This is a genomic window from Streptomyces malaysiensis subsp. samsunensis (genome assembly GCF_024519315.1).
GTDB lineage: Bacteria > Actinomycetota > Actinomycetes > Streptomycetales > Streptomycetaceae > Streptomyces > Streptomyces malaysiensis.
In genome coordinates this window covers 1-57671 of sequence record NZ_JANIIC010000050.1, presented here as the reverse complement: position 1 = coordinate 57671, position 57671 = coordinate 1, and the positions used below count along the sequence as shown (strand labels likewise).

General features: G+C 70.4%; 47 protein-coding genes and 4 pseudogenes (1 of these 51 running past the window's edge). 30 read left to right on the top strand and 21 right to left on the bottom strand.

The window, feature by feature from the left end; genetic code table 11:
- From NQU54_RS34060 to NQU54_RS34040, 5 genes are all read right to left on the bottom strand, one after another.
- On the bottom strand, positions 1-528 hold the 5' portion of the coding sequence (locus tag NQU54_RS34060) for an alpha/beta hydrolase (protein ID WP_257634407.1). The gene continues 1008 nt to the left of window position 1, outside the view; the window shows 528 of its 1536 coding nt (coding positions 1-528); its start codon is at positions 526-528; its stop codon lies beyond the left edge, outside the window.
- A 133-nt stretch (positions 529-661) separates the two neighbouring features.
- A complete protein-coding gene (locus NQU54_RS34055) occupies positions 662-1459 on the bottom strand; it encodes a MerR family transcriptional regulator (protein WP_257634406.1) in 798 nt (265 codons plus the stop codon).
- A gap of 161 nt (positions 1460-1620) precedes the next feature.
- On the bottom strand, positions 1621-2763 hold the full coding sequence (locus NQU54_RS34050) for an acyl-CoA dehydrogenase family protein (RefSeq protein ID WP_257634405.1): 1143 nt from the start codon (positions 2761-2763) through the stop codon (positions 1621-1623).
- Positions 2764-2802: 39 nt separating this feature from the next.
- A complete protein-coding gene (locus NQU54_RS34045) occupies positions 2803-3423 on the bottom strand; it encodes a TetR/AcrR family transcriptional regulator (protein ID WP_257634404.1) in 621 nt (206 codons plus the stop codon).
- Positions 3424-3458: 35 nt separating this feature from the next.
- Positions 3459-5276, bottom strand: coding sequence for an AMP-dependent synthetase/ligase (locus NQU54_RS34040; RefSeq protein ID WP_257634403.1), 1818 nt, complete (start codon positions 5274-5276; stop codon positions 3459-3461).
- 258 nt (positions 5277-5534) lie between these two features.
- Between NQU54_RS34040 and NQU54_RS34035 the strand changes: the two genes are divergently transcribed.
- Both NQU54_RS34035 and NQU54_RS34030 read left to right on the top strand, forming a co-directional pair.
- Positions 5535-6788, top strand: coding sequence for an acetyl-CoA C-acetyltransferase (locus NQU54_RS34035; protein WP_257634402.1), 1254 nt, complete (start codon positions 5535-5537; stop codon positions 6786-6788).
- Positions 6789-6847: 59 nt separating this feature from the next.
- Positions 6848-9013 carry a 3-hydroxyacyl-CoA dehydrogenase NAD-binding domain-containing protein gene (locus NQU54_RS34030; RefSeq protein ID WP_306279343.1) on the top strand — a complete coding sequence of 722 codons (2166 nt, stop codon included), beginning with the start codon at positions 6848-6850 and terminating at the stop codon, positions 9011-9013.
- Here NQU54_RS34030 and NQU54_RS34025 read toward each other — a convergent pair.
- Positions 9004-9687: a TetR/AcrR family transcriptional regulator gene (locus NQU54_RS34025; protein WP_257634401.1), complete on the bottom strand. Its 684-nt coding sequence runs from the start codon at positions 9685-9687 to the stop codon at positions 9004-9006. The genes NQU54_RS34030 and NQU54_RS34025 overlap by 10 nt on opposite strands.
- 138 nt (positions 9688-9825) lie before the next feature.
- Here NQU54_RS34025 and NQU54_RS34020 point away from each other — a divergent pair, with 138 nt between their 5' ends.
- The 4 genes from NQU54_RS34020 to NQU54_RS34005 all read left to right on the top strand — a co-directional run bounded on the left by NQU54_RS34020 (position 9826) and on the right by NQU54_RS34005 (position 15367).
- Entirely contained in the window at positions 9826-11055 is a 1230-nt protein-coding gene (locus NQU54_RS34020) for an oxygenase MpaB family protein (RefSeq protein ID WP_372506133.1), read from the top strand.
- Positions 11056-11165: 110 nt separating this feature from the next.
- The gene (locus NQU54_RS34015) at positions 11166-12389 is read left to right on the top strand and encodes an oxygenase MpaB family protein (protein ID WP_257634399.1); all 1224 of its coding nucleotides are present in this window, start codon (positions 11166-11168) and stop codon (positions 12387-12389) included.
- 176 nt (positions 12390-12565) lie between these two features.
- Positions 12566-14875 (top strand): molybdopterin cofactor-binding domain-containing protein, encoded by a 2310-nt coding sequence (locus tag NQU54_RS34010; protein WP_257634398.1) that lies wholly within the window; start codon positions 12566-12568, stop codon positions 14873-14875.
- A 15-nt stretch (positions 14876-14890) separates the two neighbouring features.
- Positions 14891-15367, top strand: a complete 477-nt coding sequence (locus NQU54_RS34005) for a (2Fe-2S)-binding protein (RefSeq protein ID WP_257634397.1) — start codon at positions 14891-14893, stop codon at positions 15365-15367.
- A 22-nt stretch (positions 15368-15389) separates the two neighbouring features.
- Here NQU54_RS34005 and NQU54_RS34000 read toward each other — a convergent pair whose 3' ends face one another.
- A complete protein-coding gene (locus NQU54_RS34000) occupies positions 15390-16934 on the bottom strand; it encodes an FMN-binding glutamate synthase family protein (protein WP_257634396.1) in 1545 nt (514 codons plus the stop codon).
- Positions 16935-17187: 253 nt separating this feature from the next.
- The gene (locus NQU54_RS33995; protein WP_257634395.1) at positions 17188-18030 is read right to left on the bottom strand and encodes a helix-turn-helix transcriptional regulator; all 843 of its coding nucleotides are present in this window, start codon (positions 18028-18030) and stop codon (positions 17188-17190) included.
- A gap of 278 nt (positions 18031-18308) precedes the next feature.
- Between NQU54_RS33995 and NQU54_RS33990 the strand changes: the two genes are divergently transcribed.
- The 4 genes from NQU54_RS33990 (at position 18309) to NQU54_RS33975 (ending at position 22270) form a co-directional block, all read left to right on the top strand.
- Positions 18309-19253 (top strand): SDR family oxidoreductase, encoded by a 945-nt coding sequence (locus tag NQU54_RS33990; RefSeq protein ID WP_257634394.1) that lies wholly within the window; start codon positions 18309-18311, stop codon positions 19251-19253.
- A 119-nt stretch (positions 19254-19372) separates the two neighbouring features.
- A complete protein-coding gene (locus NQU54_RS33985) occupies positions 19373-20407 on the top strand; it encodes an ABC transporter substrate-binding protein (protein ID WP_257634393.1) in 1035 nt (344 codons plus the stop codon).
- Positions 20408-20463: 56 nt separating this feature from the next.
- Positions 20464-21429, top strand: coding sequence for a FecCD family ABC transporter permease (locus NQU54_RS33980; protein WP_257634392.1), 966 nt, complete (start codon positions 20464-20466; stop codon positions 21427-21429).
- Positions 21430-21433: 4 nt separating this feature from the next.
- On the top strand, positions 21434-22270 hold the full coding sequence (locus NQU54_RS33975; RefSeq protein WP_257634391.1) for an ABC transporter ATP-binding protein: 837 nt from the start codon (positions 21434-21436) through the stop codon (positions 22268-22270).
- 9 nt (positions 22271-22279) lie between these two features.
- Here the strand turns inward: NQU54_RS33975 and NQU54_RS33970 are convergent, their stop codons facing one another.
- On the bottom strand, positions 22280-23416 hold the full coding sequence (locus tag NQU54_RS33970) for a PQQ-dependent sugar dehydrogenase (RefSeq protein WP_257634390.1): 1137 nt from the start codon (positions 23414-23416) through the stop codon (positions 22280-22282).
- A 398-nt stretch (positions 23417-23814) separates the two neighbouring features.
- Here NQU54_RS33970 and NQU54_RS50580 point away from each other — a divergent pair.
- Positions 23815-23985, top strand: a pseudogene (locus tag NQU54_RS50580) (DUF1062 domain-containing protein); the annotation flags it as partial.
- Positions 23986-24398: 413 nt separating this feature from the next.
- Here the strand turns inward: NQU54_RS50580 and NQU54_RS33965 are convergent.
- The 5 genes from NQU54_RS33965 to NQU54_RS33945 all read right to left on the bottom strand — a co-directional run bounded on the left by NQU54_RS33965 (position 24399) and on the right by NQU54_RS33945 (position 28916).
- Positions 24399-25220, bottom strand: a complete 822-nt coding sequence (locus NQU54_RS33965) for a universal stress protein (protein WP_257634389.1) — start codon at positions 25218-25220, stop codon at positions 24399-24401.
- A gap of 111 nt (positions 25221-25331) precedes the next feature.
- Positions 25332-26066 (bottom strand): DUF1775 domain-containing protein, encoded by a 735-nt coding sequence (locus NQU54_RS33960; protein WP_257634388.1) that lies wholly within the window; start codon positions 26064-26066, stop codon positions 25332-25334.
- A gap of 10 nt (positions 26067-26076) precedes the next feature.
- Positions 26077-27660: a YncE family protein gene (locus NQU54_RS33955; protein ID WP_257634387.1), complete on the bottom strand. Its 1584-nt coding sequence runs from the start codon at positions 27658-27660 to the stop codon at positions 26077-26079.
- Positions 27661-27768: 108 nt separating this feature from the next.
- Entirely contained in the window at positions 27769-28404 is a 636-nt protein-coding gene (locus tag NQU54_RS33950) for a hypothetical protein (RefSeq protein ID WP_257634386.1), read from the bottom strand.
- Positions 28401-28916, bottom strand: coding sequence for a sigma-70 family RNA polymerase sigma factor (locus NQU54_RS33945; RefSeq protein WP_257634385.1), 516 nt, complete (start codon positions 28914-28916; stop codon positions 28401-28403). The genes NQU54_RS33950 and NQU54_RS33945 overlap by 4 nt, the downstream gene beginning before the upstream one ends.
- Before the next feature lie 325 nt (positions 28917-29241).
- Here NQU54_RS33945 and NQU54_RS33940 point away from each other — a divergent pair, with 325 nt between their 5' ends.
- The 7 genes from NQU54_RS33940 to NQU54_RS33910 all read left to right on the top strand — a co-directional run bounded on the left by NQU54_RS33940 (position 29242) and on the right by NQU54_RS33910 (position 40043).
- Positions 29242-29460: an EF-hand domain-containing protein gene (locus tag NQU54_RS33940; protein ID WP_069861491.1), complete on the top strand. Its 219-nt coding sequence runs from the start codon at positions 29242-29244 to the stop codon at positions 29458-29460.
- 373 nt (positions 29461-29833) lie between these two features.
- On the top strand, positions 29834-31711 hold the full coding sequence (locus tag NQU54_RS33935) for a propionyl-CoA synthetase (protein ID WP_257634426.1): 1878 nt from the start codon (positions 29834-29836) through the stop codon (positions 31709-31711).
- Between the two features lie 101 nt (positions 31712-31812).
- Positions 31813-32583: a YqjF family protein gene (locus tag NQU54_RS33930; RefSeq protein ID WP_257634384.1), complete on the top strand. Its 771-nt coding sequence runs from the start codon at positions 31813-31815 to the stop codon at positions 32581-32583.
- A gap of 147 nt (positions 32584-32730) precedes the next feature.
- Positions 32731-35403: an FHA domain-containing protein gene (locus tag NQU54_RS33925; protein ID WP_257634383.1), complete on the top strand. Its 2673-nt coding sequence runs from the start codon at positions 32731-32733 to the stop codon at positions 35401-35403.
- 242 nt (positions 35404-35645) lie between these two features.
- The gene (locus NQU54_RS33920) at positions 35646-37982 is read left to right on the top strand and encodes an MMPL family transporter (protein WP_257634382.1); all 2337 of its coding nucleotides are present in this window, start codon (positions 35646-35648) and stop codon (positions 37980-37982) included.
- 7 nt (positions 37983-37989) lie between these two features.
- Positions 37990-39351 (top strand): sensor histidine kinase, encoded by a 1362-nt coding sequence (locus NQU54_RS33915; protein ID WP_257634381.1) that lies wholly within the window; start codon positions 37990-37992, stop codon positions 39349-39351.
- Entirely contained in the window at positions 39348-40043 is a 696-nt protein-coding gene (locus NQU54_RS33910) for a response regulator transcription factor (RefSeq protein ID WP_257634380.1), read from the top strand. Before NQU54_RS33915 ends, NQU54_RS33910 begins: the two co-directional genes overlap by 4 nt.
- A 99-nt stretch (positions 40044-40142) precedes the next feature.
- On the opposite strand, the gene NQU54_RS33905 is transcribed toward NQU54_RS33910, so the two are convergent.
- The 3 genes from NQU54_RS33905 to NQU54_RS33895 form a co-directional block, all read right to left on the bottom strand.
- Positions 40143-41366, bottom strand: coding sequence for an FAD-dependent monooxygenase (locus tag NQU54_RS33905; protein WP_257634379.1), 1224 nt, complete (start codon positions 41364-41366; stop codon positions 40143-40145).
- Positions 41363-42757, bottom strand: coding sequence for an MFS transporter (locus NQU54_RS33900; protein ID WP_257634378.1), 1395 nt, complete (start codon positions 42755-42757; stop codon positions 41363-41365). The genes NQU54_RS33905 and NQU54_RS33900 overlap by 4 nt, the downstream gene beginning before the upstream one ends.
- A gap of 248 nt (positions 42758-43005) precedes the next feature.
- The gene (locus NQU54_RS33895; protein WP_257634377.1) at positions 43006-43308 is read right to left on the bottom strand and encodes a putative quinol monooxygenase; all 303 of its coding nucleotides are present in this window, start codon (positions 43306-43308) and stop codon (positions 43006-43008) included.
- A gap of 43 nt (positions 43309-43351) precedes the next feature.
- Here NQU54_RS33895 and NQU54_RS50290 point away from each other — a divergent pair, with 43 nt between their 5' ends.
- From NQU54_RS50290 to NQU54_RS33860, 8 genes are all read left to right on the top strand, one after another.
- The gene (locus tag NQU54_RS50290) at positions 43352-43543 is read left to right on the top strand and encodes an FAD-dependent monooxygenase (RefSeq protein WP_372506129.1); all 192 of its coding nucleotides are present in this window, start codon (positions 43352-43354) and stop codon (positions 43541-43543) included.
- A gap of 16 nt (positions 43544-43559) precedes the next feature.
- A complete protein-coding gene (locus NQU54_RS33890) occupies positions 43560-44123 on the top strand; it encodes an aromatic-ring hydroxylase C-terminal domain-containing protein (protein WP_372506128.1) in 564 nt (187 codons plus the stop codon).
- Positions 44124-44143: 20 nt separating this feature from the next.
- On the top strand, positions 44144-45649 hold the full coding sequence (locus tag NQU54_RS33885) for a hydantoinase/oxoprolinase family protein (protein WP_257634376.1): 1506 nt from the start codon (positions 44144-44146) through the stop codon (positions 45647-45649).
- Positions 45568-46245 (top strand): hydantoinase/oxoprolinase family protein, encoded by a 678-nt coding sequence (locus tag NQU54_RS33880; RefSeq protein ID WP_257634375.1) that lies wholly within the window; start codon positions 45568-45570, stop codon positions 46243-46245. The genes NQU54_RS33885 and NQU54_RS33880 overlap by 82 nt, the downstream gene beginning before the upstream one ends.
- Positions 46246-46256: 11 nt before the next feature.
- Complete coding sequence (locus tag NQU54_RS33875; RefSeq protein ID WP_257634374.1) at positions 46257-47390, top strand: alpha/beta fold hydrolase; 1134 nt, start codon at positions 46257-46259, stop codon at positions 47388-47390.
- A gap of 7 nt (positions 47391-47397) precedes the next feature.
- Positions 47398-48267: a VOC family protein gene (locus NQU54_RS33870; RefSeq protein ID WP_257634373.1), complete on the top strand. Its 870-nt coding sequence runs from the start codon at positions 47398-47400 to the stop codon at positions 48265-48267.
- Positions 48268-48508: 241 nt separating this feature from the next.
- The gene (locus NQU54_RS33865; protein WP_257634372.1) at positions 48509-49477 is read left to right on the top strand and encodes an acetylxylan esterase; all 969 of its coding nucleotides are present in this window, start codon (positions 48509-48511) and stop codon (positions 49475-49477) included.
- Between the two features lie 320 nt (positions 49478-49797).
- Positions 49798-52920, top strand: a complete 3123-nt coding sequence (locus NQU54_RS33860; RefSeq protein ID WP_257634371.1) for a discoidin domain-containing protein — start codon at positions 49798-49800, stop codon at positions 52918-52920.
- A 150-nt stretch (positions 52921-53070) separates the two neighbouring features.
- Here NQU54_RS33860 and NQU54_RS33855 read toward each other — a convergent pair whose 3' ends face one another.
- On the bottom strand, positions 53071-53991 hold the full coding sequence (locus NQU54_RS33855) for an SDR family NAD(P)-dependent oxidoreductase (protein ID WP_257634370.1): 921 nt from the start codon (positions 53989-53991) through the stop codon (positions 53071-53073).
- Between the two features lie 55 nt (positions 53992-54046).
- Between NQU54_RS33855 and NQU54_RS33850 the strand changes: the two genes are divergently transcribed.
- Positions 54047-54697 carry a TetR/AcrR family transcriptional regulator gene (locus tag NQU54_RS33850; RefSeq protein ID WP_257634369.1) on the top strand — a complete coding sequence of 217 codons (651 nt, stop codon included), beginning with the start codon at positions 54047-54049 and terminating at the stop codon, positions 54695-54697.
- 6 nt (positions 54698-54703) lie between these two features.
- Positions 54704-54916: pseudogene (locus NQU54_RS33845) on the top strand (NAD(P)-dependent alcohol dehydrogenase); the annotation flags it as partial.
- Between the two features lie 225 nt (positions 54917-55141).
- On the opposite strand, the gene NQU54_RS33840 reads toward NQU54_RS33845, so the two are convergent.
- Positions 55142-55327, bottom strand: a complete 186-nt coding sequence (locus NQU54_RS33840) for a zinc-binding dehydrogenase (protein ID WP_257634368.1) — start codon at positions 55325-55327, stop codon at positions 55142-55144.
- Positions 55282-56076: an NADP-dependent oxidoreductase gene (locus tag NQU54_RS33835; RefSeq protein ID WP_257634367.1), complete on the bottom strand. Its 795-nt coding sequence runs from the start codon at positions 56074-56076 to the stop codon at positions 55282-55284. The genes NQU54_RS33840 and NQU54_RS33835 overlap by 46 nt, the downstream gene beginning before the upstream one ends.
- Positions 56077-56465: 389 nt before the next feature.
- Here NQU54_RS33835 and NQU54_RS33830 point away from each other — a divergent pair.
- A pseudogene (locus tag NQU54_RS33830) lies at positions 56466-56922 on the top strand (sugar ABC transporter substrate-binding protein); the annotation flags it as partial.
- Positions 56922-57236, top strand: a pseudogene (locus NQU54_RS33825) (sugar ABC transporter permease); the annotation flags it as partial. The pseudogenes NQU54_RS33830 and NQU54_RS33825, both read left to right, overlap by 1 nt.
- Positions 57237-57272: 36 nt before the next feature.
- Here NQU54_RS33825 and NQU54_RS33820 read toward each other — a convergent pair.
- Positions 57273-57671: RNA-guided endonuclease InsQ/TnpB family protein (locus tag NQU54_RS33820; protein WP_257634366.1), on the bottom strand; the 399-nt coding region annotated here is incomplete at its 5' end.

Genomic DNA, 57671 nt, shown 5'->3' with positions numbered 1-57671 from the left:
GACGCCCTTGGCGATCTCGGCCTGCTCGACCACCGCCGCGTTGTCCACGGCGTACGGCGGGACATTGCCGATGTAGTCCTGGCCGACGGTGAACCCGCAGTCGATCGGCGCCGAATGTCCGAAGCCGCGGGTGTCCATGCCGATCAGGTCATAGGTGTCGAGGACCTTTGACGGGATGCCCAGGTCGGCCAGCTCGGCCGGCATCGTCAGCGCGGACCCGCCCGGACCGCCCGGGTTCAGCAGCAGCACACCGCGCCGCTTGTGCGGGTTCTCACTCGCCAGCCGCGACACCATGAGGTCGATCTGTGTGCCGTCCGGGTCGTTGTAGTCCAGCGGCACTCTCACGGTCCCGCACTGCACATTCAGATCCGGCGCCTTGGCCGTGACGTCGTCCGGACAGGCACCCCACTCCACTTGACCTACGTCGTCCCGATCGGCGGCGGCGGGCGGGGCCGACGCCAGCGACCCGGCGAGGCCGATCGCGACTGTCAGGGCCAGACCCCGGCCCACCCTGTGCCTACGGTCCATGTACGTTCCTCCGAATGTGATCGGCGATGTGCTTCCTGGCGTCATCCAGGGCACCCCCTGCCCTTGGGGCCAGGTCAAGCCGGACGAGCGTAGAGATCACATTCGGTGTGGTCGTTCTGCCGGAACATCAGCCTCAGCGGTGCTCGGTGGCGTCTTCGAGGGGGCGTCCGACATCACGGATCGGCCTGCCCAGCGTCGCCGCGGTGCCTGCCGCGGACCTGAACTCCTGGTTGAGCGCGTGGGCCCGGGCGAGGGCCTTGAGCTGGGCCCGGTTGAAGAGTTCGGCGAAGGCGGGGCCCATCACGGCCTCGGCGAACCGCTTGCCTCGTGGTGCGGCACTGCCCGGGTCGCTCAGCCACGGGAATCGGTCCTGATGGGCGCGGATCGCCACGGCCAGACGCCCGGCCAGTTCGTCGATCGTCGCGTCGTCCGCGTCCTCGGGGAGGGCTTCGAAATCGTCCTCGTAGTCGTCGCGTTCCGAGATGAGCTCGCGCAGATCATCGAGGGCGTCTTCGTCGAACACCTGCGAGAGGACGGTGACCAGGGCATGGCCTCGCTCGCCCAGCTCATCGGCGACGGGACCGAACGGCGGCGGAGTGTCGAGCGGCGCCTGGTGCTCGAGGATGACGGCCAGCTCAGCGCGTATCCGTCGCAGGCGGTCGATGGTGTCCGCCAGTTCGGCGTCCAGGATACGGATGGCCTCGTCGGGTTTTGCCCCCGCTCGTCCCATCGCGCCGATCTGCGCGAGGGAAACACCGAGGTGGCTCATCCGCTTGATCTGAAGCAAACGCACGAGATGAGCCGGCTTGTACTGCTTGTAGCCGTTCGAGGTGCGTGCGGGTTCGTCGAGCAGGCCGATCCGGTGGTAGTAACGCACCGTTTTGACGGTGGTATCGGCGAGATCGGCGAGTTGCCGCGTGCTCCACGCCATGACGTTGGGCCTTTCCGGTCTCGGTGCTGCCCCGGTGAAAATACAACCTATCGGGCTCCCCTTTCCGGGGGCCGCGTCGCTCGCGTGGAGGACGTACGGACCGGGACCGATGCGGCGTGCCCAACGCCGTGATGGGAACGTGTGGTCGGCATCGTGACCGCCTAGAGGCCGTAGGTCTTGCCGATGATGTCTCGCTGGATCTCGCTCGTCCCGCCGTACACCGTGGACACCACGGTCGACCGCAGCAGGGCTTCCATGCCGTATTCCGTGGCGTACCCGTAGCCGCCCATCATCTGCATGCCCTCCAGGGTCACGTGCTTGGCGAGTTCGGTGCACTTGAGCTTCGCCATGGACGCCTCGCGGGCGAACACGCGGCCGGGCTCGGCGTCGATCGCGGCGGCGACGTCGTCCAGGAGCAGTTGGGCACATTCGAGCTCGGTGGCCATGTCCGCGATCCGGTGCTTGAGAGCCTGGAACGAGCCGATCGGGCGGCCGAACTGTTCGCGCTGCCGCACATACGTGAGGGTGTCTTCGAACGCCCGCTGGGCCACGCCCAGCATCATCGCGGCGAGGATCATCCGTTCCAGGTTCAGCCCGGCCATCAGCTGTGTCCACGCACGGTCGGGCACACCGACGACGGCGGAGTCCGCTACGAAGCAGTCGGTGAAGTAGAGGTCGTTGACGTCCCGCCCGCCCATGGTGTCGATACCCCTGATCTGGAGGCCGTCGGCGTCTGCCGGCACCATGAACTGGGTGAGCCCCTCATGTTTCGACTGCCCATGTGCCGTGCGGGCGATCAGCAGGATGTGGTCGGCGAAGTGTGCGTTGGAGCACCAGGTTTTCTGTCCGTTGATAACGTAGCCGCCGTCCACGCGCTCCGCGCGGCAGGAAAGGGCGCCCACGTCCGATCCGGCGCCCGGCTCGGACATCGAGATGGCCTCGACCCGGCCATTGACCACGCCTTCGAGAACGGTGCGCTTCTGCTCCTCGGTGCCGAACTTCTCGTATGCCGCGGCGGCGATGATCGTGGTGCCGAAACCGCTGATGGGAGCCAGTCCGTAGGAGGTCTCCTGAAGGAACAGGCAGAGGTCCGTCATGCCCAGGCCCGCGCCGCCGTACTCCTCCGGGACGGCGATGCCCAGCCAGCCCAGCTCGGCCATCTTCCCGTAGAGCTTTTGATTGTGCTGTTCCTGGCCGTTGGCCGTCAGCTTGTCCCGTTGCTCCTTCGTACCGCACTCGCGGCGGCAGAAGTCGGCTATCGCCTTGGTCAGGTCGCGACGTTCGTCCGACAGGGTTCGGGGCATGATGTGCCTCTCTGCTCGGGCAGGGTCGGTAAGGCGTTCTCAGTCGTCCCGTACGGCGGGGAAGACCGTGTGGACAAGGTGGAGCACGGTGCGTGTGAGCATCACGTGCAGATCGCTGCGGCTGAGGGCGCCGCGCACCAGCCATTCGCGGGAGGCGGCCTTGAGCATGCCGCTGTGGGCGCGGATCATCGCCCGGAGCTTCTGGCGGCCCTCGACGACGTCGGCCATCATCACGGCCTCCAGGACGCGGTCGGTGGCGATCTCGTCGGCCTCGAGCATGATCTGGTCGATCTCCGGGTCGTTGCTGAGCGCCTCCGGGCCGATCGCGGACAGCCACATGTCCCGGTTGCGCTCCACGACTTCGAGCCACCGGTCGACGCAGATCGACACTCGCTCCTCGGCGTTGGTCGGGGGCAGTCGCTCCGAGACGGAGGCCGGGACGACCATCATCTGCCGCACCACCTCCAGATAGAGCTGCCGCTTGCTGCCGAAGTAGTGGTTGACCAGAGCACGGGCCACGCCGGCCTCGGCCGCGATGTCCGAGATGGACACCGCGGTGTAGCTGTTGGTCCCGAAGAGCCTGCGTGCGACGCCGAGGATTTCGGCGCGCCGGGCGTCCGGCTCCATTCGGCGTCGTGGGGCCTGGCGCTGAACACCCATGCGGATAGTCCCTCCGTGGTCGCGGTGTGTCGGACCTATGTGTACATCGACTCGATGGTGTCGGCGTGCAGTTCGGCGATGGCCCGGCGGCGCAGGCTCAGTTTCGGCGTCAGCTCGCCCGTTTCGATGCTCCATGGGCCCGGCAGGACACGGTGCTTCTTCACCTGCTCCGCACGGGACAGCGCCGTGTTCGTCTCCGCGACCAACTGGTCCAGGACCGCGAGTATCTCGGGGTGGTGGGAGAGCTCGCCCAGGTCGGACGTGGTGATTCCGTTCGCCCGCGCCCAGAGCGGGGCCGTCTCCTCGTCCAGTACCAGCAGCGCGGTGACATAGCGGCGCCGGTCACCGATCGCGACGGCATGGGCGATCAGGGGGTGGGCTCGCAGCTGGGACTCGATCCTGGCCGGGGCGATGTTCTTGCCGCCGTCGGTGATGATGATCTCCTTCTTGCGGTCGGTGACCGTGACGATGCCCCGTGAGTCGACCGTCCCGAGGTCGCCGGTGGGCAGCCAGCCCTCCGCGTCGGTCGCGGGCTCGATGCGGCCGTCGGCCCGTAGATAGCCGGGGAAGACGACGGGGCCGCGGACGAGGAGCTCGCCGTCGTGGGCTTCCTTGATCTCGATGCCCGGCGCGGGGCGCCCGACGGAGCCGAGCGCGAACGCCTCGGGCGTGCTGACGGTGGCCGCGCCGGTGGTCTCGCTCAGGCCCCAGACCTCGTACACCGGCAGCCCCACGCCCGCGAGGAACTCCAGGACGCTGGTGGGGATCGGCGCGGCGCCGCTGAAGGCCCGGTGGCAGTCGTCGAGCCCGATGGCGGCCCTGATGGGCCGTAACACCTGCGCGTCGAGCTGCTCCAGCACCTCGGTGAGGTCGGCCGGAATGTCCTTGCCCGCGGAGCGCAGCCGGAACACTTCGAGATAGGCCCTCCTCGCCTGCGTCACGGCCACGGCCTGTTCCTCGGCGAGGGCACTGAGCTTGGCCCGCAAGGCGGTGGCGAGCTTCTCCCATACCCGGGGGACTCCGAAGAAGCCGTGCGGGCGCACCGTGAGCAGGGTGGGCAGGAGCTGCTCGGGCTCCGGGCAGATCGTGACGTGTCCGGCGTGGCAGATCGGCATGTAGATCCCCAGCACCCGCTCGGCGATGTGCGCCATCGGGAGGTACGCGATCGAGCGCGGATGTTCGGGGACGGGGACGAGCTGGTCCTGCATCAGGGACTCGTGGATGACGTTGCGGTGGGAGAGCACCACGCCTTTGGGCGCCCCGGTGGTGCCCGAGGTGTACACCAGGGTCAGCGGCCGGTCGGCGGTCGCGGCGTTGGCGAGCGCCTCGAACGCGGCGTCGTCGGGGGGTATCGCCCCGCGCACGGCCGAGTAGCTGACAAAGCGCGGATCGTCGGCCGGGGCCGCGTCCCAGTCGAGGATGACGATGGCGCGCAGGTGCGGCAGGTCGTCCAGGACCGGCTGCCAGCGGCGCATCTGCTCCGCGCCTTCCAGGACGAGAACGGTGGCCGCGCTGTGCCGGGCCACGGCGCCGATCTGCTCGGTGCTCAGTGTGTCGTACGTACTACAGGGCAGGGCGCCGATGTGGATGGCCGCGAGGTCGACGATCCAGTGCTCCGCTCGCCTGGACATCGCGATGAGCATCCGGTCCTCCGGGCTCAGACCGAGCGCGGTGAGACCGCGGGTGAGGGCGGCGACCTCGGCGCGCAGCTGCGACCAGGACAGGGTTCCCGCGTCCGGACCGAGGCCGGTGGTCAGCGCGGGACGCTCGGCGAACTGCTGGGCGTTGCGGCGCAGCAGCTTGGTGATCGTCAGCTCCTCGATGGACTGCTGGAGTTGCTCTGCTGTGGCCACGGAGGGCTCCCTCCATCGCGAATCGTGAGCGGGCTGCTTGAACGGCCTTAACAGTGAACCGCTCTTGGCGATGTGTCAATAGATTGGTTTCGTGGCGCATCTCTGCCCACCTCGGCTACGTGGCTCAATGGCCATGTGGCGGGCGTTGGACGCAAGGTTCCCACGGCGACGCACTATTGACAAGGTGTCAATAATTGCCTTTACCTGGCTGCGCCGGAGGTGCCGCGCCAGCCGGTGCGCGCGGCCCAAGGCGGCCGGATGGACACGGAAGACGCCTGTCGGCGGAGAGGAAGTGCGAGGACAGTGACCGAAGCATTCATCTACGACGCGATCCGCACCCCGCGTGGCCGGGGCAAAAACGGCTCGCTGCACCACATCAAGCCGGTGTCGCTGGTGACCGGGCTGATCGATGAGCTCGGCCGCCGCCATCCGGACCTGGATCCCGGACGCCTGGACGACGTCGTGCTCGGCGTGGTCTCGCCGGTGGGGGACCAGGGCATGAACATCGCCAAGACCGCGGCGCTGGCGGCCGGGCTACCGGATCACGTGGCGGGGGTCCAGCTCAACCGGTTCTGCGCCTCCGGTCTTGAGGCGGTGAACACGGCCGCGCAGAAGGTCCGTTCCGGCTGGGAGCGGTTGGTCGTCGCCGGCGGTGTGGAATCGATGTCCCGCGTCCCCATGGGCAGCGACGGCGGGCCGATGGCCGCGGACCCGGAGACGGCCTTCGGGACGTACTTCGTGCCGCAGGGCATCGGCGCCGATCTGATCGCGACCATCGAGGGCTTCTCGCGACGGGACGTCGACGCGTACGCGGTGCGGTCTCAGCAACGGGCCGCACTGGCGTGGTCCGGCGGGTATTTCGCGAAGTCCGTGGTTCCGGTCCGGGACCGCAACGGGGTGCCCGTGCTCTCCCAGGACGAGCACATGCGCCCGCAGACGTCGGTGGCGTCGCTCGGGAAGCTGAGGCCGTCGTTCGCCGACATCGGAGAGATGGGCGGCTTCGACGCCGTGGCCTTGCAGAAGTACCACTGGATCGAGCGCGTTCAGCACGTTCACACCCCGGGCAACTCCTCGGGCATCGTGGACGGTGCGGCACTGGTCCTGGTCGGCACGGAGGAGGCGGGCGCCGAGTCCGGGCTGACGCCCCGCGCCCGCGTCGTGGCGAGCGCGGTCAGCGGGGCCGATCCGACGATCATGCTCACCGGTCCCGCCCCGGCGACCCGCAAGGCGCTGGACCTCGCCGGGCTGACGGTGGACGACATCGACCTGTTCGAGATCAACGAAGCCTTCGCCTCGGTGGTCCTCCGGTATGTCAAGGACCTCGACCTGCCCTGGGAGAAGGTCAACGTCAACGGTGGCGCGATCGCCATGGGGCATCCGCTCGGCGCCACCGGGGCCATGCTTGTCGGCACCGTGGTGGACGAGCTCGAGCGCCGTTCCGCACGGCGGGCCGTGGTCAGTCTCTGCGTCGGCGGCGGCATGGGCATCGCCACCGTGCTCGAACGCCTCTGACAACCCTTCCGGGCCCCGCGGGCCGTTCGCGCATGTCTTCCGAAAGGAACGCCGTATCAATGCTGGAGAACAACATGATCCACTGGGAGCGGGGGTCCGACGGCGTCGTCGTACTGACCATGGATGACCCGGACCAGCCGGTCAACACGATGAACCAGACCTACGTCGAGTCGATGGGCGCCACCGTCGCCCGGCTCGAGGCCGAGCGGGACCACATCACCGGCGTCATTCTCACCTCCGCCAAGGAGAGCTTCTTCGCCGGCGGTGACATCGGCTTCATGAGCGAGGCGCGTGTGGAGAACGCCGCGGAGCTCAGCGAGCTGTGCACGCTCCTCAAGGCCCAGCTGCGCCGACTGGAAACGCTCGGCAAACCGCTGGCCGCGGCCATGAACGGTACGGCACTCGGCGGTGGGTACGAGATCGCGCTCGCCTGCCACCGGCGTATCGCCCTGGACACACCGGGCAGCCGCATCGGTCTGCCGGAAGTGACCCTGGGACTGCTGCCCGGAGCCGGCGGGGTCAGCCGGACCGTCCGCCTCCTGGGGCTCCAGGACGCGCTGACGGACGTCCTGCTCCAGGGACAGCGGTACAAGCCCGGGGAGGCGCTGGCCCGGGGGCTGGTGCACGAACTGGCCACGACCCCCGAGGACATGCTGGCCAAGGCCAGGAGGTGGGTCCTGGCCCATCCCGAGTCCGCTCAGCCGTGGGACACCAAGGGCTTCCGGATTCCCGGCGGCGCCCCCTCGCACCCGAAGGTCGCGGCGAGCCTGCCGGCCCTCGCGGCGCACCTGCGCAAGCGGTTGAGGGGCGCGAACGTCCCGGCGCCGCGCAACATCCTCGCCGCGGCCGTCGAGAGTGCCCAGGTCGATCTCGAGGCCGGCCAGAAGATCGAGACGAGCTATCTCGTCGAGCTGATGACCGGCCAGGTCGCGAAGAACATGATGCGGGCCTTCTTCCACGACATGCGGCACATCGACTCCGGCGGTAGCCGCCCGGCCGGATACGCCCGGCACACCGCGCGGAAGGTCGGTGTGCTGGGGGCCGGAATGATGGGGGCGGGGATCGCCTACTCCTGCGCCCGGGGCGGCCTGGAGGTCGTGCTCAAGGACATCTCGGCCGACGCCGCGCGGCGGGGCAGGCGATACTCCGAGAAGCTGCTCGCCAAGGCCATGGCGCGCGGCCGGATGTCCCGGGAGAAGGCCGACGGGATCCTCGCGAGGATCACACCGACCGCCGACCCAGCGGACCTCGCCGACTGCGACCTGGTGATCGAGGCGGTCTTCGAGGACCCGGCGCTCAAGCACCAGGTCTTCGGCGAGATCGAGGATGTGATCGCCCCGGACGCGGTACTGGGATCCAACACCTCCACGCTGCCGATCACCATGCTGGCCGGGGGAGTCAGGCGTCCCGAGGACTTCATCGGCCTGCACTTCTTCTCCCCGGTCGACAAGATGCCCCTGCTGGAGATCATCACCGGTGAGAAGACCGGCGACCACACCGTGGCGAAGGCCGTCGATATCGCGCGGCAGATCGGCAAGACGCCCATCGTGGTCAACGACAGCCGCGGCTTCTTCACCAGCCGGGTGATATCCAAGTTCATCGACGAGGCGGTGGCGATGCTCGGCGAGGGTCTGCACCCCGCCTCGATCGAGCAGGCCGCCTCCCAGGCCGGCTACCCCGCACCGCCGCTCCAGCTGCTGGACGAGCTGACCCTGACCCTGCCCCGCACGATCCGGGAGGAGACCAAGGCCGCGGTGCTGGCCGGGGACGGACAGTGGCACCCGCACGGCTCCGAGGCGGTCGTGGACCGCATGATCGATGAGTTCGGGCGCGGCGGACGCTCCTCGGGCGCCGGCTTCTACACCTACCAGGACGGCAGGCGCACAGGTCTGTGGCCCGGCCTGTACCAGCACTTCACCGTGGTGGGACGCGAGATCCCGTTCGAGGACATGAAGGAGCGGATGCTCTTCGCGGAGGCCCTGGACACCGTCCGGTGCCTCGACGAAGGCGTGCTGCGGTCGGTGCCCGACGCCAACGTCGGCTCGATCCTGGGCATCGGCTTCCCCGCGTGGACCGGCGGCGTCCTTCAGTACATCAACGGCTACCCCGGCGGGCCGTCCGGCTTCGTCGTACGGGCCAGGGAGCTGGCCGACCGGTACGGGGAACGCTTCGACCCGCCCGCTTCCCTGGTGGCCAGGGCCGCGAAGGGCGGAATCTACGAGTGAACGGAGTGCGGTGGCCCGAGCATCGGGACGAGGAACTGCCGGGCCACCGCGCGCATCCGCTCATCGTCGTCGATGTCGATGAGGTGGCTGGGAATGACCAGGAAGGACGCGGTGACGCGGACCATCATCTCGGCCACGAGGTCCACGTCCAGATCGCCGGCGATATTGCCCGCGTGCTGCTCCTGGCGGAGCCGCTGTGCGACGAACTGCCGCACCGCGGCCAGGGTGCGGCCCTCGTCGCCGGTCATGGAGGGCACGACCGCGTCCGGTTCGGTGGCCATGAGGCCGCCGATGAGGGGGTTGTGCCGGATGGCCCGCAAGGAGCTCACGAAACCCAGCACGACCCGGTCGGCCACGGTCTCGGCCTCCTGGATGTCGATGATGAACTGATCGAAGTAGCGCCGGAACTCGCGCCGTACGACGTGCTCGACCAGCACGTCCTTGGACGCGAACCGGCGATAGACGGTGATCCGGGAGACACCTGCCAACCGCGCCACGTCCATCATCGTGGACCGCTTGATCCCCATGCGGCAGAACTGCTTGTACGCGGCGTCGAGCAGACGCACGGAAATGTCGTCGTCCTGGCCGACGCCTTCGACGGCCTCGGTGAACGCGATTTCCAGCACCGACGGGTAGTCGGGCGGCCCCGTGAGGGCCAACGGGACGGGTTCCACGGTTGCCTCCCTGATTCTGTGCTGCCTCTGGTGTTCGCGTCTCCTTTATGCTCCCCTGGGGATACAGAGATGCTCAACGTGTATCAGCGTATCAAGTGGGGCTACAGAGCTACGGGGCTCAAGGAGGAGTTCGGAGCGATGGACGGACTCAGCAGGCGCAAGATGGTGATCGCGGGCGGGGCATTGGGGGTGTTCGGGGCCTTGGGCGTGGCATCGCCGGCCCGCGCGCGGTCGCTGTGGACATGGGAGCCGAGCGGTTCGGTGGCGGGCAAGGGTGCGGGCCTCGACCCGGACTGGGTGTGGGACGAGGAGGTCGACCAGTTGGTCGGCTCCGTGATCGACCGCGGCGATGTGCCCAGGGTCAATGAGCTGCTGCGGACATGGACCCGTAACGATCAGCCGCTGCCGGACGGCCTGCCCGCGGATCTGCGGGAGTTCATGGAGAAGGCGCGCCAACTGCCGTCCTGGGCGGACCGGGACAAGCTCGAGACCGCGGCCAAGTTCAACGAGTCCCGGGGTCTTTACCTCAATCTGCTCAACGGAGTGGGCGGCGGCATGCTGAGCACCGCCATCCCCAGGGAGGCGCGCGCCGTCTACTACTCCAAGGGCGGCGCCGACATGGAGGACCGGGTCGCCAAGACGAGCCTGCTGGGCTTCGCCGTCGGGGATCTGAACGCCTACCGGCCCGACGGAAAGGTCGTCGTGGAGGCGGTGAAGACCCGGCTGGTGCACGCGGCGGTGCGCCATCTGCTGCCGAAGTCCCCGGGCTGGTCCCGGACCAGCGGCGGCCAGAAGATCCCGATCAGCCAGGCGGACATGCTGGTCACCTGGCACAGCCTGCCCACCTACGCCATGCGGAAGCTGCTCGACTGGAAGGTGCCGATGAAGTCCGCAGAGTCGGCGGGGTATCTGCATGTGTGGCAGGTGACCGCGCACATGCTCGGCATCCGGGACGAGTACATCCCCGCCTCATGGGACGCGGCCAACGCCCAGTCCAAACAGGTCCTCGACCCGGTCCTGGCCCGCACGCGCGAAGGCGTCGAACTCACTGACATCCTGCTGGGCCAGCTCGCCGAGCAGACCAGCCCCGGCGGCATCGACCGCCCCCTGGTCAACGCTCTCGCCCGGTATCTGGTCGGCGATCAGGTCGCCGACTGGGACGGCATTCCCCGCGAGCCGTTCTGGGAGAAGGCGATCGAGACCGCCTGGCCGAAGCTGGTCGCCTTCCGCGAGAAGCTGATTCCCCTGCCGCTGGTGCCGCCGCTCGCCTGGACGATCGACGAGGCGGCGCGTCAGTACATCCTGTTCTACCTCACCAAGGGACGCGGCACCCGGATCGAGATCCCCGAGACCAACCGCCCCGGCTGAGGCGGCGGCGCGGCGGCGCGTATGCGGGAACGCGTCATCCGTCTCTCTCACATCACGATCTCTCACATCACCCGTGCTCATAGACCGGACTCGAGGAGGAGTTCAGAGCCATGGACGAACTCAGCAGGCGCAGGATGCTGATCACCGGAGGGGCGCTGGGGGCGCTCGGGTTACTGGGAGCGGCGTCACCGGCCCAGGCGCGGTCCCTGTGGACGTGGGCACCGAGCGGTTCGGTGGCGGGAGCGGGAGCGGGACTCGATCCCGACTGGGTGTGGGACGAGGAAGCCGACCCGGTGCTCGCCGCCGTTATCGACCGTGGAGACGTGCCCAGGGTCAACGAACTGCTGCGGCAGTGGACCCGCAATGACCAGCCGCTGCCGGACGGCCTTCCCCGGGATCTGCGGGACTTCATGGAGAAGGCGCGCCAACTGCCGTCCTGGACGGACAAGCGCAAGCTGGAAGCCGCGGCGCGGTTCACCACGAAGAAGGGAATCTACACCGGTGCCCTGTACGGGCTGGGCAGCGGTCTGATGAGCACCGCCATCCCCAGGGAAGCCCGAGCCGTGTACTACTCCAAGGGCGGCGCGGACATGAAGGACCGTATCGCCAAGACCGCCCAGCTCGGGTACGACATCGGAGCCCTGGACGCCTACCAGCCCCAGGGCTCGATGGTGGTGACCACGGTGAAGACCCGGCTGGTGCACGCGGCGGTGCGTCATCTGCTGCCGAAGTCCCCGGGCTGGTCCCGGACCAGCGGCGGCCAGAAGATCCCGATCAGCCAGGCGGACGTGATGGTCACCTGGCACAGCCTGGCAACATTTGTCATGCGCAAGCTAAAAGACTGGAGGGTCCCGGTCTCCTCCGCCGAGTCCGACGGTTATCTGCACGTGTGGCAGGTGACCGCGCATATGCTCGGCGTCCTGGACGAGTACATCCCCGCCTCCTGGGACGAGGCCAACGCCCAGTCCAAGCAGGTGCTCGATCCGATCCTGGCTAGTACCCCGGAAGGCGCCGAGCTGACCGACGTTCTCCTGGACATCGTCGCGGAACTCGACGCCGGGCTCACCCGGCCCCTGATCAACGCGTTCTCCAGGTATACGGTCGGCGACCGGGTCGGCGACTGTATCGGACTGGACAAGGAGCCGTTCTGGCAGCCGCTGATCAGCGCCGCCTGGCCCCTGCTGGTGGCCTTCCGCGAGGGGCTGATCCCGCTGCCCCTGGTCCCGGAGGCCGCCTGGACCGTGGAGGAGGCCATCCGCAGGTTCGTCCTGCTCTTCCTGGCGGAGGGGAGGCGCATCGAACTCACCATTCCCGACACCAACCGCCCGTCCTGAGCCCGCACCGATGACCGACCTGCCGGAACGCGGGGTCATGTCGCCGCCGACAGAGCCTTGCGCCGAGGCACACAGGTCCCGACCATGGCTTCCGCACCGTCAGATGGCCGCCGACACCTCAGCACCGCCCGGGTCCGAGCCGGGACGGACGGCTGATGAGAGAGCGCAGGAATGGGATGACGAGACGAGCCCTCGAGAACACCGGGCCGGAGCCCGACGGGCCCGCCCTCGGCAGACGCCGGTTCCTCGGCTATGTGCTGGCGGCCCCGACCCTGCTGGCCGCCGCCGAACTGGCCCCCGCGGCGGAGGCCGCGGCCGACATCCCTTCACCCGAGATCACGGAACTGGTCGATCTCAACGATGTGATGACCGCGGCGGCGCTGCCCACCTCCGGCCTGATCACGGTTCAGGTCCACAAGGACGGCACCGTGTCCTTCGCGCTGCCGCGGGCGGAGGTGGGGCAGGGCATCACCACATCGACGGCCATGCTGATCGCCGAGGAAATGGACGTACCCCTGGAACAGGTACGGGTCACACTGGCCGACGCCCGGCCGGAGCTGGTGTTCAACCAGCTCACCGGTGGCTCGAACACGACCATCTCGACCTACACTCCCATCCGGGTCGCCGCCGCCATCGCTCGCGCACGGCTGTTGGGGGCCGCGGCGACCGAACTCGGCGCGGCCGTCACCGACCTCACCCTCGAAGCCGGAGTCGTCACCGGTCCCACGGGCCGGAGCCTGGGCATCGGCGCACTGGCCGAGAAGAGCGCGAGCGTACGGACGCGGCAGGTCGCCGTTGAACTCAAACCGCGCGAACGGTTCACCGTCATCGGCAGACCGCACGGTCGCGTCGACGCCCTCGACGCGGTCACCGGGCGCAAGAAGTTCGCGATGGACCTCGATGTCCCGGATGCCATGCCGACCATGGTGTGCCGCCCGCCGACGATCAACGGCAAGGTCGGATCGGTGGCCAACGCCGACGATGTCCGTGCCATGCCGGGAGTCACCGATGTCGCCGTGATCTCGACCGGAGTGGCGGTACGCGCCCGGACCTTCGGCCAGTGCATCGACGCCGTACGCGCCCTGCGTGTGTCGTGGCGGCCGGGGAGCGCGGCAGGCAAGTCCGACGCGTCCGTACTCGAAGAGCTGCGGGCCGCCGAACCGCCGCTCGGTCCGCCGCCGCTCACGCCGAGTGTGGAAGCCACGTTCACCTTCAATTTCCGTAGCAACAGCGCACTGGAACCGAACTGCGCGATAGCCGACGTACGGCCGCACCGCGCCGAGATCTGGTCGAGCCTCAAAGCGCCGATCGTGGCGAAAGAGGCGATCGCCGCCAAGCTGGGGCTGCCGCTCGGCGCGGTCACCGTACATGTCACCGAAGGCGGCGGCTCCTTCGGACGCAAACTCTTCTTCGACGCCGCGCTGGAAGCCGTCGAGATCTCCCGGAAGATCGGCAAACCGGTCAAGCTCATGTGGCACCGCGCCGACGACTCCCGTCAGGGACGCACCCACCCCATGGCCACCTCCCGCGTACGCATCGCCTACCTCGGCAACACCGTTCTCAGCTATGAGCAACGGCACACCAGCGTGGCCACCGACCTCAGCCACGGCCTCGGGGAGATCTTCACCGCCTTGGCCGCGAAACTTCCGGTGGGCGACATCGGGTTCTCCGAGACGTTCTTCCAGCTCTCCCAGTCGATGCCCTACGACTTCGGCGCCAACAGCCGGCTTCTGAACGAAACCGACAAGGGCTTCAACACCGGCAGTATGCGCAACGTCTACTCACCCGATGTCACCTGCGCCCGGGAGCTCCTCGTCGACCGATTGGCCTCGGAGATGGGTAAGGACCCGTTCCGGTTCCGGCGTGACTTCCTCCGGGGCGACCGGTCCGTGGCGGTGCTGGAGAAAGTCGCCGAGGCGGGGAACTGGGGTCGGCCGATGCCGGCCGACATGGCGCAGGGCATCGCGTTCCACTCCGAATACCACGCCGTCAGCGCGGTGCTGGTGGAGATCGACTGCCGCCCCGAGACCGTCAACCGCCCCATCCGCAACGGGGTGGCCGGACCACGGATCACCAAGGCCGTCATCGCCGTGGACGTCGGCCTCGCCGTCAACCCGCGCGGTCTGGAGGCACAGATGATGGGCTGTGTCATGGACGGCATCGCCCTGGCCCTGACCTCCAGCCTGCACCTGCGCGACGGGTACTTCCTGGAAGCCAGCTGGGACAACTACTTCTACACCCGGCAGTGGAACACACCACCCGAGCTGGAGATCATCGTCATGCCGACCACCACGGGGAAACCCGGCGGTGCCGGAGAACTGGGCGTCGCCGCGTCCATGGCGGCGGTCGCCTGTGCCTACGGCCGCGCCACCGGCGCCATGCCCACCAGCTTCCCGATCAACCACGGCACGCTCTCCTTCGAACCGAAACCCACCGTCCCGCCCATCCCGGAATCACCCACCGACGGCCTGGACCACGTCCGCTGACACCCTGGAGAACCCGTGCCCGAGCACACTTTCCGCCTCAACGGCCGACAGGTGGCCGTCGACGTCGCCGACGACGTACGCCTCCTGTGGGTGCTGCGCGACATCCTGGGCGTCACCGGTCCCAAGTACGGCTGCGGCATCAACGTCTGCAAAGCCTGCACCAGCCATCTCAACGGCAAGGCCGTCAACCCCTGCGCGGTCCCCATCAAGAATCTCGGCCCGACCGACGAGGTCACCACGATCGAGGGCCTGCCGGCCACCGTGGGCGCGGATCTGCATCCGATGCAGCAAGCCTGGATCGACCAGGACGTGGCCCAGTGCGGCTACTGCCAGCCCGGCCAGATCATGGCCGCGGTCGCGTTGGTCCACCGGGCCGCCGAGGAGGGCCGCGAGATCACGGACTCCGACCTCGACGGCATCCGCAATATCTGCCGCTGCGGCACGTACTTCCGGATCCGCGCGGCGATCAAGGCCGGAGCCGAGAAGATGTGAGGAAACAACCTCTCCTCACACGTCAGTCGGCCGGCTTCTGGACAGGGGTCGGCTTGGCGGTGAGCAGTGCGGTGATCTCCTGGGCGAGCTCCGGGCCGAGTTCGCCCCAGCCGTCCTTGTAGCCGTAGACGCTGGCCAAGGTGCGGGCGTCGTAGTCGCCGTTCATGATCTCGATGTCGTTGGTGGTGATGAGCGCCGGATGGGCGACGCCGACGGCTCCCGAGACCTTCAGCAGCTCCTTACGCAGGGTGCGCAGATAGACAGCGGCCCGGGTGGCCTTCGAGGGCGCGTCGATACCGCGCCCCAGCCACGGGTCCTGGGTGGCGATGCCGGTGGGGCACTTGTCGGTGTGGCATTTCTGCGCCTGGATGCAGCCGATGGACAGCATCGCCTCGCGGGCGACGTTGATCATGTCGACACCCAGGGCGAAGGCGGTGGCGGCGTTCTCGGGCAGGCCCAGCTTGCCCGAGCCGATGAAGGTGAGGTCGTCGGTCAGACCCCGCTCGGCGAATGTGCCGTAGACGCGGGAGAAGCCCATCCGGAACGGCAGCGACACCGAGTCGGTGAAGATCAGGGGAGCCGCCCCGGTGCCGCCCTCGCCCCCGTCGATGGTCACGAAGTCGACCCCGCGATCACCACGCGCCATCAGCGTGGCCAGCTCCTGCCAGAAGCTCATCTCCCCCACGGCGCTCTTGATCCCGACCGGCAGACCGGTCTCGGTGGCGAGCAGCTCCACGAAGTCGAGCATCGAATCGACGTCGTGGAACGCGGTGTGCCGGGAGGGGGAGGCACAGTCCTTGCCGGCCGGGATGCCGCGGATCTCCGCGATCTCGGGGGTCACCTTCGCGCCCGGCAGCATCCCGCCGAGCCCCGGTTTGGCGCCCTGGGAGAGCTTGATCTCTATCGCCTTGACCGGGGCGCCGGCGACCACGTCCTTGAGCTTGTCGAGGTTGAAGGTGCCGTCCTCGTCGCGGCAGCCGAAGTACGACGTCCCGATCTGGAGGACGAGGTCACCGCCGTTGCGGTGGTACGGCGAGAGGCCGCCCTCGCCCGTGTTCTGCATCGCGCCGGCCAGCGCCGCGCCCTTGTTGAGCGCCGTGATGGCCGCGCCGGACAGCGAGCCGAAGCTCATCGCCGAGATGTTCACGACGCTCGCCGGCCGGAACGCCTTGGCGCGCCCGCGCGGGCCGCCCAGCACCTTGGCCGAGGGCAGCGGGGCCTGCGGGTCGTGCAGATCGGGCAGCGTGCCGGCGAACGTGCGCTGCTTCACATACGCGTGCCCCTGCACATGCTCGACATCCACGTCGGTTCCGAACCCGAAGTAGTTGTTCTCTTCCTTCGCCGACGCATAGATCCAGGTGCGCTGGTCACGGCTGAACGGGCGCTCTTCCTCGTTGGAGGTCACGACGTACTGCCGCAGCTCCGGCCCGATCGTCTCCAGCAGGTACCGGGCGTGCCCGATCACGGGGAAGTTTCTGAGCAGTGCGTGCTTCTTCTGGACGAGATCGCGGGCAGCCACCAGCGCCAATGCTGTCGCCGCCGCCGCGCCGATGCTCCGAGCGCGCATGAACGTTCCTCTCCTCGACTGCTCGATACCCGACTCCATCGCTGTGCGGCGGACGTCGCGGGCGTTGGGCGGCGGACACGGCCAGGCAGGCATCGGCCTCCGACGCCGAAACGCCACACGCGATGGTAGAGGTCGCGCGGGTGGGCGAACGGGGCAGGGTGTGTGAGTCCCGGTGACGGCCGGTGTCACGACGAGGTGAGGCCGGGCGAGAGGATGCTGTCAGATCGCCCACGTTGTCCTGCGGGGGTGGCCCCTAGCGCAACGCCTGCGCTCCTATGACGGACAGCAACCGCAACTTCTCGTAGCTCTCACTGCCGGGAATGGCGGTGTAGACGATCAGGAGCTGCGACTGGTCCGGATCGAGCAGCGTCTGGCAGGTCAGCTCCAAAGCGCCGACCTCGGGGTGGACGAAATGTTTCACCTCGTTCGGCCGGATGCCGACCTCATGGTCGTTCCACACCCGACGGAACTCCTCGCTCTGAGCGAGCAGCAGCTCGGCGTAGTGGGCCGCGCGGGAACCCGGACCCCGCAGGGTGGCCACCCCGCGCAGGCCCGAGACGAACATGCGGGTGAGGAACGGATGGTCGTCGGGGGCGTAGAGCCGTCGCGCGGCGGGGTCGGTGAACCAGCGGTAGCCGAGGCTGCGGGACGGGCCGCTGTAGACGGTCAGATCGCCGGTGAGCGCGATGCCGAGCGGCGTCTGCCGCAGCGTCTCGCCGAGCTCGGTGACGATCTCCGCGGGTGTGTCGTGCAGGCGGTCGAGGATGCGCAGCAGGCCGGGACCGATGTGCTCGCTGTCCGCGCCCCGCGGGGGCGGGGTCTGTCCGGCGAGCCGGAACAGGTGGTCGCGCTCATCGAGGGAGAGGTGGAGTCCTTGCGCGATGGAGGCGATCATCTGCTCGGACGGCTGGGGTCCGCGCTCCCGCTCGAGCCGCGCGTAGTAGTCGGTCGACATATGGCACAGCGCGGCCACCTCCTCCCGCCGCAGCCCGCTTGTCCTGCGGCGTGGTCCGCGCGGGAGGCCGACGTCCTCGGGTTGCAGCGACTCCCTGCGGCGCCGAAGGAATTCCGCCAGTCCGGTCCGATCGATCACCATGCGGCCTCCGTCACCGTGCGTGCCTCCTCAGGCGCTCATTTCTACCGTCCGCGCGTCTCGACATCCACGGATCGTCAATCCCCCCTTCACCAGTTGCCGCCGCCACGGCGCCATCCGAACCTCGGTGACGTACCCACGCGCGAAGGAAGCGGGGGCATGACTGATCCCACCGGGACCCGCCGGAGCCCGGACTTCCTGATCAGTGGATCGAGCGGCCCTGAACAGCGCCGCCGTCTTCCACGACGGTGGGGGCAACGACACAACCCAGGAGTGAGCACATGCCACGCAACCCCATCGACATCACCGTCCCCGACCTGTCCGGCAGGCTCGCCGTCGTCACCGGAGCGAGCGACGGCATCGGGCTCGGCCTCGCCACGAGGCTCGCCGCGGCCGGGGCCGAAGTGCTCCTGCCCGTTCGCAACCCGAGCAAGGGCGAGGCCGCGCTCACCACGATCCGCCGGACGGCCCCCCACGCGAACGTGTCGCTCCGCGAGCTCGACCTGTCCTCCCTCGCCTCCGCCGCGGCCCTCGGCAAGACCCTGCGGGAGGAGGGCCGGCCGATCCACATCCTCATCAACAACGCCGGTGTCATGACCCCGCCCGACCGGCAGACGACCGCCGACGGGTTCGAGCTTCAATTCGGCACCAACCACCTCGGCCATTTCGCCCTGGTGGCCCATCTGCTGCCGCTGCTGCGGGCCGGCCACGCCCGTGTGACCTCACAGATCAGCGTCGCGGCGAATCAGGGCGCCATCAACTGGGACGACCTGAACTGGGAACGCTCCTACGACGGCATGAAAGCCTATAGCCAGTCGAAGACCGCGTTCGGGCTCTTCGGCCTCGAACTCGACCGGCGTGGTCAGGCGAATGGCTGGGGCATCACGAGCAACCTCTCCCATCCCGGGGTCGCCCCGACGAACCTGCTCGCCGCCCGCCCCGAGGTCGGACGCGACCGGGACACCCGGAGCGTGCGCATGATCCGGACCCTGTCCGCCCGCGGCATCCTCGTCGGGACGGTCCACACCGCGCAGCTTCCCGCCCTGTACGCCGCCACCGCGCCCGACGCCGAGCGTGGCGGGTTCTATGGGCCGCGCGGACTCGGGCACGCGGGCGGCCCTCCCGGAGAGCAGAAGCTCTACTCGCGCCTTCGCGGCACCGAGGAGGCCCAGCGCGTCTGGCGGGTCTCCGAAGAGCTCACGGAGGTTTCCTTCCCCGACAGCTGAGCCGCCGCTGCTCCCGCCGCCGTGGCCGGGAATTCCCCGGAACTCGGGACCACTTCGGCCCGACTACCTGAAAGACACCTTTCAGCCCGAGGAATACCTTCCGCACGCAGGGAGCCCGCATGCCAATGAACCGGCCGGCCACCACCGCTCTGGCCGCAGCCCTCTGTCTGCTCACGGCGGCATGCGGCGGTTCCTCCGACGACGGCAGGGCGAGCACACGGGCGACCGGGGCCTCGAAGGCCGGATATCCGGTGACCCTGGACAACTGCGGCCGGAGCGAGACCTTCAAGAAGGACCCCGGCCGGGTCGTCGTCATGAACGGCGCCTCGGTCGCCGAGGTCTCCACCCTCCTCGCTCTCGGCCTCCAGGACAAGATCGTCGCCAATCAGCAGACCTACGGCAGGTCCGAGGTCGCCGGCCGGGCCGCCGCCATCAAGGCCCTGCCCACCGGCGACGTCGAGCTCAACGAGGGCTACGACATCCCCCGCGAGGCCATGTTCGGTCTGCGTCCCGACCTCGTCCTGTCCGTCACCACATACGGCTTCGACCAGAAGAACGGGTTCGCCACCCGCGATCAGCTGAAGCAGGTGGGAGCCAACAGCTACGTCTCCCCGCAGGGCTGCGACGACGACCCCTCCAAGATGACCGTCGCCGACAGCTACCGGCTGCTGCGCGATATGGGAAAGATCTTCAACGTCGGTGACAAGGCCGAGAAGCTCATCGCCGAATCCGAGAAGAACATCGCGGCGGTCTCCGAAAAGGTCAAGGGGAAGAAGCGCCCGAAGGTCATGGTGCTCTTCTCCAACATGTCCATGGGCAGCAACGACTTCAGCTCGGTCTTCAGCAACGGCATCGCCAACGACATCCTCGCCAAAGCCGGCGGCGCCAACGCCTTCGCGAACGCCTCCAAGACCCTCTTCGCCGATCTGAGCAAGGAGAAGGTGGCCGCCACCGACGTCGACGCCCTCGTCGTCATCAGCTACAACGACCCCAATCCGGCGGCGTACGCCAAGAAGCTGCTCAAGGAGTTCCCCCAGTGGTCAGCCGCCAAGAACAACAAGTACGTCGTCCTGTCGGACTCGATGTACCTCGGCCCGAGCAACGACCTGGCCGTGGAAAGGATCGCCAAGCTGCTGCACCCCGAGGCGTTCTGACCCGGCTCAGGGCTCCGCTGGCGTTCACGCTCCTGCCCGTCGCGCTGATCGTCACCATGATGGTGGGGATCAGTATCGGCGCGGTCAACGTTCCGCTCGGCGATGTGTGGAGGATCGTCCTCCACCACGTCACCGGCGCGGGGGAGGCGCACTCCGACCCCGCGCTGGACCAGATCGTCTGGAACTTCCGCACCCCGCGGGTGGTCCTGGCGGCCGTGGTCGGCGCGGGCCTCGGAGTGTCCGGCGCCGTGCTGCAAACCGTGGTGTCCAACCCGCTGGCCGACCCCATCGTGCTGGGTTTCTCCTACGGCGCCACGCTCGGCGCGGTGCTGGTCATCACCCTGGGCGGCGGCGCCGCGCTGGCCGGGCTCGGGGTGTCGGCGGCCGCCTTCCTCGGCGCCATCGCCGCCGGTGTGCTGGTCTTCGCCCTCGGACAACGGAGGGGACGCCTGGCGCCGACCCGGCTGGTGCTGGCCGGAGTCGCCGTCGGCTACGTCTTCCTCTCGGCCACGAGCTATGTGCAACTCCAGGCGACACCGGCCGAGTTGCGGACAGTCATGTTCTGGATGCTGGGCAGCGTCACCGGCGCCCAGTGGAGCCAACTCCCCACCGTCACCGCGGTGGTGCTCGTCACCACCACGCTGCTCACTCTCTTCGGCCGGCGGCTCAACGCCCTGCTGGCCGGTGACGAGTCCGCCACCGCGCTCGGCGTCGACGTCAACCGGCTGCGCGCGGTACTCCTGGTGCTCACCGCACTGCTGACGGGAACCGTCATCGCCGTCGCCGGCAGCATCGGCTTCGTCGGCCTGATGATCCCGCATCTGGTGCGCCTGACCACCGGCGCCGACCACCGCCGGCTGCTCCCGCTGACCGCCCTGCTGGGCGCCGTCTACCTGGTCCTCGTCGACCTGCTCTCCCGCACCCTCAACCGCCCCAACGAAATCCCCCTGGGCATCCTCACCGCTCTGCTCGGAGCTCCCTTCTTCCTGTGGCTGCTGCGCCGCAACAAGGGCTTGGACTAGACGCATGAAACTCACCGTCGACCGGCTGCACGTCACGCTCGACCGCAACCCGATCCTCCGCGATGTCAGCCTTCAGGCCCGCAAGGGCGACATCGTCGGTCTCGTCGGCCCCAACGGCAGCGGCAAGTCCACCCTGCTGCGCACCGTCTACCGCTCACTGCGGCCGGCGGACGGTGTGGTCAGGGTGGGGGAGGACGACGTATGGGCCCTGTCCCCGCGCACCGCGGCCCGTCGCACCGCCGCCGTCCTCCAGGACGGCGGCGGCAACACCACCGGACTGACCGTCACCGAGATCGTCGCTCTCGGCCGCGCCCCCCACCACGGTCTGCTGGGACGCGACGGAGCCGAGGACCACCGGGCCGTGGCCGACGCCGTCGACCGCTGCGGCGTACGAGCGCTCGCGGACCGGGACTACGCCTCCCTGTCCGGGGGAGAACGCCAACGCGTCCTGCTGGCCCGCGCATTGGCCCAGAGCCCCCAGCTCCTCGTGCTGGACGAACTCACCAACCACCTCGACATCCGCGCCCGCTTCGAACTGCTGGACCTCATCCGCACCACCGGCATCACCACGCTGGCGGTCCTGCACGACCTCGACCTGGCCGCCCGGCTCTGCGACCACCTGGTCGTCCTGCACGAGGGAACCGTGGTGGCGGCGGGACCGGTCCTGGACGTACTGATCCCGCGGATACTCGGCGACGTCTTCGGCGTCCGCGCACGCACGGAACGGCATGCCGACGGCGTCATCCGCATCACATACGCCGCCGATGCCCTAGCCGACGGAGAGACTACGGCGGACGGCCCCCCGGAGCACCGAGACGGCCGTCCGCCGACTGGGACATGAGAGCAGTCGTCAAGCCGGGTCGATGCGGGAGACGGTGCCACCGATGGCGAGCGCGTACAGCTCGCCATCGCCGCCCTGCACGAATGAGATGACCTCGCCGCCGTTGACTCCGAGGTCGTTCGCGCCGGTCACCTTGCCGTTCTCGATCTGGAGAGAGCGGATGGTGCCGTCGCAGTAGTCGCTGAACACGTACTGGCCCTTGAGGTCCGGGATCGCGTCGCCTCGGTAGACATAGCCGCCGGTCACCGAGCAGCCCAGATTGGCGCGGTCGTACTCATGGATCGGCGGCACATGGTTCGCGGGTTCCGTGCCGCCGCGGAACGGATGGGTGCCCTCCATCTGGGACCAGCCGTAGTTCTCGCCGCCCTTGCTGTTCGCCGGGGCCCAGTCGATCTCCTCCCAGTCGTTCTGGCCCACGTCACCGATCAACAGGTCGCCCGTGGCCGCGTCGAAGGAGAACCGCCACGGGTTGCGCAGCCCGTACGCCCAGATCTCGTCCTTCGCGTTCGGGTCGTCCACGAACGGGTTGTCCGGCGGGATCGCGTACGGCTCGCCGCCGCTCGGGTCGATCCGCAGGAGCTTGCCGAGCAGTGTGTCGAGGTTCTGCCCGTTGCCGTGCGGATCGCCGCCCGAGCCCCCGTCGCCCAGGGCGATGTAGAGGTAGCCGTCGGGGCCGAACTTGATATCGCCGCCGTTGTGGTTCGAGTAGGGCTGCGACTGGGTGAGGACGGTGCGCCGGGTGTCCGGCTGGAGCTTGCCGTCCCGCACGGCGAACTCGTCCACGGTGCTGGTGCCTTCGAGGTCCGTGAACGAGATGTAGAAGTGCGCGAAGTCCTTGTCGAACGCGATGCCCAGCAGACCGCGTTCGCCGTCGGTGGTGGTCTCGTCGGAGATGTCGAGGACGGGGTCGCCGAGCCCCTGATCGTCCAAGGTCCTTACGGTGCCCGCGCGCTCGGCGATCCAGACCGTGCCTCCGGGGCCGGCGGCACCGGCGGTCGGATTCTGGGCCTTGGCCACATTCTTGAGCGCGATCTTCGCTGCCTGCCGTGGGGCGGCGGGCTCGTCGGCGGACGCCGTGGTCAGGGCGAGGGAAGCGACGAGGCAGATGGTGCCGATGATGGCCGAGCTTCTGGTGCGAACTTTCACCGTGATCCTCCTGGAGGCGGTGAATCGGGAGGTCACCCGGCTGCTTGGGCAGGTTCAGGGGGGGTGTCGCCCGCGCCGGCACGCAACCTGGGTGGGGGGATGGTGTGCTACTGGCTGTGGATGAGGATACTGGGACGGACGTTGCCTGGTATAGACCAGGACTCCATCCATCTGCCCCGGTTCTGCCCTCCGCCGCGCGGAAACCCGCGCCACCCGCCCGAAAATCGGTGGAGCCACACTCCCGTGTGCCGCTACCGTGCTCCCGCCCCCGGTCACTCTGTCAAGGACATGCCGTTGTACACCATGTGAGACCTCCTGAGCGCTGATCCGTCGCGCGTCGCACATGTGCGCCGTGCTCTTTTCCGCTGTGGTCCTCTCACGGGAATCGGTGTAACTCTGTGTCCAAAACCTGGGCGGTCGTGCCCGCCTGTCTGTCCATCGTTCTCCGCCGTTGCGACGGGTGCGCCTCCGGGCACTTCCGGGCGAACGGCGAATTCCGCGTCAACGCGGACCACAAGCTCCTCAACACCCGCCTCTTCGCGCCGTGCACCCGGTGCGGGGGCACGGCCGACGAGCGGCCGGCCTGGCAGTCGCCGTACGGCCCGTCGCCGCACCGGGCACACCGCGGCCGGTGGGCGCCTGTGCCGGGGGTGGCGCGTACCAGGGCGAGGGTGTCCGGGTCGCTGAGGTCCCTGGCGAGGTCGGACGCGTAGCGCTCCAGGTCCCCGCGGAGGCTTCCGGTGTCCGACACCACGATGTCGCCGGAGAAGCGGCTGGTCGCGACGTCGGCGAGCAGTTCGCCGACCCGGGGGTCTGCGCCACGTCATGGCCCTTCCGCACGGTGGTGGTCATCCCTGGACACGCCTTGTCGGGGCGGCCGTGCTGTATCGACGGTCTCAGCCTCACCCCGCCGACCGCATCTGGCGACCGCGGCAGGCCGTCCGAGTGATCACCCAGGGATGTGGCGGCTGGTCGTGGGTCGTCATGGGGGAGGGGGCGCCTGGCCGCGGACCACGACGACGGAACTGTGCGCATGGTGCAGCAGCGCCTGGCTCACCGACCCCAGGAGCAGACCGGTGAACCCCCCGCGCCCCCGGGCTCCGGCGACCATGAGCTGGGCGTTCCTGCTTTTCTCGATCAACACCTCCCGGACTTCGCCACTCGCCACCTCGCGTGTGACCGTGACATCGGGATGTTTCTCCGCGTGCCCGGCCAGCGCCTGGGCCGGCAGCCGCTCCGCGCTCTCGACACCGGTACCGGCCGGCGCATGATCCGGCAGCCATACGTGCACGGCCACGATCTCGGCTCCGCGCAGCGCCGCCTCGGCGAAGGCGAACTCGACCGCCATCTCACTCGTGGGGGAGCCGTCGACACACAGCACGATCGGGCCGGCGTCGGCAGACTCCTCGCGGGCCACCATCACCGGGCACCGGCTGTGGGCCGTCAGGGACGCCGCCGTCGACCCCAGCAGCATGCCGATGAAGCCCCCCACCCCGCGGGCACCCACGACCAGCAGGTCCGCCTCCCTCGACTCGGCCTTCAGCACCGACACCGTGTCGCCCGCCACCATGGCCTCGGTGACCGTCGTCTCCGGGGCCACGCTCCGCGCACGGTCCGCGGCCTCGGAGACCAGGCGATTGAGCGGTGTGGTGTCCAGCGGCGCGTACATGGGTCCGACCGGCCAGTTGAGGGCGTACACCACACGCAGTTCCGCATGACGTCGCCGGGCCTCTTTCGCGGCCGTCTCCACCGCGGCCAGACTCGACGGCGAGCCGTCCGCTCCCACAACCACCAGGTTGCCCATCACTCCTCCACGGCTCGATCCCGTTCATCGTCGGCGTCGCGCGGGTGGTGCGCGACTCGGTTTGAGCCGTTCGCCCAGTCCCACCACACCCCGCCTGACCCGGGCGCTTCCTCAACGCGGTGTCGATCCGCTTTCGCCGGGGGCCGATCGGTGGCGTACGGCGACGACGGTGCCGGCGCCGAGGACCGCGGCGGCCGCCACGGTCCACGGAATCCACGATGCCGTGTCCGAGCCCTCCTTCCGGGGGGTCGCCGCCGTACGGACGGGGGCGTCGGTGCCGGTCGTGGTGGGCCGTGGCGCCGCCTTCCGCTGGCCCTGCTCCGCCTTGGCCGCACCAGCGTCCAGGATGAGTACGGGTGCCGGGAAGTCCGGTTCCCCGTTGCCCGTCCGTCGTTCGTTCCAGTTCACGACCGACCCGTCCGAGTACGTCTGGGTCACGTCGAAGGCGATGCTCGGCCTCTTCGGGAGCGGCCCTACTCGTACGTCGAAGTAGCGGTGCGCATCGGGCTCGAGTTCATGGCCTGCCGTGGCGGTCCATATGAGGTGGATCGGCCCGCCCTCGCGCGAGGGAATCTCCTTGCGCGTCCATCCGGCGGCCGGTGGTACGGCGGTGGGTGTGACCCCCTTGGGGAGGGCGACTTCGAGACGGATGGTGGTGACGTCCGCCTTCTCGGAGGGGACCCGGAACCGTAGTGTGGCCGGGCTTCCCTCCTCGGCCCCGTCGGAGAACACACGCACGTGTGCGGAGGCGGGGCCCGCGAGGAGGAGCACCCCTGCGGCCGTTGCCAGCACGGCTGCCGCCTTGTGCGTACGCCGGCCGGAGCGGATGCGAGGTGGGGGAGTCATACCGGGCCCTTCAGCAGCAGTCGCAGTACAGGAGGTCGGCGGCCTCGACCGCGCTGTCCGAGCCCGGGTGCATGGAGGCGACCGCGGCCGACATCCGGGCCAGGGTCTGGGGGGTGGCCCTGCCCTCGGAGGTGAGGGAGATCCGCACACCGGTGAAGTCGGCGAAGGCCAGCACCTGGGCGGCGTTGCCCGAGGAGTCGGTGGTGAAGGACAGCAGCGGGACCTTGCTGCCGTCCTTCTGGACGGCGTACGCCCGGTAGGTGGTGGTCGGCCGGAGGCCGCGTGCCTGGAGCTGGATCATGTCGAGGCCGCTGACGGGCCGGACCGTCGCTTCCAGCCGGCGGCCCTTGTCGCCGGGGCGCATGGGTTCGCCCGCCGTTCCGTCGGGCAGGCTGGTGGGCACGTTGTGCGGCGCGTCGCCCAGGCCCTGGCGTCCGAGGTTGGCGGCGGAGCCGGCGGGCGCCGCGTTGGGCACGTACACCAGGGCTTGAGGCTCCTGGCCCACGGCCACCGTGTCGATGACCTTGTTGGTGGCCGTGTCGATGACGTCGACCGCGTCGGACTTCTCCATGCCCACGTACACGCGGGTGCCGTCGCCGCTGGGCCAGAGGCCATGCGGTGCGTGCCCGGTGTCGTGGACGCGGGTCACCAGCTCCGGTGTGCCGCCGGGGTCGCGGCGGTAGACGAGGGTCTCATCGAGACCGCCCACGGTCAGATAGACGAACGAACCATGCGCCGTGTTGGCGAAGTTGGGGTGGTTGGTGTCCGGTCCGGTCTTCAGTACGGCCGTGACCTCGCGGTGCTCGAGGTCGATGACACTGGTCAGCCCCGCGCGTTTGTGCGCCGCCCACAGTTCCGTGCCGTCGGGTGAGATCGACTCGTCCGAGGAGAAGGCGTCGCCGAGGCCCTTGATGGTGTGGACGACCTTGTGCGACGTCACATCGACGGCTGTGATCTCCGGGGCGCTGATGTGGTTGATGTAGGCCGTCCTGCCGTCGGGGCTGAGGACGACCTTGGACGGCCCGGGGCCGACCTTGATCGTACGGATGACACCGCCGTGTACGGCGTCGACGACCGTGATGGTGTCGCGTCCCCGGTCGGCGACCCAGAACTGCTTTCCGTCCGCGGTGAACGTGCCCTCGTGCGCGGCACGGCCGACGTCGGTCTCGTTGATCACCTTGTTGGTGGCGGTGTCGATGATGTCGACGGTGTTGCTCGTGACGCTCACCACGCCGAGCCGCTTGTCGTCACGGGAGAAGGCCAGGCCGTGCACGCCGACGTTGTCGGTGTACTGGGGGCCCAGGGTGGCGCCGAGCCGCTGGGCGCCGAGGGCGATGGTGCCCAGCGTCCTGTTGGTGGACGGATCCATGACCGTGACCGTGTTGGAGATCTGGTCGGCGGTGTACACGCGGTCCCGGCCCGAGACGCGCGCCGAAACCGACGTACCGTCGCCCGCGGTGGTCTTCGCCGCGCCGCCTCGGGCCGTGGCCGGGTGCGATGGGTCGGCCTGGGCCAGGCTCACGACTCCGAGGGCGGCGGCGCCCACGCCGGTCAGCACCGCGGCCGCGCCGGCGGTTTTTTTGATTGAGAACACTGATAAACCTCCATAAAAGGTGCCCCTGAGGGCGCATTGAGGGAAGGGCAGGTTCATGACCGGCCCTGGTTCGGGGGAAAGTCCGGGTGGGGCGGGGTGATGCCCCTGTCAGGTGCCGCGGTGCGGGCCCACCGGGGCCTGGGCGACGAAGTGCCCGTCCGCGTCCTGTACATACAGCGTGGTGATGGTGTCCTTGTGCATGGCGGTGGTCATGCGGACGTGCAGCGGCGCGCCATCCCTTCCGCTCGCCCGCACGCTGCCCGCCTGCACACGGTCGCCGCGCGCGTTGCCCGTCATCAGCCGGTAGGTACCGCTGGCGCGCAGCCCGGACAGCGACACCGGGATCTCGGTGCCCCAGGGGTGCGAGACCATCGCGCCGTCCTGGGCGACATGGACCGCGGCGACGTGTGTGCGGGTGTCATCGCCGGAGGTCGCCATCACCGTGGCGAAGACCGCGCACGCGGCCAGGACCACGCACACGATTCCGACCGCCATCCGGCGGCGGACCCGCCCGAGCGGCCGCACCGAGACGACGGCGGATGCTCCGCCGGACTCGGGGAGGGCGGATGGGATACGAACGGATTCCGCCCGCTCGAAGGTCCGAACCACCCGGCGCACGCCTTCCGCCTCCTCGGCGCACCCCTCGCATGACGCCACATGGCGAGCGAGGGGGACGGGCAACGGCTTGCCCAGCAACAGGAGTTCGGTGACCTCCCCACGGACCGTGGTGCAGAAGTCGCTCATGGTGCCAGCCATCCGTTCTCGTCGAGGATGTCGCGCAACGCTCGGATGCCGTGGTAGAGGCGACTGCGGGCGCTGGAGGCCGGGATGCCGAGCTCCGCGGCCAGGTCGGCACAGGTCCTGCCGAGGAAATACACCTCGATGACCGCTTCCCGGTGCTGGGGGCACAGCCGGTCGAGCGCCTCGCGCAGCTCGATCCGTGCCAGCAGCCGATCGTACGGGTCGGCCCCCGGATCCCGGTGCATCTCCTCCGTCTCATCCCGGTGCGCCACCGTCGGCCGGACGGCCCGGTGCCGCCGGGCGTCCACGATCACATTGCGGGCGATGGCATACAGCCAGGTTCGCAGGCTCCCTCGCCCGCTCTCGAACGAATCCGAGGCGCGCCAGGCCCGGAGGAACACCTCCTGCACGACTTCCTCGGCCAGCTGAGTGTCCCCCAGCGCGTTACGGGCGAAGCCCAGGAGCTCGCCGCCGTACTCGTGATAGGCGGCGCGCACCCCCGTTTCACTGCCCAAGGACTCGTCGCCGGACCCCTTCCGGCGTCCGCGCCACATCCGGACGCCCACTACCGGCGCCCGCCGTTCCCGGTATGCCACACATCCACCAGCATCCTCCGATCTCGCCATGCGTGATGCGCGAGGGGATACGGGCAGCGGTACGGGAGTGTTGATCGGCGCAGAGGTGACCTGCGTCACTTCATACGGAGGCGGGATCCGAGGGGCGGCTCCGTGATCGCCGGCCGGTCGGTCAACCGGTCAGGCGGTTCGGGCGGCGCCCGGGTCGCTCCGGGCGGACGGATAGCCTGGGCCCGTCAGCGAAGATCGCAGAAGGGCGGAGCACATGGCGGACATCATGGAGACGGCGGCGCGGAAGGTCTTCGACCGCTACGACCTCGACGGGGACGGCCTGGTCACCGCGGACGAATACCGGAAAGTCGTGGCGGAGCTGGAGGGCTCGGAGATCACCCGGGCGCAGGCCCAGGAGCTCATCGACTCGCTCGACACCAACGGCGACCGCCAGATGTCCTTCGAGGAGTTCTGGGCGGCCATGAATGCCTGACACCGCCGGGTCCGGCAGGTGAACCTGCGGCCGGCGGTGCGGCTCCTTCCCGCCATCGCGCGGAGCGTGGCCGGAGCGGAGCCGCGGTCGCCCGGCAGCGGCGGATGGTGGCCGAGCCGCCCGAACACACCGGTACGCGGAGACCCCGGGCCGTCATGCGCTCGGGGTCTCCCGCGTGTACGGGACAACGGACGGAGCCGCGCGGACCGCGCGGACCGTGCGCGGCTGTCGACGGCCCCGCACACGAGGGCAGGTGGCCCGCGTGGAAGCCGAGTGCCGCGTCGGCGCGGGGGAGGGCGAAGGCTGGCCGCCGCCCGGTCCATGGGCCACACTGCTCACAACTCTCAAGGCCGGGCGACGTGAAAGGGCTCTGATGGGCGCGTACGACGAGACTCACCACCGTAGCCTCGAGGATGCCGAAGGGTTCTGGCTGGACGCCGCGTCGGCGATCGACTGGACCCGGCCGCCGACCCAGGCTCTGGACGACTCCCGCGCCCCGCTGATGCGGTGGTTTCCCGACGGTGAGCTCAACACCTCGTACAACGCCCTGGACCGCCATGTCGAGGCCGGTCGCGGCGACCGGACCGCCCTGATCCACGACTCCCCGGTGACCGGCACGGTCCGGCGGTTCAGCTACGCGGAACTCCGTGACGAGGTCGCGCGCTTCGCCGGAGGGCTGCGCTCGCTGGGTGTCGGCAAGGGCGACCGGGTGATCGTCTACATGCCGATGGTGCCCGAGGCGGTCATCGCCATGCTGGCCTGCGCCAGGATCGGCGCCGTGCACTCGGTGGTCTTCGGCGGCTTCGCGCCCAGGGAACTGGCCGCCCGTGTCGATGACGCCCAGCCCGTCGCGATGGTCACCGCGTCCTGCGGGATCGAACCGGCACGGGTGGTGGAGTACCGGCCCATCATCGAGGAGGCGCTCGCCCTCGCCACCCACCAGCCGGACAAGGTGGTCGTCCACCAGCGCGACACCGCGCGGGCGGAGCTCGGCGGACGCTACCTGGACTGGGCGGAGCTCATCGCCGGCGCGGAGCCCGTCGGCCCGGTGCCGGTGGCGGCCACCGATCCGCTGTATGTGCTGTACACCTCCGGGACCACCGGCAAGCCGAAGGGCGTCGTGCGCGACAACGGCGGCCATGCGGTCGCGCTGTCATGGTCGATGGCCGCGGTCTACGACATCGGGCCGGGCGACGTCTGGTGGACCGCCTCCGACGTCGGCTGGGTGGTCGGCCACTCCTACATCGTCTACGCACCGCTGCTGATCGGCGCGACCACCGTGCTGTACGAGGGCAAGCCCGTCGGGACCCCGGATGCCGGTGCGTTCTGGCGCGTCATCGGCGAACACGGTGTGAAGGCGCTGTTCACCGCTCCCACGGCACTGCGGGCGATCAAGAGGGTCGACCCGGAGGCCGCCGAGCTGAAGAAGTACGACCTGTCGTCGTTCCGCACCCTCTTCATGGCGGGGGAGCGGCTCGACCCCGAGACCTACCACTGGGCACACGGGCACCTCGGCACCCCGGTGGTCGACCACTGGTGGCAGACCGAGACCGGCTGGCCGATCGCGGCGAACCTCCAGGGGCTGGAGCCGATGCCGGCCAAGCCCGGGTCGGCCACGGTCCCGGTCCCCGGCTGGGACGTGCGCATCCTCGACCCGGGCGGTGCCGAACTGCCCGCGGGGCAGGAGGGCGTGATCGCGATCCGGCTCCCGCTGCCTCCCGGCGCGCTTCCCACCCTGTGGGGCGATGACGAGCGGTTCGTCGAGGCATATCTGTCGCGGTACGACGGCTACTACCTGACCGGTGACTCCGGGTACCGCGACGCGGACGGCTATCTGTTCGTCATGGGCCGCACGGACGACGTGATCAACGTCGCCGGGCACCGACTGTCGACCGGTGCGATGGAAGCGGTGCTCGCGGCGCACCCGGCCGTCGCCGAGTGTGCGGTGATCGGGGTGCGTGACGAGCTCAAGGGCCAGCTGCCGCGGGGCTTTGTGGTGCTCAAGGCGGGCGTCGACATCGGCGCGGAAGACCTCCGCCAGGAGCTGGTCGCGGCGGTGCGCCGGGAGATCGGCCCGGTCGCCGCGTTCCGCTCCGTCTCGGTGGTGGACGCGCTGCCCAAGACCCGGTCGGGAAAGATCCTGCGCAAGACCATGCGCGGGATCGCCGACGGGCGCGACGAACCGGTGCCGTCGACGATCGAGGACCCGGCGGTGCTGGACGCGCTGCGGTCCGTGCTGCGCCCTGAGTGAGCGCTCGCCCCGGGGTGCGCGCGGCCGGACGAGGCCCGGCGGCCGGGAACCCCGGGGTACCGGCCGCCGGGCCCGTGCGGGGCTGCTGCGACACTGCCCCCGTGACGCTCACCCCTCGTGCACCGGAAGCCATCACCCCGGACCCGCCGGGCGACACCCCCCGTCCCTTTCTCACCCAGTCCTGGCTCGACCTCGCGTTCCTCCACTGGGAGGCCGATCCGGACGAGGTGGCGGCGATCCTTCCGGCCGGGACGGTTCCCGACACGCTGAAGGGGACCACCTATGTCGGGCTCGTCGCCTTCCGTATGCACCGGGTGGGCTGGTTCCGGCTGCCCGGCATCCCCTGTCCGGGCACCTTTCCCGAGACCAACGTCCGTCTGTACTCGGTCGACGAACACGGCCGCCGCGGTGTGGTCTTCCGCTCGCTCGACGCCTCCCGGCTGATCCCGGTGGCGGTGGCCCGCGCGGCCTTCCGGCTGCCCTATCTGTGGTCCCGTATGAGCGTCGAGCGGGACGGCGACACCCTCACGTACACCAGCACCCGCCGCTGGCCGGAGCCCCGCGGGGCGCGCAGCCGGATCGCCATACGGGTAGGGGAACGGGTGGCGGAACCGAGCGAGCTGGAGAACTTCCTGACGGCCCGCTGGGGCATGCACAACGCGTTCTTCCAGCGGTCGGTGTACTTGCCGAACACCCACTCGCGCTGGCCGCTGTGGAGCGCCGAACTGCTGGGCTGTGACGAAGACTTGATACGGGCGGCGGGCCTGTCCGCGCCCGCCGGACCGCCGGTGAGCGTGCTGTACTCCCCGGGTGTGCCCGTGCGCTTCGGCCGCCGCGTACGGCCCGGCCCGATCCCCGGCTCCGTGCCATGACGCGCAACCTCCGCAGGTCCCGCGCCCTCTTCCAGGTCGACCATGACCGTACGCGCCGACGTGCCCCGGTCCTGGCCGCACACCGGCCGAGCCGTCGTCCGTCCTCGTGCGGACGGCCTCGGTGCACACGATCGACTTGGGGCGGATGTGCCGGAACTTGTACTGCATGCCAATGGACGCACCTGGGCCCTGGACGCGTCCCGGAGCTACACCATCGGGCGCGACCCGCAGGCCGACATCTCGTGCATCGACCGCCGGGTCTCCCGGCGGCACCTCGTGATCCGCTGCGACGGCGGAACGTGGGTCATCGAAGATCTCGGCAGCGCCAATGGCACGTTCGCCGACGGGCGTCGTATCCAGCGGATGGAGATCGGCCACGGTTCGATCATCCGGCTGGGAAACGTCTCCACCGGTATGCGGCTGGACTTCACCGGCGTCCTCACCGGAGCCCCGGCGGCGGTGGGTGGCGATCAGGCGCGTGCCGACGTTCCGATACCCGCGGGGCCGCCCCGGGGCGAGACCCGTCCCAGGGCCCGGGGTGCCACGGGCGGGGGCACGCCGGAGGCGGCCGCCACACCACCGGTGGTGCCTGGTCCCCGGGCGGGGGAGGCTCCGGGAGCACCCACGGGGGCCGCGGCCCATCGCGACGAGCTGTTCCGGCCGCTGCCCCACCACGCCGCGTCCGACCCCGCCCGTGCGGCGGCTCCCCGGACTCCCGGAGACGCGGGCGACGCCCCGGACCCCCGTCGATGCGAAGGCCCCGCGGCCGGTCCCCGCGGAGCCGCCGCGGCCCTTTCCATCGACCGGGACCCCTCCGGCGTCCACCCGATCGTCCTGGGGCAACGGCTGCGTATCGGTCGCGCGCAGGACAACGAACTCGTGGTGGAGGGCCCGTATGTCTCCCGCCACCACGCGGAGTTCCGGCCCCTGCCCGGCGGCCGTTTCGAAATCGTCGACCTCGGAAGTCACAACGGCACCTATGTCAACGGGCAGCCCGTGGACCGCCGGATCATCGGCCCGTACGACATCGTCGGAGTCGGCCACTCCACCTTCCGGCTCGCCGGAGACCGGCTGGAGGAGTTCGTCGACACCGGCGAGGTCTTCTTCGCCGCCCGCAATCTGACGGTGACCGTCGGGCGCGGCAAGACCATCCTGGACGACGTCTCCCTCGGTGTCCCCGAGAAGTCGCTGGTCGCGGTGATCGGGCCGTCGGGCTCCGGGAAGTCCACCCTGCTGCGCGCGCTCACCGGCTACCGGCCCGCCGACCGTGGTCAGGTGCTCTACGACCACCGCGATCTCTACGCCCAGTTCGCCGAGTTGCGCCGCCGTATCGGTCTCGTCCCGCAGGATGACATCCTGCACAAGGAGCTGACCGTCGACACCGCCCTGAAGTACGCCGCCAGGCTCCGCTTTCCCGGTGACACCAAGGCGGCCGAGCGCAAGGCCCGTATCGACGAGGTGCTCCAGGGGCTCAGACTCGACGTCCACCGGGACAAGAAGGTCGCCTCGCTCTCCGGCGGTCAGCGCAAGCGGGTCTCCGTTGCCCTGGAACTGCTGACCAAGCCCTCCCTGCTCTTCCTCGACGAGCCCACCTCCGGACTGGATCCGGGCCTGGACCGTGATGTCATGAAGTTGCTGCGGGAGCTCGCCGACGACGGCCGTACCGTGCTGGTGGTGACCCACTCGGTCGCCGAACTGTCCCTGTGCGACCGGGTGTTGGTCATGGCGCCCGGCGGCTCCGTGGCGTACTTCGGTCCCCCGGACGAGGCCCTGGAGTTCTTCGGTCACGACAGCTGGCCCGATGTCTTCTCCGCCTTCGAGAACCACCGCGACGACGACTGGGGCGGGCGTTGGCGGGCTTCCCCGCAGTACGCCCGGTGCGCCGCGGAGATCGACTCGGCCGTACCGCCGCGGCAGCCGGGCGCCCCCGCGGCGCAGCCGCCGGCACGGGCTCTGCGGCCCAAACCACAGGGCTGGCTCGGCCAGTTGTGGACGCTGATGCGCCGCTATGTGTCGGTCATCGCCTCCGACAAGGGCTTCATGGCGCTGATGCTGCTGCTCCCGGCCGTGCTGGGCGGAGTGAGCTGTCTGATTCCGGCGACCTTCGGACTCGCCCCGCCACCGCCCGGCAGCCGTTTCCGCTACAACCAGGAGTCCGGAACCATTCTGCTCGTGCTGGTCGTCGGCATGTGCTTCTCCGGCGCGGCCAACTCCGTACGTGAATTGATCAAGGAACGGGTGATCTACGAACGGGAGAGAGCCACGGGTCTGTCCCGGTCCGCGTATCTGATGTCGAAGGTGATCGTCCTCGGTCTGATCACCGCGATGCAGGGTGTCGTCATCTGCGCGATCGGCTTCTCCGTCCGTCAACTGCCCGCACAGGGGCTGCTCATGCCCACGGCCGTCGAGGTCTGCGTGGTCGTCAGCGCGCTGGGCTTCACCGCCATGATGTTCGGCCTGGTCATCTCCGCGCTGGTGAGGACCCCGGAGAAGACCATGCCGCTGCTGGTGATGTTCGCCGTCGTCCAGGTCGTCTTCACCGGGGTCCTCTTCAAGCTGTTCGACTCCCCGGGCATCGAACAGATCGGCTGGCTGATGCCCGCCCGCTGGGCCGTCGCGGGCGCCGGGACCACACTCGACCTCGCGCACACCATGCCGCCCTGGAACCTCGACCAGCCGGACGATGTCGACCCGCTGTGGGCCCACACCGTCACCCAGTGGGGCATCGACCTCGGTGCGCTGCTGGCGATCGGGCTGGTCTGCGGCTTCGCGGTGGCCCGCCTGCTGCGCCGGCACGAACCCGAGGTGATGCGGGACTGAGCGCTCCGCCGGAAGCGCCCCGACCTCCCGTCGACCGTCCCCGGCGCCGCCGTGCCCGGTCGCGACCACGCGGCGGGCCTCTAGTGCGTAGGCACCAGGACAGGTGAGTGGCTGGTCCGGGTGCACCAGGGGAAGACGGCGGCGGGGGACGATGCCCGGCGGGGGCGCCGGAAGGAAGGGTTGCAGGCGCGCGGAATCCCGCGCAATTCCCCTTGCCCGACGGTGTCTGGAGTGATCGACAGGTGGCGACTTTTCTTTACCGGATCGGACGGTGGGCGTTCCGGCGCCGCCGACTCGTGGGTGGTCTGTGGCTGGGCGTCCTGGTGCTGGCCATCGCCGCCGCCGGCCTGGCGCCGGAGGGCAAGGAAGAGGACCTCTCCATGCCCGGCACCGAGTCGCAGAAGGCGTTCGACCTGCTGGACGAGCGCTTCCCCCAGAGCAACGCCCAAGGCGCCGAGGCCCGCCTGGTGTTCCGGGCCCCGGACGGGCAGCGGGTGACGGCCAGGGAGAACAAGGCGACCGTCGAGGACACGCTCGGCTCGCTGGACGGGGGCGATCAGGTCGCATCGACCACCGACCCCTATGAGGCCGGTGCCGTCAGCGAGGACGGCACCATCGCCTACTCCACGATCACCTACACCGTGGGCGCCGTCGACCTGACCGAGAAGGCGAAGAGCGCCTTGGAGGATGCCGCGAGCCGGGCCCGGGACGCCGGGCTGACCGTGGAGATCGGCGGCTCGGCCCTGGATTCGGAAGAGGAACCTGGCGGTACGACGGAGATCATCGGCGTGGCGGTGGCCGCGGTGGTGCTGGTTCTCGCCCTCGGGTCCCTGGTCGCGGCCGGATTGTCGCTGCTGACCGCCTTCGTGGGGGTGGCCATCGCCCTCGGTCTGGTCTCCGCGCTGGCCGTTCCGCTGGGCCTGACGTCCACCGTCGCCATCCTGGCGCTGATGCTGGGGCTCGCGGTCGGCATCGACTACGCGCTCTTCATCACCTCCCGCTTCCGCGATGAGCGTGCCCAGGGCCGCGAGCCGGAGGAGGCCGCCGGCCGGGCGGTGGGCACGGCCGGATCCGCCGTCGTCTTCGCCGGTGCGACGGTCTTCATCGCCCTGGTCGGGCTGGGGGTCGTCGGCATCCCCGAACTCACCAAGATGGGCATGGGCGGCGCGGGCGCCGTGGCCCTTGCCGTACTCGTCGCACTGACCCTGGTCCCCGCGCTGTTCGGCTTCTTCGGCAATGGGGTATCCCCTGCTCGAGCGAAGCCGAGAGCTTGGGGAAGGATCCTGGCGCGTGCCGTGCGCAAGGCCGAGGGAGCGCCCCGAAGGGGCGCGGGGAACTGCGCCATCAGCCACGATGAACCCGCAGGCGATCGACGACCCATCGCGGCAGATCCAGCGAAGCGCATGGGCACCCGCTGGGCGCGGTTCGTGCTGCGCCGGCCGGCGGCCGTGCTGCTGATCGCCGGACTCGGCCTCGGCGCCGTCGCCGTACCGGCGCTGAGCCTCGAACTCGGGCTGCCCGGAGACGAGTCCAAGTCGGTGGAGACCACCCAGCGCCGCGCCTACGACCTGCTGTCGGAAGGCTTCGGCCCCGGTTTCAACGGCCCGTTGACCGTGGTCGTGGACATGTCGGCGTCGTCGGAGTCCGGCGACAGCCGGGCCACCACCGACCTGGTCGCCAGGACCGTACGGGGAGTGGACGGGGTCGCGTCGGTCGGCGATCCGGTTCTCAGCCGGACCAAGGACACGGCCGTCCTCACCGCCGTCCCGCGGACCGCGCCGAACAGCGGCGAGACCAAGGACCTGGTGCACGCGATCCGTGGCGCGGTCTCCGGTGTCGAGGCCGACACGGGCACCGGCATCCTGGTGACCGGCACCACCGCGATGAACATCGACATCTCCGAAGCCATGTCCGACGCCCTCATCCCCTATCTGACCGTGGTCATCGGCCTGTCGGTGCTCCTGCTGATGGTGGTCTTCCGCTCGCTCCTGGTCCCGGTCAAGGCCGCGCTCGGCTTCCTGCTGTCGGTGGGTGCCGCCTTCGGCGTCCTCGTCGCCGTCTTCCAGTGGGGCTGGGCGGCGGACCTGCTCGGCATCGAGCAGACCGGACCGGTCATGTCGCTGATGCCGATTCTCATCATCGGCATAGTGTTCGGCCTCGCCATGGACTACGAGGTCTTTCTCCTCACCCGGATGCGGGAGACCTACGTCCATGGCGCGTCCCCCGGCGAGGCCATCGTCAACGGTTTCCGGCACAGCGGACGTGTGGTGGCCGCGGCGGCGATCATCATGATCAGCGTGTTCGCCGGATTCATCGGGATGAGCAGCCCGACCATCCAGACGATGGGCGTCGGCCTGGCCGCCGCCGTCGCCTTCGACGCCTTCGTGGTCCGGATGGCGATCGTACCCGCGGTCCTGGCACTGCTCGGCCACCGGGCCTGGTGGCTGCCCCCTATCCTGAACCGTGTGCTGCCGAACGTGGATATCGAGGGCGAGAAACTGAGCACGCGGGTCCCGGCGGCCGCGACCGTGCCGGACGCGGCGCCGCCGCGGCTCCCCGTCGGCCGCCACCGGCAGTGAGCCGGCCATGACGAATACAGGTGGCGGCGGCCCGCGACCACGCGGCACGTGGTGGCGCGAGGGAGCGATCACGGCGACGGCGTTCGTGCTCTGTCTGCTCGGCGGCGTGGTGCAGGAGGACGGCAGCACGCTGTCACCGCCGCCTGCCGCCGCCTACCTCATCGCCGTGGTGTCCTGTGCCGTGCTGCCGCTGCGGCACCGGGCACCCCTGGCCGCCATGGCGGTCACGACCGCGAGCGGCATGCTGGTGCCGCCCCTGGGCGTTCTGCTGAGCCCGCTCATCGTGGCCCCCGCCGTGATCACCGCCTACTCGCTCACCGTGCGCACCCGACGGCACGCGGCGAGCGCGGTGGCGCTCACCTCCGCGGCGCTGCTGGTCGCCGCCACCCCCTTGTTCGGGGCCCTCTCGTGGAAGGACGCGAGCAGGGTGGGGGCGGTGGCGGCGTTCCCGCTGGTGGCCGCCGTACTCGGGCATTCGGTGCAGAACCGGCGGGCCTATCTGGCGGCCGTGGAGGAGCGGGCCCAGCGGGCCGAGAAGAGCCGGGAGAGCGAGGCGCGCCGGAGAGTGGCCGAGGAACGGGTGCGCATAGCCCGGGAACTGCACGACCTCGTGGCCCATCAGATCACCCTGGCCAACGCGCAGGCCACGGTCGCCGCCCACCTCTTCGACGCCCGCCCGGAGCAGACCCGCAAGAGCCTGACGGAGCTCGTCGAGACCACCGGCCACGCGCTCGACGAGCTGCGGGCCACGGTCGGTCTGCTGCGTCAGTCCGGGGACACGGCCGGGCCCGCCGAACCGGCGCCCGGCCTCTCCCGGCTTCCCACGCTCCTCGAGTCCTTCCGCCGCGCGGGTCTGGAGGTGTCGGTGCACCACGAGGGCACGGCCAGGCCGCTGCCGCCGGGAGTGGACCTCACCGCGTACCGCATCGTCCAGGAGGCCCTGACCAACGTGACCAAGCACGCCGGTACCGGCAGCGCCCGGGTGCGCCTCGCCTGGAGCCGCGATCGCGTGACCATCACCGTGACCGACGACGGAGGGGGCGCCCGTACGGCGCCGACCGTGTCCAGAGGACCGGGTGTGCCCACGGGACCGAGTACGTCCAAGGGGCCGAGCGCGCACACGGTGCAGGAACGCCCGCCCGGTTACGGTCTGATCGGGATGCGTGAACGTGCCACCGCGGTCGGCGGACACCTCTCCGCGGGCAGGCGCCCGGAGGGCGGCTTCCTCGTCTCCACCCAACTGCCCCTCCCGCCCGCCAAGGACACGACGCCGAGCACCGACGGAGCGACCACCCCCGAGGGGCGGCCGGCCGACGCGGCGACAGGCGACGGACGGACGGGCGACGGAGAGGCCGGGGGTGCGCCATGACGCTCCGGGTGCTGCTCGCCGACGATCAGGCACTGCTGCGCGGTGCCTTCCGGATGCTTCTCGACAGCGCCGACGACATCACCGTGGTCGGCGAGGCCGCCGACGGCAGGGAGGCGGTGACACTCACCCGGGAGCTGCGCCCGGACGTGGTGATCATGGACATCCGTATGCCCGAGCTGGACGGTCTCGCCGCCACGTCGGAGATCTGCGCGGACCCGGAGCTGCGTGCCAGCCGCATCCTGATCCTCACCACCTACGAGACCGACGAGTACGTAGCCCAGGCGCTGCGCGCGGGGGCCGGTGGCTTCATCGGCAAGGGCATCGGGGCCGAGGACCTGCTGGACGCCGTGCGTACGATCGCCGACGGCGACACCCTTCTGTCCCCCGCCGCGACCCGCTCCCTGGTCGCCCGTTTCCTGGCCACACCGGACCACGCCCCGCGGCACCACCCCGAACGGCTCGCCGTGCTCACCCCGCGCGAACGCGAGATGGTGGCCCTGGTCGCGACCGGCCTGTCCAACCAGGAGATCGCCGAGCGGATGTTCCTCAGCCCCTTCACCGTCCGCGCCCATGTGCAGCGCGCCATGACGAAGCTGGACGCCCGCGACCGGGCGCAACTCGTCGTCATCGCCTACCAGTCGGGCCTGGTCCACGCCGCCGCCCCCGACCCGGGCCCCGACCGCCCGTCGTAGTGCGGTACGGGCCCCTCCGGCGGCTCCACGCGGCCGGTCGCCAGGCGCGAAGAACCCCGCCTGGCGACCGGCCATGACGTCGAGGTCACGGCACCGGGGTCACGGCGTCGGGGCGAACTCGGGCAGCGCAAGGGCCGAGTGGGCCGGTCGTACCGGCGCGGCCGGCATGGTGACGAGGGCACGCAGCATGGTGTTGCGCTGCTCCAGGGCCCGCTCCGTGGTCGGGAAGAGCCTGGCCGCGCCGTTGTCGACCAGTGCCTGATTCATGGCCACGAACTCGCGGGTGTCGCGTTCGTAGGCGGCGAAGGCCGTGGTGTGGTCCCGGTGCGTGGCCAGGGCGTTGGCGAGCATATAGGCACCGACCAGCGCGAGGCTCGAGCCCTGTCCGGTGAGGAACGAGGGTGCGTACGCGGCGTCGCCGACGAGCGCGCCGCGGCCGCTGGACCAGTGGGCCATGCGGATCTGACCGGCCGTGTCGAAGAACAGGTCATCCGCGTCGCGCATGGCGTTGACCATGCCGGGGACCTCCCATCCCGCGTCCGCGAAGACCGTGGCGACCAGGTCGCGCTGGGCGTCGGGGTTCCGGAGGGCGTCGAACGGCGGTCGCGGTCGGTGGAAGTTCAGGAAGGCGTGCAGCTCGTCGTTGTCCCCGACGGCGTAGAGGGCCGCGGCCTTCCCCGGGGCGTTCCACAACATGAGCTCGCGGGAGAGCCCGAAGGTGTTCGGCATGGTGAAGATGGCGAAGCAGTAGCCGAGGTAGCGGTGGAACCGTTCCTCGGGGCCGAACAGCGACTCCCGGGTGGCCGAGTGCATACCGTCGGCGCCGATCACCAGGTCGAAGGTGCGCCGTCGCCCGCTGTGGAACGTCACATCGACGGCTGGTCCGGACTGGTCGAGGGTGTCGATGGAGTCGCCGAACAGGAACTCCACGTCGTCGCGGACTTTTCCGTAGAGGGCCGTGGCCAGATCGCCACGACGTACCTCCAGGTCCTGTCCCTCGACACTGCCGGCGACGACATGCGGCCTGACCGAGGCCAGTTCACTGCCATCGGCGTTGAGGAAGGTGCAGCGACGCGAGTCGATGTGCGCGTCCCGCAACTGCGGCAGTATCCCCATCCGCCGGACCACCTCTATCGCGGTACCGCGGATGTCGATCGGGTAACCACCGTCGCGCAGTGTCCGCGCCTTCTCCACCACGGTGACCGCGCATCCGGACCGGCTCAGCCAGTACGCCAGGGCGGGTCCGGAGATGCTGGCCCCGGAGATCAGAACTTCGCGCTTCGCGGTGGTACGCACGTCCATGGACAGACCGGTGGGCCTCATGCCTGGACTCCCTTCTGCGTCATACGGACAACGAGCAGTGACAACGCGGCGACGAGGCCGGCCATGGCGAAACCTGTGACGAAGGCCGATTCGGTGGGCAGGCCCGTCGCCGAGTCGGCCCCGGCGTCGAGGATCGCGGCGGCGACCTGGGAGCCCACGGCGACGCCGATCACACGTGTCACCACGAGCAGGCTGGTGGCGATGCCGGTGTCCCTGGTCTCGACGGCGGTGGCGGTCCGGGTGAGCAGCGCCGTGGTACCGACGCCCGCGCCGATGGCGATCAGCACCTTCGCGACGACGAGCTGCCACTCCGCGGTGTGCAGCGACACCAGGGCGATCACCGTGGCCACCGTGACGACGGCGCCCCCGATGAGCACGGCACGCAGACCGAAACGCCGCGCCGTGACCCCGCCGAGCGAATCGCTCACCGCCCCGGCGATGGCGCCGGGCAGCAGGAACAGCCCGATATCGGTGGTGTTGAGCCCGAAGCCGTACCCGTCGGCCGGTATCGCGAACAGCTGCGGAAGCAGAAAGGCCACCATCCCGAAACTGGTGGTGATGACGAGGGTGAGCACACACGAATGCCATATCGCGGGCTTCGCCAGCATGCGCAGATCGACCATCGGCGAGGCCGCCCGGCGCTCGACGGCGACCCATCCGGTCGCGAGGGCGGCCACGACCACCGCGATGGCACCGACCGCGAGTGGCGGCAGGCCGTCGCCCGTCACCTTCACGAGGCCGAGCATGAACGCGAGCAGCGTGCCGCTCAGCAGTGCCATGCCGGGCCAGTCGATCCTGTTGTCCGACTGGACCGGCGGATCATGCGGCATCAGCCGGGTGATGACCAGCGTCATCGCGATGATCGCGATCGTCGGCAGCGCGAACATCCAATGCCAGGACAGTCCTTCGGCGATCGGCCCGGCAAACAGCGTTCCCACCATGCCGCCGCCCGTGAACAGCGCCATGACCACCCCGATGGCCAGTTGCGACTCTCCTGTCGGGAGGTGTTTGCGCACCAGGATGAAGGAGAGGGGCAGCGCGCCCACCATGACGCCCTGTAATACCTGACCGAGCAGCAACACCGGCAGGTTCGGCGCCAGGCCGGCCAGCAGACCACCGGCCGAGACCACGGCCATCAGCCGGACCAGTACCGACTTCCCGCCGTAGCGGTCGCCGAGTTTGCCCGCGACGGGTGCGACGACCGCGCCGGTGACGAGCAATGTGTTGCCGACCAACGCCCCTTCGGAAGGGCTGACCCCCAGCTCGCGCTGGAGCAGCGGAAGCGCGGGTTCCACCACTGACTGGAGGGTGCCGAGGGCGAGTGCCAAGATGCCCAGGGCACCGATCGACAGCCTCCCGATGCGGACCGGAGAAAGCACAGCTTCGGACATAGACGTCCTTTTCGTTGGGGGAATCGCGCGGGAATCACGCGCCTCCAACACTTCCTCCCGGTGCCCCCGCCGGGCATCGTCCCCCGCCGCCGTCTTCCCCTGGTGCGGCCGGACCAGCCACTGATGTGTCCTGGTGCCTGCGCACTACAGGCGCACGCCGCCCAGCTCCAGCTCCTCCACCTCGACCGGGCGGGTCCCGGAGCAGGGGCGGGCGGTCGATATGCCGCGCGGCACCACCGCACGGGTCTTCATGTCCGCACCTGAGGACGCGGGACGCAGCGCAGTACGTCGCGGCTCTCCAGCAGCGGGAGGACCGTGCCGAGCACGATCTCCTGGAAGTGCGGGGTGGCGCAGTGTGCGGTGAAGTCGGCTTCGCGGACGTACTCCTCGTACAGCACGATCGTCCGCGGGTCCTCGGCGCCCTGGTGGACGCGGTAGGCGAGGTTGCCCGGCTCCTGGCGGGACGCGGCGGCCATCGTGTCGAGCAGGGTGAGGACGGTGTTCTCCTCGCCCTCCTTGGTGCGGTAGCGGGCGACGACGACGTATGACATGGGAACTTACTCCTGGGAGGGTGCGGAAGGTCGCTGCCGTGCGGTGGGCGGAACCTCTGATGACGGGGGATCCGCGGACGAGACGCGGCTGCGCGGCGCCACCCGGCTGCGCTGGTTCACCGACCCCGTCGCGTTCGGCATGAACGCCGGGATTCAGGACGCGGCGACGCTGGGCTGGATGCTCGCGGCCGTCCACCACGGATGGGCGCCCCCCGGAGCTGCTGACCGCGTATGAGCGGGAGCGCAAGCCGGTGGGGGAGCAGTTCGCCAGTGCCGTGGGCTCGGCCGCGCGCGCCTCCCTCGCGGACGTGTCGCCGGACATTCACCTGCCAGGCCCGGATGGCGAGCGGGCCCGCGCCGAACTCGCCGACCGGCTCGCGGTGACGGAGCCGCACCGGTACTCGCCCGACGGCTTCAGCTTCGGCTACCACTACGCGAGTTCGCCGCTGGTGGTCGGGGGCGAGGAGCAGGACGCCATCAGCATGGGCGGCTACCAGGAGCGGGCGCGGGCGGGTTTCCGGCTGCCGCATGTCTGGCTGGACGACGGCCGGTCCGTGCTCGACGTACTCGGGCCCGTTTTCACCCTGCTGCGGACCGACAGCGGTGTCGATGTGGGGCCCTGGGGCGACGCGGCGCGTGAGCGGGGGATCCCCCTCACCGTGGTCGATCTGCCCGGGCGGTGGCCCGACCGCTATCCCACGGCGCTGCTGCTCGTGCGTCCGGACCAGCACGTGGCCTGGATGGGCGGTGCGGACGCCCGTCCCGACGCGCTCCTGCACACAGTCACCGGGCGCCTCGCCGCCCATCAGCGGTAGAGAACACCAGGAGAAGGCACATGTCATACGCACTCGGCATCGACGTCGGCGGCACGTTCACCGACGCCGTCGCCTCGGACGGTGCCGGCCGGATCGTCTCGGCCAAGACGCCGACGACCCCGCCGCACCGCGAGATCGGCGTCATGCGCGCGCTCGAGGATCTCGCGGGCGAGCTGGGCATCGGCGTCGGCGAGCTGCTCTCGCGGACCGACTACATCGCCCACGGCACGACCGCGTCGATCAACGCCCTCGTCCAGGGGGCGGTGGCCGACGTCGGGCTCATCGCCACCAAGGGCCACCGGGACTCGATCTACATCATGAACGCCGAGGGCCGCACGCTGGGCCGGTCGGCCCACGAGATCCAGGACACGCTCCGGCAGCGCAAGCCCGCGCCGCTGATCCCCAAGCACCGCGCGCTCGAGGTCACCGAGCGGATCGACCACGCGGGCAAGGTGCTGGTCCCCCTGGACGAGGACGAGGTCCGCGGCGTCGCGCAGTCCCTGGTGGACCAGGGCGTCGAGGCGATCGCGGTCTGTCTGCTGTGGTCGTTCAAGAACGGCGCCCATGAACAGCGCGTCCGCGAACTGATCCATGAGATCGCGCCGGACATGTACGTCACGCTCTCCTCGGAGGTCAGTCCGCGCATCCGCGAGTTCGCGCGGACCTCCACGACGATTATGAACGCCCAGGTCGGGCCCCGGTTGCGCCAGTATCTGACCCTGCTTCAGAAGCAGCTGGAGGAGGGTGGACTCAAGGGGCCGCTGCTGGTCATGCAGAGCGAGGGCGGCACCATCACGGCCGACCGGGCACCGGAACACGCCATCACCACGGTCGGATCCGTCCTGTCCGGCGGTGTCATCGGCGGGATGCGCATGGCCGAGCAGCTCGGGCACCGCAACGTCATCACCACCGACGTCGGCGGCACGACCTTCCTGGCCGGGCTGATCGTCGACGGGGAGCCGGTGATGGCGCCGGGTTCCATCGTGAACCAGTTCCCGATCAACGCGGCGACCATCCGCGTGCACACCATCGGCTCGGGCGGCGGGGCTCTCGCGTCCGTGGACGCCGGCGGCAATCTGCGGCTGGGCCCGCAGAGCGCCGAGGCCGTCCCCGGCCCCGCCTGTTACGGCAACGGCGGCACCCGGCCCACCAACACCGACGCCAACCTGGTCCTGGGCATCCTCAGCGAACGCGGGCTGCTCGGCGGCAGGAAGCCGCTGCGGATGGACCTGGCGCGCGAGGCGATCCGCGAGCATGTGGCCGAACCGCTCGGCCTCACCGTCGAAGAAGCCGCCATCGCCATCCACGAGGTGCAGAACGCGCAGGCGGGAGACCTCCTGCGGCAGGCCGTCGTGCAGGCCGGCTACGACCCCCGGGACTTCGTCGCCTACGCCTTCGGCGGCGCCGGACCCGCCCACTGCGCCGGATACTGCCAGGACCTGGGGTGGGCGAGGTCGTCGTGCCGCTCGGCCCCGTCGCCTCCGCCTTCTCGGCCTACGGGCTCGCGGCCTCGGACATCGTCCTGAGCGCCGAACTCTCCGACCCCTCCTCCTTTCCGGTCGACCACACCGTGCTGGAGTCCCACTACGCGCGGCTGGACGCCGACCTCCAGCGCGCGCTCGACCGGCAGAAGGTGAAGTTCCATGACGTGACGCTCCAGCGCGAGATCGACCTGCGCTACTCGATGCAGGCCAACGAGCTCGCTACGGCCATCCCGGACACCGATTTCACCGAGCGCACCGGCGAGGAGATCCTCCAGCGCTTCGAGGAACAGTACGAGCGCATCAACGGACCCGGAGCCGGCTACCGCGAGGCCGGTGTGCAGGCGATCACCTACCGGGTGCGGGCCAAGGCCGGACTCGGTTTCCCCGTCGCGCTGCCGGACATCGCGCGAGCCGACGGCCCCGACCCCGCCGAGGCGTTCCTCGAGGAACGCTCCGTCTGCCTCGACTCACAGACCGGCTTCGTGCCCACCCCCGTCTACGACTACGCCCGGCTGCGCGCGGGCCACGAGATCGCCGGACCGGCGATCGTCGACGTGCCGACCACCGTGGTCGTGGTCCCCGCCGGGGTAACCGGCCGCGTCAACCGTCTCGGCAACCTCGTGCTGAGCCACCAGTGAGGACGACTTCCATGACATCAAGGATCCCCGGGGCGGAAGAGTTCACCAGCCGGCCCATTCCGCGCGAGGAGCTGCTGCGGCAGATCTCGCCCGCGCTGCCCCTGCACCGGATCGACGACGAACAGGCCGGCCAGGTCAACGCCCTGACCTACGAGGTCGTCCGGCACCGCCTGTGGGCCATCACCCAGGAGATGGGGGAGACGCTGCGGCGGATGTCGGGCTCGCACGTGGTCACCGAGTCCAACGACTTCAACTTCTCCATCTGCGACGAGCTCGGCGAGCAGGTCCAGGTCGGCGCCTACAAGGTGGGCCTCATCGGCTCCATGGACCTGGCCATCGTCTGGACGCTGCGCAACCGCAGCGCCAACCCGGGCATCGCCGAAGGCGACATGTTCCTGTGCAACGACCCCTGGATCGGCGGCGGGCTGCACCAGAACGACGCCGCGATCCTGGCCCCGATCTTCCACGAGGGCAAGCTGTTCGGCTGGACCACCGCCATCGCCCACCAGGTCGATCTGGGCGGGCCGCGGCCGGGCTCCTTCAGCCCCTCGGCCCAGGAGCGGGTCGGTCGCGCGCTGACGGCTCTCGGGATCGACCGAGCCCATCTGGTGGGCAACTCCTACGGTGGCGGTGTCGCGATGCGGATCGCCATGTGCCACCCCGATCGCGTGGACCGGCTCGTTCTCATGGCGCCCGGCGGAGTCCTCCCGCAGGACGCGGCCCCCTGGCCGGTCGGACTTGAACACCTCTTCGCCTACATGGCGGCCGAGAACCCCTCGCGCGAGGCCATGGCCCGGTTCGTACGCCTCATGGTGTACGACGAGACCCTGGCGACCGAGGCCCTCATCGACGAGCGGTACGAGTCGAGCCTGAAGGCCCACCCCGAGCTGCCGATACCCCCGAACTTCGGCGATCTGACCCCCGACCTGGCCCTCATCGACGCCCCCACCCTGCTCGTGTGGGGGCGGGAGGACCAGACCGTCCCGCTGACCTGGGCGCCCACGATCCTTCAGGGCATCCCCAACGCGGAGCTGCGCGTTCTGCCCCGGTGCCGGCACTGGGTGCAGTACGAGCGCGCGCCCGAGTTCAACCACATCGTCCGTGAGTTCCTGCAAGGCGGAGCCGCCGCCACGTCGAAGGGATGACACCGCCATGGGGATCCGCAAGCTGGGCTATATCGGCCTCAATGTCACCGACCCCGGCGCCTGGGCCGATCTGCTCGGGCGCACCCTGGGAGTCGGGATCACCACCGACAAGGCCGGTACGGACGAGGTGGCCCTGGTCGAACTCGACGCGTTCAAGTACCGCCTCGCGCTTCATCCCGCTGCGGTGGACGGCCCACGAGAGGTGGGGTGGATCGTCGATTCACCGCGCGAACTCGACCGCGTCACCCGGCGCCTGACCGATGCCGGCTTCGCCGTCCAGGAGGGATCCGCGGACGAGACGCGGCTGCGCGGCGCCACCCGGCTGCGCTGGTTCACCGACCCCGTCGGCTACCGCGTGGAGATGGCCGTCGGCGAGACCAAGGTCCGCACCAGCCCGGCCCGCCCGGCCGACACGCACCCCGGCGTCACCGGGCTCGGCCACTTCGTCCTCGCCGGCCCCAAGCTGGACGAACTCCGTGAGCTCCATGAGTCGGTGCTCGAATTCAAGCTGACCGACTACCGCGCCCCCGGCCTGTACTTCCTCCGCTGCAACACGACCCACCACAGCATCGCGCTCGCGCACGCGGAGACGCCGTCCATCCACCATATCGAGATCGAGCACGGCTCGATCGACGACGTCGGACGCGCCTACGACCGGGCCCAGGCCAATGGCGTGCCCATCTCGATCAGCCTGGGCCGGCACATGAACGACAGGGCGATCTCGTTCTACGTCAGGAACCCCAGCGGGTTCCACCTGGAGATCGGATGCGGTGGCATCGAGGTGGGCGAGGACTGGATCCCCCACGATTTCGGTGCGTCGGACGTCTGGGGACACCACCATGCCGATGCCAACCCCTTCGCCTCCCCGGCGTCATGACCGGCGATCTCCGCCTGCCCGCTGCCGCGGTCGGGTGCGCCGCCAGGCACCAGGCGGACTGTTCAACGAGAACGGCTGGACCGGGCCCCTCCTTCGGCGCGGACGGCGGCGTCGTACATGATCTGTGAGGCGGGCGAACGCCCCGCCGGATCCATCGCGGTGGTCCGGGGCCGGACACGGTCCCGCCGGAACCGGGTACGCGCCGCATGGCCATCCGTCCTCCTGGGGAAAGCAGTCCCGCATGGCACTCTTCGACCTTCCACGCGAACAGCTGCACCGCTACCGCGGCGCCTCCGCCGAACCGGACGACTTCGACGCGTTCTGGTCCGCCACGCTGACGGAGGCCCGGCAGTACGATCTCGACGCCCGCTTCGAGCCCGTCGACACGGGCCTCAGCACGGTGCGGGTGTACGACGCCACGTTCGCCGGCTTCGGCGGTCACCCGGTGAAGGGCTGGCTGACGCTGCCCGCGGAGGCCGCCGAGCCGGTGCCCCTCGTCGTGGAGTTCGTGGGGTACGGCGGCGGGCGGGGACTGCCCCATGAGCACCTGCTCTGGGCGTCCACCGGCCGGGCGCACTTCGTGATGGACACCCGCGGCCAGGGCAGTGGCTGGGGCGGCGGCGGAGGCACTCCGGACCCGGTGGGCGCCGCCCCCGCGTACCCGGGATTCATGACCCGTGGCATCGACGCGCCCGAGAACTACTACTACCGGCGGGTGTTCACGGACGCCGTGCGCGCGGTGGAGGCCGCCCGTACGCATCCCCTCACCGACGCCTCCTGTACGGCCGTCATCGGGGAGAGCCAGGGCGGAGGCATATCCATCGCGGTGGGAGGGCTGGTGCCCGACCTGCTGGCGGTCGCCCCGGACGTGCCGTTCCTGTGCGACTTCCCGCGCGCCGTCACCCTGACGGACTCGGCCCCGTACCGGGAGATCGGTCTGTTCCTCCGCACGCATCGCGGCCGCACCGGGGAGGCGCTGCGCACGCTCTCCTACTTCGACGGCGTCCACTTCGCCGCTCGCGGCCGGGCGCCCGCGCTCTTCTCCACCGCCCTCGAGGACCAGACGTGTCCGCCCTCCACCGTGTTCGCGGCCTTCAACGCCTGGGCCCACGAGGAGAAGTCCATCGAGGTGTACGACTTCAACGGCCACGAGGGCGGCGGGCCGTACCAGGCGGCGGCGAAGCTGAGGTGGCTCGGCTCCCGGATGTGACGAGGGCGGCGGCCCCGACCGCTGCCCGACCCCCGCTGTACGACCCCGCTGTACGACCTCGGCTGCCCGACTCTCGACGCACGACCCCGGCACACGACCCTGACACACGACCCCCGACGCACGACCCCCGGCACGGCCGGTGGGTGGTCCTGCCACCCACCGGCCGGCTGCGGCATGCCCGGAACACACCGGCCGTACGGACGGCACCCCGCGAAAACCCGTGAATGGCTGACGTCACACCCGTTGACGCGCGGACCGGGACCACCGAAGAATGTGCGGCACCCCTCTGACAACGTTGTCCAGCCCCGAGGTATCGCACCGTGTCGCACAGATCCCTGCCCATCGACCGCCGCCGCTTCCTGCACCTCGCCGGTCTCACGGGTGCGTTGGCCGCCCTGCCCCCGCTCACCGGAGCCGCGAGCGCCCACGCGGCGCACGGCGGCACGGACACGCCGCCCGACGCCGTCGCGGCCACCTATCTGCGGGTGCTCCTGGACCACACCCGGTGGTCCGAGACGCAGTGGGACGAGGCCCGGGGCCACTACCTGGCCAAGGACTTCGGGTTTGCCGTGGTCCTCGGCAACGCGGTCCTGCTCACCCACGGCACCTACGACGCGGCGCGCGCGGGCACCGACCGGGAGACCCTCGAACGGCGCACGCTCGCCACCATCCGGCACTTCGCCGCGTCCAACCGGCTCACCGGCGGCGACGAGTGGGGCCGCACGCTCTTCTTCGACACCACCTTCCAGTCGTACTTCATCCTCGCCGCCCGGCTGCTGTGGAAGGACCTCGACACCGCGACGCGGCGGAACGTCGAGACCATCGTCCGCGAACAGGCCGCCTACACCGTGTCGTTGGGCAGCGGCGACGACCCCGCCTCGGGCGACTGGACGCCGAACGGCCTGAACGGCGGACACATCGGCGACACCAAGCTGGAGGAGATGGGCCTGTACGCGCAGACCCTCGCACCGGCGCTCGCCTGGGCCCACGACGACCGCCGCGCCGCCGACTGGGCCACGTGGTACGGCGTCTGGTCGCGCAACGAGGCGGGGCTGCCGCCCGCCGATCTCGCCAACCCCGCCCGCGTGGACGGCGTCGCCGTCTCCGAGAACACCGCCCGCAATCTGTACGACACCTTCATCGTCGAGAACCACGGCTCCTTCGGCCCGCACTACCAGGAGGAGCTGTGGCGCACCTCCGGCCGCAACGCCGCACACTTCCTGGCCGCCGGACGCCCCCTCCCGCAGGTCCTCGCACGGCAGCCGAACGCCCAGCCGCTGTGGCGCACACTGCTGGGCGTCATGAGTGACGCGGGCGAGCCGCTGATGCCGATGGTCAACGACCGCGAGCACCTCTACGGCAGGGACGTCATCCCGCTCGCCTTCCTCTCCCAGGTGATGCGGGACGGGGCCGCGGCGCGCGCGGAGCAGGAGCTGGCGGCACGGCTGGAGGCGTATCAGCAGTACCCGCCCGAGCACCGGTTGGCGAAGTTCTCGGGGGAGCCGAAGTACGAGCCGGAGGCACGCGCCGAGATCGCGATCAGCTACCTGCTGCACGTATGGGCGGCGGCGTCCGGGCGGCCCGTCGAGCCGCTGTCGCGCGAGGAGCTGTTCGCGCATGCCTCCGGTGTCACGGACTTCGGGACCGGCCCCGGACTGGTGTCGCACCAGTCGCGAACCGCGTGGGCCGGTGCCGTGACCAAGCCCGGGTTCGTGAAGTTCGCCTGGCAGCCGGGCCACGACGACTGGCTGTTCCGGCTCAGTGGCGCGACCCCGATGTTCCTGCCCGCCACCGCCGCGAAGGTCCAGGGCCGTACCGTGCGCCTGTACGAGTCCCCGCGCGACGGCTTCGACGGCAGCGCGACGCTCCTGCGCCTCGACGGCGGCTGGGCCGGGTTCGCGACGCTCCCCACGGGCGCCGTCGTCTACGCGAGCAGCGGCACCGCCGACGCGGAGGGCCACCTCGAGGTGCACAACCTGACGATGCCCGGCATGCCGGGGCTCGACGGCGCGCGCACCTACCGCTTCGAGGAGGGCGAGGCGACCGTACGCGCCCGCGACACCGCCACCGGCACACCCGCCGGACGGGTCGACGACCTCGGCTTCACCCCCACGACGGTGCGCCACGTCCGCATGCTCGGCGTGCGGCCCGACCCGGCCTACGGGTACTCGCTGTACGCCTTGGAGGTGCGCGACGGCGCCCAGGGCGCGGACCTCGCGCGCGGCGGGTCCGCCACCGCTTCCTCGGCCGACGCCGGGAAGGGCGCGCCGCTCGCGGTCGACGGCGACGCGGCCACCCGCTGGGCGGTGTCGAGGGCCGACCGTCCGCGCGCCGACAGCTGGCTGGCCGTCGACCTCGGCGCCGAGCGCCGGATCGACCGGGTCACCCTGCGCTGGGAATCGGCGGCCGGCCGCGCCTACCGCATCCAGGGTTCCACGGACGGCCAGGACTGGCGGGACCTGGCGACCGGGCCGAGGCCGGCGGTGAGCAGCCGCGGCGGCTGGCTCGACGTCGAGGGACGCGCCGGGCTGGTGGTGCGTGACGGCCGGAACCGGATCGGCGTCTACGACGACACGATCGTCCTCGGCGACGGCCCGGCGGCGCCCCTCCTCGTCGAGGGCTTCCCCGGCACCTCGGCCGGGAAGCTGCGCGCGATCGCCCGGGGGAGCGCACCCACGGCGGAGGCCACCGAGGTGCGTACGACGCTGACCGACGGGCATCTGACCCTGTTCAACCTCTCCGGCGAGTCGGTCACGACGCGGATCGCGATCCCGCGCACCGGCACGGACACGGTGGTCTTCGAGGGCACGCAGCGGCTGACCGCCGACGGCACGTCCTTCGAGGCCGCGCTGCCGGCCGCCACGGCGGTCGTGCTGGCCCCGCGCTTCACGCTCACCCCCCTCACGAGCCGGAGCCTGCCGCCGGGCCTGCGGGTCCAGGGCGTCGACGGCGCGACCGTGCGCCTGTCGGGGGCCTCCTGCACCCTGCGCGTCCGGGCCCAGGGGCACAGCAAGGTCGCCGTCGTCGGAGCGGGCCGGACGATCACCGTCGTCCTGGACGGCGCCGTCGCCCACCCGCTTGACGACCTGGCCCTCGGCCGGACCGTCTTCCCCACGAGCCCGCTGCCGGAGGGCATGTCCGACCCCGCGGCGGCGGTGGACGGCGACGCCCATACGGCGTGGCGGCCGGGCACGCGCGGCCGCATGGTCGTGGACCTCGGCGCGGCCCGCCCGGTCCGCCTGGTGGAGGCCGAGTGGACGGCGGGCGCGGCGCCGGGCGCGAAGGTCGGCTTCAGCATGGACGGCATCACCTACCGGGACGCCGGGGCACTCACCAGCCGGGGCCGGGTGCGCCGGCTGACCGCCTCCGGGACGGCCCGCTACGTCAGCCTCCAGGTCGACGGGGCGGCGGACGCGGCGGTGTCACGGCTGACGGTGCGCTGAGGGCCCCGGGCCCGCCGGGCCCCGCGGGGACGCTCGTCGCCCGTTCCCCCCAACCCGAGTCGGCCACAACAGTCCGTCCGGCGCTTGAGGACGGGACCGCTGCGGCCGACTCGGGGGCATACCAAGGGGGCGAGTCCCCTCAGGGAGAGCTCACCGGTGGCCGCACCGCAGGGGGCGGAGCCGTGCGTGGAGTCCGCCTCGGCCCACGGCTCCCTTCGGGTAGTGGCGGCGCAGGTTGGCGGCGAGGACGCGGTCGAGCGTGCGGTCGGACAGCATCCGGCCCAGGCGCATGATCAGGGCGGCATCCCGGCCGGCGGTGTACCGGGTGCGCGGTCGGCGGGTCGTCACGGCCTTCGCGATCACCCGGGCGGCGGCGTCGGCGGTCAGACCCGATGAAGTGCCCGAGGCCATCAGCCTGTTGTACGCCTGGACCAGGCCGCCGTAGCGCTCGTCCTGCTCCGGCGTCATCCGGGCGGCCAGGTGGTTCGCCGTCGCGATCCCGCGGGTGGCCATCTCCGTGCGGACGCCGCCCGGCTGGACCACGACCACCTGTACGCCCAGCGGCGCGACCTCCCGGCGGAGCGAGTCGCTGACCGCCTCCAGGGCGAACTTCGCGCCGGCGTACGCGCCGTATGTGGCCATGGCGAACTTGCCGCCGACCGAGCTGATGTTGATCACGCGGCCCTTGCCGCGCAGCAGCGCGGGCAGCAGCGCCTGGGTGACGGCGATGTGGCCGAACAGGTTGACCTCGAACACCCGCCGCCACTCCGCCATCGGCAGGGCCTCGACCGGGGCGTTCACCTGGACGCCGGCGTTGTTGACGAGTGCGTGCAGCGCGCGCGGATCGTCGGCGACGCGGGCGGCGAGCGCCTCCACCTGCTCGGGCTTGGTGATGTCGAGGATGACCGGTTCGATGCCGGTCGATCGGATGGCGTCGGCGTCACGGTCGCGTCGCACACCGGCCAGGACGTGGAATCCCTGGCGAGCCAGTTCGCGGGCGGCTGACGCGCCCATGCCCGTGGAGGCTCCGGTTACGACGATCAGCTTCCGGGTTTCAGATGACGTTGTCACCTTGGCTACGCTACCGACTGAGATGACGCTGTCAACCGAATGTATGATGGCCGTCATGGTCACCCGTGCGGAGTCCGCCGCCGTCACCCGCCGCGCTCTGCTCGACGCGGCCGCCGAACTCCTCGACCTCGGCGGCCCCGAGGCGGTCACCTTGCGCGAGGTGGGCGCGCGGGCGGGCGTGACGCGGGGGGCGCCGTACCGGCACTTCGCGGGCAAGGACAGCCTGCTGACCGCCGTCGTGACCGAGGGCTGGGAACGGATCGGCGACCAGGTGCACGCCCTGCGGACCGACCCGGCCCTGTCGGCCTCCGAGAAGCTGCGCGGCGCTCTCCGCGCCCTCATCGGCGTCGGCCGGGACCAGCCGCATCTGTACCAGATGTTGTTCAGGCGGCCCGGACACCGTCCTGAAGAGCTCGGCGAAGGACTCGATCGCGTCCGGCGCCAGCTCTGCGGACCCGCGGGCGACCCGGCCGCGGACCGCGTCCGCGCGGCCGGACGCTTCCAGGACGAGTTCCTGGCCATCGTCGCCGCCCTCGTGGGGGAGCGGAACACACGGCACTACGGCGCCCTGCTGCTGAGCGGCGCCCACGGCATCGCGGACATGGAGCTCAGCGGCCACCTCGGCACGGACAGGTTGCGCAGCACCACGGACGAGCTCGTCGACACCCTCGTCCGCATGGTCGGGGACGCCGGCGAAACGACCTAGCGGCCGCTCGTCCGCGACCGGTTCGCCTACCCGCTTCCCCCCGGGCTGGGCCCGGCCGCCGCCGCCCCTCTGCTCTGCGCCGGTGTCACCGTCTGGGAACCCCTGCACGCTCTGGGCGTGGGGCCCGGCAGCCGCGTCGGCGTGGCGGGGCTGGGCGGTCCGGGGCATCTCGCGGTCAAGGTGGCCGTGGCGCTCGGCGCCATGACGTCGGTCATCAGCGACGTCCGCTACCGTTTCGTGCTGGACATGTCCGACCTGGGCTGAGCGGCCGGGCGGATGGCCTCGTCCGGCCAACGCCCGCCGCCCGCTCTGCCGTTCACCCCTCCGCGCACCGGATCCGCCACGGCCCGTCCCACGAGCCGTGGCGTCACCCCGTGCCCGCTGAACCCCTGACGGGTGTCCGTCGGTGGGGGACCGAACGGCGTGCGTCCCGGCCGGGTGCGATCAGGGAGCGATCAGGACGGTCTTGCCGGGCAGCCGCCCGGTGCCGGCGTCCTCATGCACCGCGCTCGACTCGACCAACGGGCGGCGGGCGGCGATATGGATCCGGAGCCGACCGTCATCGACCCTGGCGACCAGCTCGGTCAGCTGGGCGGCGTCGCCGCGGACGAACAGGCTCGCGGCGCGCACGGACCGGGCGGGCTCCTCGGGAACCGGGGTGCCGTGCTGGCGGCGACCCCGCCGTCGGCGACATAGCGCGACAGCCGCGCGGCCTCGTCCGGGGCGACGCGCACCAGGTTCAGCAGGACCTGGAACGGACCACCCACGGCGGCCGGACCCTCGACGAGATCGAGGTGGCCGACGACCCGGGCCGCGCCGTAGCCCTTCAGGCGCTCGGCGTGCCGCGGACCGGCCGCCGCGGTGACCTGCGCCCCCGCGTCGACGGCGAGCTGGACCGCGAGGCCACCCACCGCGCCCCCTGCCCCGTTGACCAGGACGGTCTGTCCGGGCTTCAGCTCGGCGAGCTCGAACAGCGTCTGCCAGGCCGACAGGCCGACCAGGGGCAGCGCCGCGGCGTCGACCAGCTCGATCGTCCGGGGCGCCGCGACCAGGGCCTCGGCCGGGGCGAGCACATACTCGGCGGCCGCGCCGGGGGCGTCGAGGGGCAGCATCGCCACGACCCGGTCACCGACCTCCAGGCCCGACACCTCCGCGCCGAGTTCGGCGACGGTGCCCGCCAGATCGATCCCGGGCACATGCGGGAGGGCGACCGGGATCATCTCGGTCAGGGCACCGGCGCGGATGTGGTCGTCGACCGGGTTGAACGAGGTGGCCGCCACCCGCACCAGCACCTGCCCGGCGCCGGGGACCGGACGCTCGATGTCCTCGTGGCGCAGGACCTCGGCGCTGCCGAAGCCGTGGTAACGCACTGCCTTCATGGCACTTTCCTCCAGTGTGTGGTGACTGTGTGTCGATACCGATGCCATGCCGATGAGGCGATCGGTCGGTCATGCGCGGCGAGTCGATGCGCGGAAGTGCTCGCCATCGTGTTGCGAAACCGCGGCGCGCAGTGGCGCTTGAGGCGCGAACCGGCCGAAGGCGGCCTTCAGTTCATCCGCGCCGGCGGTGAGCGAAAGAGGGACGAGACGATCGGCCGCCGGGTGGGCGACCGCGACACCGGGTGGCCTTGCCCCGGTGGTCGGTGAGGGCGTCGACGTGGGCTCGGACGAGAGCGTCGACGGCCTCGTCCTACACCATCACGGACACCGTGCCCCGGATGCCGAACAGCGACTTCCCGTAGATCTCGGCGGCCACTTCGGGGTTCGCTGTCTCCTCGGTGCGCAAGACCGTCGGCTTCGCGCCGTTCCCCGCGGGGCCCGCGGGCGCCCGCACAACATCCCGTCCTGGAGCCTCGGTATCAACACCTTCTCCCGACTGCGCGATGACGCATGGGAGTTCATCCGCTGGGCCGCGGGCCCGGACATGGCCGCCGAACTCCAGGCCGCGGGAATACCGTGCGCCCGGCAGTCCGTGTGGTCCGATCCCAAGACCTCGCGTCCTTCCCGCCCGACCTCGCCGAGGCGATGCGCGTCAACGCCGAGCGCGGCACCGGGCACGACCGCCCCCAGGTGCTCCAGGTCGGACGGGCCCGCGACATCGTCGGGCGCCCGCTGGTGGCCGGGATCCTCGGCAAGCCGGTGAAGCCGGTGAAGCCGGTGATCCGTGACGCCGACGCCGAGTTCGCCGATTTCCTCGTCCGCGACAACCGCCACAAGGAGTCCTGATGTCCACCACCGAGGTCCGTGCGACGGCGACGGCCCGGGACTCCGCCCATCCGCCCCGCGGCCGGGCCCCGCGCACCGTCGAACAGGCCAACCGCCGGCTGAAGTGGGCGACGCTCACCCCGGCCCTCGCCTTCGTCGGACTGATGATCGTCTTCCCGCTGGCCTTCACCGTCGACCTGAGCCTCACCGACGCCTTCGGCGCGGTGAACGCCCGGAAACACCACGTGGGACTGCGGAACTTCGTGGACGCGCTCGACGACGCCCGCCGGTTCTGGCCCGCGGTGAAGCGGACCGTGATCTTCACCATCGGAAGCGCTCGGAAAGAGCAGACATTTGACTTCCTCCCCCGTCTAGAGGCGGGGGAGTCCAGCGGTCGCCCGCTGGGTTTCCTGCTTCACCGACGACCGCCCCGTCCGGGAGGACTCCCGTTGAGGTCTTACACCGTCTCCACAGGCAGACGCCGCCAGCCCGGCGGCCAGGATGTTGCGTGCCGCGTTCACATCGCGGTCATGCACCGCACCGCAGTCGCACGTCCACTCACGAACGTTCAGTGGCAGCTTCTCGCGGACGGTCCCGCACGCCCCGCACAGCTTGCTGCTGGGGAACCAGCGGTCGACCGTCACGAGTTCGCGCCGGTGCCAGGCGCACTTGTACTCCAGCATGGAGCGCAGTTCCGTCCACGACGCATCGGAAATGGCGCGCGCGAGCTTGCCGTTCTTCAGCAGATTGCGGACGGTGAGGTCCTCGAC

Excerpts from the sequence above, each read along its gene's own strand:
- NQU54_RS34055 (WP_257634406.1), bottom strand. The coding sequence starts at position 1,459 with ATGGCGTGGAGCACGCGGCAACTCGCCGATCTCGCCGATACCACCGTC.
- NQU54_RS34050 (WP_257634405.1), bottom strand. The coding sequence starts at position 2,763 with ATGCCCCGAACCCTGTCGGACGAACGTCGCGACCTGACCAAGGCGATA.
- NQU54_RS34045 (WP_257634404.1), bottom strand. The coding sequence starts at position 3,423 with ATGGGTGTTCAGCGCCAGGCCCCACGACGCCGAATGGAGCCGGACGCC.
- NQU54_RS34035 (WP_257634402.1), top strand. The coding sequence starts at position 5,535 with ATGGACACGGAAGACGCCTGTCGGCGGAGAGGAAGTGCGAGGACAGTG.
- NQU54_RS34030 (WP_306279343.1), top strand. The coding sequence starts at position 6,848 with ATGCTGGAGAACAACATGATCCACTGGGAGCGGGGGTCCGACGGCGTC.
- NQU54_RS34020 (WP_372506133.1), top strand. The coding sequence starts at position 9,826 with ATGGACGGACTCAGCAGGCGCAAGATGGTGATCGCGGGCGGGGCATTG.
- NQU54_RS34015 (WP_257634399.1), top strand. The coding sequence starts at position 11,166 with ATGGACGAACTCAGCAGGCGCAGGATGCTGATCACCGGAGGGGCGCTG.
- NQU54_RS34010 (WP_257634398.1), top strand. The coding sequence starts at position 12,566 with ATGACGAGACGAGCCCTCGAGAACACCGGGCCGGAGCCCGACGGGCCC.
- NQU54_RS34000 (WP_257634396.1), bottom strand. The coding sequence starts at position 16,934 with ATGCGCGCTCGGAGCATCGGCGCGGCGGCGGCGACAGCATTGGCGCTG.
- NQU54_RS33995 (WP_257634395.1), bottom strand. The coding sequence starts at position 18,030 with ATGGTGATCGATCGGACCGGACTGGCGGAATTCCTTCGGCGCCGCAGG.
- NQU54_RS33990 (WP_257634394.1), top strand. The coding sequence starts at position 18,309 with ATGCCACGCAACCCCATCGACATCACCGTCCCCGACCTGTCCGGCAGG.
- NQU54_RS33985 (WP_257634393.1), top strand. The coding sequence starts at position 19,373 with ATGCCAATGAACCGGCCGGCCACCACCGCTCTGGCCGCAGCCCTCTGT.
- NQU54_RS33980 (WP_257634392.1), top strand. The coding sequence starts at position 20,464 with ATGATGGTGGGGATCAGTATCGGCGCGGTCAACGTTCCGCTCGGCGAT.
- NQU54_RS33975 (WP_257634391.1), top strand. The coding sequence starts at position 21,434 with ATGAAACTCACCGTCGACCGGCTGCACGTCACGCTCGACCGCAACCCG.
- NQU54_RS33965 (WP_257634389.1), bottom strand. The coding sequence starts at position 25,220 with ATGGGCAACCTGGTGGTTGTGGGAGCGGACGGCTCGCCGTCGAGTCTG.
- NQU54_RS33960 (WP_257634388.1), bottom strand. The coding sequence starts at position 26,066 with ATGACTCCCCCACCTCGCATCCGCTCCGGCCGGCGTACGCACAAGGCG.
- NQU54_RS33950 (WP_257634386.1), bottom strand. The coding sequence starts at position 28,404 with ATGAGCGACTTCTGCACCACGGTCCGTGGGGAGGTCACCGAACTCCTG.
- NQU54_RS33940 (WP_069861491.1), top strand. The coding sequence starts at position 29,242 with ATGGCGGACATCATGGAGACGGCGGCGCGGAAGGTCTTCGACCGCTAC.
- NQU54_RS33935 (WP_257634426.1), top strand. The coding sequence starts at position 29,834 with ATGGGCGCGTACGACGAGACTCACCACCGTAGCCTCGAGGATGCCGAA.
- NQU54_RS33915 (WP_257634381.1), top strand. The coding sequence starts at position 37,990 with ATGACGAATACAGGTGGCGGCGGCCCGCGACCACGCGGCACGTGGTGG.
- NQU54_RS33910 (WP_257634380.1), top strand. The coding sequence starts at position 39,348 with ATGACGCTCCGGGTGCTGCTCGCCGACGATCAGGCACTGCTGCGCGGT.
- NQU54_RS33905 (WP_257634379.1), bottom strand. The coding sequence starts at position 41,366 with ATGAGGCCCACCGGTCTGTCCATGGACGTGCGTACCACCGCGAAGCGC.
- NQU54_RS33900 (WP_257634378.1), bottom strand. The coding sequence starts at position 42,757 with ATGTCCGAAGCTGTGCTTTCTCCGGTCCGCATCGGGAGGCTGTCGATC.
- NQU54_RS33895 (WP_257634377.1), bottom strand. The coding sequence starts at position 43,308 with ATGTCATACGTCGTCGTCGCCCGCTACCGCACCAAGGAGGGCGAGGAG.
- NQU54_RS33885 (WP_257634376.1), top strand. The coding sequence starts at position 44,144 with ATGTCATACGCACTCGGCATCGACGTCGGCGGCACGTTCACCGACGCC.
- NQU54_RS33875 (WP_257634374.1), top strand. The coding sequence starts at position 46,257 with ATGACATCAAGGATCCCCGGGGCGGAAGAGTTCACCAGCCGGCCCATT.
- NQU54_RS33870 (WP_257634373.1), top strand. The coding sequence starts at position 47,398 with ATGGGGATCCGCAAGCTGGGCTATATCGGCCTCAATGTCACCGACCCC.
- NQU54_RS33865 (WP_257634372.1), top strand. The coding sequence starts at position 48,509 with ATGGCACTCTTCGACCTTCCACGCGAACAGCTGCACCGCTACCGCGGC.
- NQU54_RS33850 (WP_257634369.1), top strand. The coding sequence starts at position 54,047 with ATGGTCACCCGTGCGGAGTCCGCCGCCGTCACCCGCCGCGCTCTGCTC.
- NQU54_RS33835 (WP_257634367.1), bottom strand. The coding sequence starts at position 56,076 with ATGAAGGCAGTGCGTTACCACGGCTTCGGCAGCGCCGAGGTCCTGCGC.